Source organism: Phenylobacterium sp., assembly GCF_037968635.1.
GTDB lineage: Bacteria > Pseudomonadota > Alphaproteobacteria > Caulobacterales > Caulobacteraceae > Phenylobacterium.
Genome location: NZ_JBBKVV010000017.1, coordinates 1 through 50,561, shown reverse-complemented (window position 1 = coordinate 50,561; position 50,561 = coordinate 1). Strand labels below are relative to the sequence as shown.

Annotated in this window: 46 protein-coding genes; 31 read left to right on the top strand and 15 right to left on the bottom strand. The window is 68.2% G+C overall.

Features of this window, described 5'->3' with window-relative positions; genetic code table 11:
• Positions 1–743, bottom strand: a 743-nt coding sequence (locus tag AAC997_RS02005) for an ROK family protein (RefSeq protein WP_340644027.1), incomplete at its 3' end; no start/stop codon positions are given.
• 611 nt (positions 744–1,354) lie between these two features.
• Between AAC997_RS02005 and AAC997_RS02000 the strand changes: the two genes are divergently transcribed.
• Complete coding sequence (locus tag AAC997_RS02000) at positions 1,355–1,798, top strand: helix-turn-helix domain-containing protein (protein ID WP_340644026.1); 444 nt, start codon at positions 1,355–1,357, stop codon at positions 1,796–1,798.
• Positions 1,799–2,045: 247 nt separating this feature from the next.
• On the opposite strand, the gene AAC997_RS01995 is transcribed toward AAC997_RS02000, so the two are convergent.
• Positions 2,046–2,669, bottom strand: coding sequence for a TlpA disulfide reductase family protein (locus AAC997_RS01995; protein WP_340644025.1), 624 nt, complete (start codon positions 2,667–2,669; stop codon positions 2,046–2,048).
• On the opposite strand from AAC997_RS01995, the gene argH reads away from it, so the two are divergent.
• From argH to lysA, 3 genes are read left to right on the top strand one after another with little or no spacing between them, the layout of a single operon-like run.
• Positions 2,668–4,086: an argininosuccinate lyase gene (gene argH / locus AAC997_RS01990; protein WP_340644024.1), complete on the top strand. Its 1,419-nt coding sequence runs from the start codon at positions 2,668–2,670 to the stop codon at positions 4,084–4,086. The genes AAC997_RS01995 and argH overlap by 2 nt on opposite strands.
• Positions 4,083–4,367 carry a hypothetical protein gene (locus tag AAC997_RS01985; protein ID WP_340644023.1) on the top strand — a complete coding sequence of 95 codons (285 nt, stop codon included), beginning with the start codon at positions 4,083–4,085 and terminating at the stop codon, positions 4,365–4,367. The genes argH and AAC997_RS01985 overlap by 4 nt, the downstream gene beginning before the upstream one ends.
• Positions 4,364–5,632 carry a diaminopimelate decarboxylase gene (gene lysA / locus AAC997_RS01980; protein ID WP_340644022.1) on the top strand — a complete coding sequence of 423 codons (1,269 nt, stop codon included), beginning with the start codon at positions 4,364–4,366 and terminating at the stop codon, positions 5,630–5,632. Before AAC997_RS01985 ends, lysA begins: the two co-directional genes overlap by 4 nt.
• Here the strand turns inward: lysA and AAC997_RS01975 are convergent.
• Together AAC997_RS01975 and AAC997_RS01970 are read right to left on the bottom strand one after the other, a co-directional pair.
• Positions 5,629–6,150 (bottom strand): phosphoribosyltransferase family protein, encoded by a 522-nt coding sequence (locus tag AAC997_RS01975; RefSeq protein WP_340644021.1) that lies wholly within the window; start codon positions 6,148–6,150, stop codon positions 5,629–5,631. The two genes, lysA and AAC997_RS01975, sit on opposite strands and share 4 nt — an antisense overlap.
• On the bottom strand, positions 6,143–7,114 hold the full coding sequence (locus tag AAC997_RS01970) for a DUF3426 domain-containing protein (protein WP_340644020.1): 972 nt from the start codon (positions 7,112–7,114) through the stop codon (positions 6,143–6,145). The genes AAC997_RS01975 and AAC997_RS01970 overlap by 8 nt, the downstream gene beginning before the upstream one ends.
• 265 nt (positions 7,115–7,379) lie before the next feature.
• Between AAC997_RS01970 and ftsE the strand changes: the two genes are divergently transcribed.
• The 4 genes from ftsE to AAC997_RS01950 are packed head-to-tail and all read left to right on the top strand — an operon-like array spanning position 7,380 to position 10,361.
• Entirely contained in the window at positions 7,380–8,105 is a 726-nt protein-coding gene (gene ftsE, locus AAC997_RS01965) for a cell division ATP-binding protein FtsE (protein ID WP_340644019.1), read from the top strand.
• A complete protein-coding gene (locus AAC997_RS01960) occupies positions 8,102–8,992 on the top strand; it encodes an ABC transporter permease (RefSeq protein ID WP_340644018.1) in 891 nt (296 codons plus the stop codon). The genes ftsE and AAC997_RS01960 overlap by 4 nt, the downstream gene beginning before the upstream one ends.
• Positions 8,989–9,606: a YdcF family protein gene (locus tag AAC997_RS01955; RefSeq protein ID WP_340644017.1), complete on the top strand. Its 618-nt coding sequence runs from the start codon at positions 8,989–8,991 to the stop codon at positions 9,604–9,606. Before AAC997_RS01960 ends, AAC997_RS01955 begins: the two co-directional genes overlap by 4 nt.
• Before the next feature lie 2 nt (positions 9,607–9,608).
• On the top strand, positions 9,609–10,361 hold the full coding sequence (locus AAC997_RS01950) for a lysophospholipid acyltransferase family protein (RefSeq protein ID WP_340644016.1): 753 nt from the start codon (positions 9,609–9,611) through the stop codon (positions 10,359–10,361).
• Here AAC997_RS01950 and AAC997_RS01945 read toward each other — a convergent pair.
• Positions 10,309–10,848, bottom strand: coding sequence for a gamma-glutamylcyclotransferase (locus AAC997_RS01945; RefSeq protein WP_340644015.1), 540 nt, complete (start codon positions 10,846–10,848; stop codon positions 10,309–10,311). The two genes, AAC997_RS01950 and AAC997_RS01945, sit on opposite strands and share 53 nt — an antisense overlap.
• Before the next feature lie 34 nt (positions 10,849–10,882).
• Between AAC997_RS01945 and AAC997_RS01940 the strand changes: the two genes are divergently transcribed.
• The 3 genes from AAC997_RS01940 to AAC997_RS01930 are packed head-to-tail and all read left to right on the top strand — an operon-like array spanning position 10,883 to position 15,227.
• A complete protein-coding gene (locus tag AAC997_RS01940) occupies positions 10,883–11,911 on the top strand; it encodes a DUF2125 domain-containing protein (RefSeq protein WP_340644014.1) in 1,029 nt (342 codons plus the stop codon).
• Between the two features lie 47 nt (positions 11,912–11,958).
• The gene (locus AAC997_RS01935; RefSeq protein ID WP_340644013.1) at positions 11,959–13,572 is read left to right on the top strand and encodes a gamma-glutamyltransferase family protein; all 1,614 of its coding nucleotides are present in this window, start codon (positions 11,959–11,961) and stop codon (positions 13,570–13,572) included.
• Complete coding sequence (locus tag AAC997_RS01930) at positions 13,572–15,227, top strand: glycosyltransferase family 4 protein (RefSeq protein WP_340644012.1); 1,656 nt, start codon at positions 13,572–13,574, stop codon at positions 15,225–15,227. The genes AAC997_RS01935 and AAC997_RS01930 overlap by 1 nt, the downstream gene beginning before the upstream one ends.
• On the opposite strand, the gene AAC997_RS01925 is transcribed toward AAC997_RS01930, so the two are convergent.
• Positions 15,205–15,762 carry a methyltransferase domain-containing protein gene (locus AAC997_RS01925; RefSeq protein WP_340644011.1) on the bottom strand — a complete coding sequence of 186 codons (558 nt, stop codon included), beginning with the start codon at positions 15,760–15,762 and terminating at the stop codon, positions 15,205–15,207. The two genes, AAC997_RS01930 and AAC997_RS01925, sit on opposite strands and share 23 nt — an antisense overlap.
• Before the next feature lie 157 nt (positions 15,763–15,919).
• Here AAC997_RS01925 and AAC997_RS01920 point away from each other — a divergent pair, with 157 nt between their 5' ends.
• The 5 genes from AAC997_RS01920 to AAC997_RS01900 are packed head-to-tail and all read left to right on the top strand — an operon-like array spanning position 15,920 to position 21,334.
• Positions 15,920–16,726, top strand: coding sequence for a chorismate mutase (locus AAC997_RS01920; protein ID WP_340644010.1), 807 nt, complete (start codon positions 15,920–15,922; stop codon positions 16,724–16,726).
• A gap of 32 nt (positions 16,727–16,758) precedes the next feature.
• Complete coding sequence (hisC, locus tag AAC997_RS01915) at positions 16,759–17,880, top strand: histidinol-phosphate transaminase (RefSeq protein WP_340644009.1); 1,122 nt, start codon at positions 16,759–16,761, stop codon at positions 17,878–17,880.
• On the top strand, positions 17,880–18,812 hold the full coding sequence (locus AAC997_RS01910) for a prephenate/arogenate dehydrogenase family protein (protein ID WP_340644008.1): 933 nt from the start codon (positions 17,880–17,882) through the stop codon (positions 18,810–18,812). Before hisC ends, AAC997_RS01910 begins: the two co-directional genes overlap by 1 nt.
• A 21-nt stretch (positions 18,813–18,833) precedes the next feature.
• The gene (locus AAC997_RS01905) at positions 18,834–19,931 is read left to right on the top strand and encodes an AraC family transcriptional regulator (RefSeq protein WP_340644007.1); all 1,098 of its coding nucleotides are present in this window, start codon (positions 18,834–18,836) and stop codon (positions 19,929–19,931) included.
• Positions 19,932–19,969: 38 nt separating this feature from the next.
• Positions 19,970–21,334: a serine hydrolase gene (locus AAC997_RS01900; protein WP_340644006.1), complete on the top strand. Its 1,365-nt coding sequence runs from the start codon at positions 19,970–19,972 to the stop codon at positions 21,332–21,334.
• Here the strand turns inward: AAC997_RS01900 and AAC997_RS01895 are convergent.
• Complete coding sequence (locus AAC997_RS01895) at positions 21,318–23,330, bottom strand: elongation factor G (RefSeq protein ID WP_340644005.1); 2,013 nt, start codon at positions 23,328–23,330, stop codon at positions 21,318–21,320. The two genes, AAC997_RS01900 and AAC997_RS01895, sit on opposite strands and share 17 nt — an antisense overlap.
• 174 nt (positions 23,331–23,504) lie before the next feature.
• Here AAC997_RS01895 and AAC997_RS01890 point away from each other — a divergent pair, with 174 nt between their 5' ends.
• The gene (locus tag AAC997_RS01890; RefSeq protein ID WP_340644004.1) at positions 23,505–23,834 is read left to right on the top strand and encodes an SMR family transporter; all 330 of its coding nucleotides are present in this window, start codon (positions 23,505–23,507) and stop codon (positions 23,832–23,834) included.
• Here the strand turns inward: AAC997_RS01890 and AAC997_RS01885 are convergent.
• Together AAC997_RS01885 and AAC997_RS01880 are read right to left on the bottom strand one after the other, a co-directional pair.
• Positions 23,831–25,420 carry a pectate lyase gene (locus AAC997_RS01885; RefSeq protein WP_340644003.1) on the bottom strand — a complete coding sequence of 530 codons (1,590 nt, stop codon included), beginning with the start codon at positions 25,418–25,420 and terminating at the stop codon, positions 23,831–23,833. The genes AAC997_RS01890 and AAC997_RS01885 overlap by 4 nt on opposite strands.
• A gap of 129 nt (positions 25,421–25,549) precedes the next feature.
• Positions 25,550–28,345: an ATP-dependent DNA helicase gene (locus AAC997_RS01880; RefSeq protein ID WP_340644002.1), complete on the bottom strand. Its 2,796-nt coding sequence runs from the start codon at positions 28,343–28,345 to the stop codon at positions 25,550–25,552.
• Between the two features lie 148 nt (positions 28,346–28,493).
• Here AAC997_RS01880 and AAC997_RS01875 point away from each other — a divergent pair, with 148 nt between their 5' ends.
• From AAC997_RS01875 to pdeM, 6 genes are all read left to right on the top strand, one after another.
• Positions 28,494–28,769, top strand: coding sequence for a hypothetical protein (locus AAC997_RS01875; RefSeq protein ID WP_340644001.1), 276 nt, complete (start codon positions 28,494–28,496; stop codon positions 28,767–28,769).
• Positions 28,766–29,701: a phytanoyl-CoA dioxygenase family protein gene (locus AAC997_RS01870; RefSeq protein ID WP_340644000.1), complete on the top strand. Its 936-nt coding sequence runs from the start codon at positions 28,766–28,768 to the stop codon at positions 29,699–29,701. The genes AAC997_RS01875 and AAC997_RS01870 overlap by 4 nt, the downstream gene beginning before the upstream one ends.
• A 79-nt stretch (positions 29,702–29,780) precedes the next feature.
• Entirely contained in the window at positions 29,781–30,548 is a 768-nt protein-coding gene (locus AAC997_RS01865) for a DUF3313 family protein (protein ID WP_340643999.1), read from the top strand.
• A gap of 157 nt (positions 30,549–30,705) precedes the next feature.
• Positions 30,706–31,428 (top strand): alternative oxidase, encoded by a 723-nt coding sequence (locus AAC997_RS01860; RefSeq protein ID WP_340643998.1) that lies wholly within the window; start codon positions 30,706–30,708, stop codon positions 31,426–31,428.
• Positions 31,429–31,479: 51 nt separating this feature from the next.
• Positions 31,480–33,954, top strand: a complete 2,475-nt coding sequence (locus AAC997_RS01855; protein WP_340643997.1) for a ligase-associated DNA damage response DEXH box helicase — start codon at positions 31,480–31,482, stop codon at positions 33,952–33,954.
• A complete protein-coding gene (gene pdeM, locus AAC997_RS01850; RefSeq protein ID WP_340643996.1) occupies positions 33,951–34,682 on the top strand; it encodes a ligase-associated DNA damage response endonuclease PdeM in 732 nt (243 codons plus the stop codon). Before AAC997_RS01855 ends, pdeM begins: the two co-directional genes overlap by 4 nt.
• 4 nt (positions 34,683–34,686) lie before the next feature.
• Here the strand turns inward: pdeM and AAC997_RS01845 are convergent, their stop codons facing one another.
• Genes AAC997_RS01845 through AAC997_RS01830 form a run of 4 tightly spaced genes read right to left on the bottom strand, consistent with a single transcriptional unit; the run spans position 34,687 to position 39,861 of the window.
• On the bottom strand, positions 34,687–35,139 hold the full coding sequence (locus tag AAC997_RS01845) for a DUF3429 domain-containing protein (protein ID WP_340643995.1): 453 nt from the start codon (positions 35,137–35,139) through the stop codon (positions 34,687–34,689).
• A gap of 5 nt (positions 35,140–35,144) precedes the next feature.
• The gene (locus AAC997_RS01840; protein WP_340643994.1) at positions 35,145–35,927 is read right to left on the bottom strand and encodes a TIGR02186 family protein; all 783 of its coding nucleotides are present in this window, start codon (positions 35,925–35,927) and stop codon (positions 35,145–35,147) included.
• Complete coding sequence (locus AAC997_RS01835) at positions 35,927–36,847, bottom strand: sulfite exporter TauE/SafE family protein (protein ID WP_340643993.1); 921 nt, start codon at positions 36,845–36,847, stop codon at positions 35,927–35,929. The genes AAC997_RS01840 and AAC997_RS01835 overlap by 1 nt, the downstream gene beginning before the upstream one ends.
• A gap of 26 nt (positions 36,848–36,873) precedes the next feature.
• On the bottom strand, positions 36,874–39,861 hold the full coding sequence (locus AAC997_RS01830; protein ID WP_340643992.1) for a peptidoglycan-binding protein: 2,988 nt from the start codon (positions 39,859–39,861) through the stop codon (positions 36,874–36,876).
• 298 nt (positions 39,862–40,159) lie between these two features.
• Here AAC997_RS01830 and AAC997_RS01825 point away from each other — a divergent pair, with 298 nt between their 5' ends.
• Positions 40,160–40,363, top strand: coding sequence for a hypothetical protein (locus tag AAC997_RS01825; RefSeq protein ID WP_340643991.1), 204 nt, complete (start codon positions 40,160–40,162; stop codon positions 40,361–40,363).
• Positions 40,364–40,387: 24 nt separating this feature from the next.
• Here AAC997_RS01825 and AAC997_RS01820 read toward each other — a convergent pair whose 3' ends face one another.
• Complete coding sequence (locus AAC997_RS01820; RefSeq protein WP_340643990.1) at positions 40,388–42,061, bottom strand: bifunctional lysylphosphatidylglycerol flippase/synthetase MprF; 1,674 nt, start codon at positions 42,059–42,061, stop codon at positions 40,388–40,390.
• 148 nt (positions 42,062–42,209) lie between these two features.
• Between AAC997_RS01820 and AAC997_RS01815 the strand changes: the two genes are divergently transcribed.
• The 5 genes from AAC997_RS01815 (at position 42,210) to AAC997_RS01795 (ending at position 48,646) form a co-directional block, all read left to right on the top strand.
• On the top strand, positions 42,210–43,433 hold the full coding sequence (locus tag AAC997_RS01815; protein WP_340643989.1) for an acyl-CoA dehydrogenase family protein: 1,224 nt from the start codon (positions 42,210–42,212) through the stop codon (positions 43,431–43,433).
• Between the two features lie 83 nt (positions 43,434–43,516).
• Entirely contained in the window at positions 43,517–44,728 is a 1,212-nt protein-coding gene (locus AAC997_RS01810) for an acyl-CoA dehydrogenase family protein (RefSeq protein WP_340643988.1), read from the top strand.
• Positions 44,729–44,797: 69 nt separating this feature from the next.
• The gene (locus tag AAC997_RS01805; RefSeq protein ID WP_340643987.1) at positions 44,798–46,015 is read left to right on the top strand and encodes an acyl-CoA dehydrogenase family protein; all 1,218 of its coding nucleotides are present in this window, start codon (positions 44,798–44,800) and stop codon (positions 46,013–46,015) included.
• Positions 46,016–46,261: 246 nt separating this feature from the next.
• On the top strand, positions 46,262–47,473 hold the full coding sequence (locus tag AAC997_RS01800) for an acyl-CoA dehydrogenase family protein (RefSeq protein ID WP_340643986.1): 1,212 nt from the start codon (positions 46,262–46,264) through the stop codon (positions 47,471–47,473).
• A gap of 84 nt (positions 47,474–47,557) precedes the next feature.
• Positions 47,558–48,646: an acyl-CoA dehydrogenase family protein gene (locus AAC997_RS01795; RefSeq protein ID WP_340643985.1), complete on the top strand. Its 1,089-nt coding sequence runs from the start codon at positions 47,558–47,560 to the stop codon at positions 48,644–48,646.
• 539 nt (positions 48,647–49,185) lie between these two features.
• On the opposite strand, the gene AAC997_RS01790 is transcribed toward AAC997_RS01795, so the two are convergent.
• Positions 49,186–49,656, bottom strand: coding sequence for a hypothetical protein (locus AAC997_RS01790; protein ID WP_340643984.1), 471 nt, complete (start codon positions 49,654–49,656; stop codon positions 49,186–49,188).
• Positions 49,657–50,047: 391 nt separating this feature from the next.
• Between AAC997_RS01790 and AAC997_RS01785 the strand changes: the two genes are divergently transcribed.
• The gene (locus tag AAC997_RS01785; protein ID WP_340643983.1) at positions 50,048–50,182 is read left to right on the top strand and encodes a hypothetical protein; all 135 of its coding nucleotides are present in this window, start codon (positions 50,048–50,050) and stop codon (positions 50,180–50,182) included.
• Positions 50,183–50,333: 151 nt separating this feature from the next.
• Positions 50,334–50,531: a hypothetical protein gene (locus AAC997_RS01780; protein WP_340643982.1), complete on the top strand. Its 198-nt coding sequence runs from the start codon at positions 50,334–50,336 to the stop codon at positions 50,529–50,531.
• The last annotated feature ends 30 nt before the right edge of the window (positions 50,532–50,561 follow it).

The following is a 50,561-nucleotide window of genomic DNA, read 5'->3' as shown; positions in this document are numbered from 1 at the left end:
CCCGGCGTCGACATGACCCCGCCTCCCAGTACGATGCAGCGCGGCGACCAGGCCAGGGTCAGGCTGGCGCAGAGTTCGCCCAGATAGTCGGCGGCCAGCGCCCGCAGGTCGGCGCGGTCGGACAAGGTCTCGCCATCCGCCAGCCGTCGCCCGAGCGCCGGCCCCGCCGTCAGTCCCTCGGCGCAGTCATCGTGAAACGGGCAGGCGCTGGGAGCCGTGTCGCCGGCCATGCGCTTCAGCCGCAGGTGCCCGATCTCCGGATGCAACGCCCCCTTCAGGGGCCGCCCCTCCACCGCCAATGACCCGCCGATCCCGGTGCCGACGGTGACATAGGCCACGGAGTCCAGGCCCTGGGCCGCGCCGATCGCCTGCTCGGCGAGGGCGGCGGCGGCCACGTCGGTCTCCACCAGGACCGGCGCCCCCAACCGCCCCGCAAGGACGGCGGCGAGGTTGAAGCCGCTCCAGTGCGGCTTTGGCGTCGGCAGCATCAAGCCGCAGTCGGGCGACGCGGGATCGACGACCAGGGGCCCGAAGCTCGCAAGACCGATGGCGGCCAGCGTATCGCCGGGAGCGATAGCGCCATGGATAGCGCCCACCAGGTCGGCCACCGCCTGCTGAGGGGTGGTGGTGACAAACCGTGACGCGACCTGGGATGACACCGGGCGGCTCGGTTCGGCCTCCGTGACCCGGCAGAGAATCTTTGCGCCGCCAGTCTCGATCGCGGCGATCATAGCGCGGGTCATTCGAGCCTCCCGACGCCGTCTTCAGGCTGTCACACTGGCGCGCATATGCCTGCGATGGTTTCCGACGGTCAATCTGTGGCGCGGCGGCAGCGCCGGCGTGCGGCCGATGATGGGTCGGCGAGGCCGGCAGCGGTCAATTTTTTCCACCAAACCGGGCGCCTGCCACCGGTGTCGTTAACGCCGTGCGTCTGGAAAGTCCCACGCCTGTATTCAACCCCGCCTCAGGGTCGGCGACTCGGGCGCAAGCGGATAGCGACAGATTTGAAAACCCGCGCCGGTTGAACCGCCCGACTTGCCGAATTCCACAACTCAAGTTCGCTGAGCGATTTCTACCCAAACTGAGTATAACGTTTGACGTATGGCCATACACGCGGGTGTAGACAGCCTGCGGATAGGCCCGTCGCATATAGCTCCAAAGCCCACTCGAGGCGCTATCGCGACTGATTTTCAAGTAGAATTCCTCGCCAACCAGCCCATTGCGGCGCGGGCATCGAACGTGATCAGCGGGATTGTCGGATGCGACACTCATGGCGCTTTGCAAAGCTGTAATATTCGCCTTTACTCGCCGCATCTTGAAGCGCCGCGCCGGCCGCCCCCACCGAGCGCGCGCCGTGGCTGAGGAGAACAAGACCGTGCCGGAGCTATCCAATAAGACCCCGGACCCAATGGACGTCGCCCTGGGGGCGGCGGTGAGAATCCGCAGACGAACCATCGGCATGTCGCAGGAGGCCTTGGCCGAGCAGTGTGGCGTCAGTTTCCAGCAGATTCAAAAGTATGAGAACGGCGCCAACCGCATCTCATTCTCCCGGCTGGTGCAGATCGCGCGCGCCCTGCGCTGTCGCGTGGTCGACCTGATGGACGTCCTCGATACCCCCGGCCACGACGCCGTTGGCGACCTGGACCTGCTGTCGCGCATGCGCACGCCGGGCGCCCTTGACCTGCTGGCCGCCTTCGAGAAGCTGCCGCAGGACGCGCGCGCTTCCCTCGTCAGCTTCATGCGCGCCCTGACCGGGCCAGACGGCGCCTTGCGCGGCAAGCAGAAAGAGCTGGCCTAATCCGTCCGCGCCGCTCGCGGGGGCGGCGGCGTCGTTCCCTGCGACGCCGACTTGAGGTCGACCGCCGGGATGTGGAGGCGTTCTTGCCGCCGTCGTCGGGCTGGACGAGGCCGTAGCCCTTGGGTGGCGTTGAACCACTTGACCGTACCGCTGGCCACGTCGCGTCGATCCCGGACAAGCCGTTTCAGGTGGGCGTCATGCCCGTCGCCCATCTCGCCGTTGAATTGGCTCAGCGGGGCAACCAAGATCAGCTTTCGGCGAGGACGGCGTCGATCACGGCCTTGGCCTCCACGCCCGACCAGTCCGCGCCGCCGGCGAGGCGGGCGCGTTCGACGCCATCCTTGCCGAAGATGACCGTGGTCGGCATGCCGGTCGCCGCTGGCTTGAAATCGTAGGGCAGCTTCAGTTTGGGGTCGCGATAGAAGGCCAAGGGGGCATTCTGGGCGATGAAAAGCCGCGCCTTGTCGGCGTCACGGTCGCCGTCGATGCTGACCGCCACCACGGCCACCGGCTGACCCTGATACTCCGCCGCCAGCTTGGCCAGGGTCGGCATCTCGATCACGCAGGGGCCGCACCAGGTGGCCCACATATTGACCACCACCACCTTGCCCTGAAAGTCGGCCAGACGGACGGGTTTGCCATCCGCGTCCTGGAAGCTGGTGACCGGCGCGGCGCCCGCTTCGGCCGGGAAGATGAGCTTGGCCATCTCGCCCTTGGCGAGACTCTTCAGACTGGTTGCCTGGCGGGGGTTTATGGATGCCTGCGCCATGATGTAGACAACCGCCGCGACGCCCAGCAGGGCGACGCCCCAAAGCGCGCCTTTGACGAGGCCCGATTTGGGCTTCGCCGTCTCTTCGGGTGCTTGGCTCATGTCCGACGACTCCACTCACGGTTCTGACGCGCCCGCATCTGGCCAGGCCATGTGGGGCGGAAGGTTCAGCGCGAAACCTGCCGAACTGATGCAGGCGATCAACGTCTCCATCGGGTTCGACAAGCGCCTGGCGCCGCAGGACCTGGCGGGGTCCCGCGCGCACGCGGCGATGTTGCGCAAGCAAGGCGTCATTACAAGCGCCGACGAGCAGGCGATCCAGGGCGGGCTGCAGGCCATCGAGGCCGAGATCGCCGCCGGGACCTTCCCCTATCGCGACGAGTTCGAAGACATCCACATGAACGTGGAGGCCCGGCTGCGCGAGCTGATCGGCCCGGTGGCCGGACGCCTGCACACCGCCCGCTCGCGCAACGACCAGGTGGCCGTCGATTTCCGCCTGTGGGTCCGCGACGCCTGCGACAGGACAGTCGCCCAGCTCAAGGCGCTCCAGAGCGCCCTGATCCTCAAGGCCGAGGCCCATGCCGAGACCCTGATGCCGGGCTTCACCCACCTGCAGCCGGCCCAGCCGGTCACCTTCGGCCACCACCTGATGGCCTATGTCGAGATGTTCGGCCGCGACGCCGGTCGGTTCGCCGATGCGCGCCGCCGGATGAACGAGTGCCCGCTGGGCGCGGCGGCCCTCGCGGGCTCCCCCTTCCCCATCGACCGCGACGCCACAGCCAGGGCGCTGGGCTTCGACCGGCCCACGGCCAACTCGCTGGACAGCGTCTCGGACCGCGACTTCGCCCTGGAGGCCTTGGCCGCGGGAACACTGGCGGCCATTCACCTGTCGCGCCTGGCCGAGGAGATCGTGATCTGGATGACGCCGCAGTTCGGCTTCATCAGGCTGACCGACGCCTTCACCACCGGCTCCTCGATCATGCCGCAGAAGAAGAACCCGGACGCCGCCGAACTTGTGCGCGCCAAGACCGGCCGCCTGATGGGCTCGTTCACCCAGCTCGCCGTGGTGATGAAGGGCCTGCCGCTCGCCTATTCCAAGGACATGCAGGAGGACAAGGTCCCCACCTTCGACGCCTTTGACGCCCTGGAACTTTCGCTGGCCGCCATGGCCGGGATGGTGGAGGACATGGAGCCGGTTCCGGCGAAGATGGCCGCCGCCGCCGGGGCAGGCTTCTCCACCGCCACCGACCTCGCCGACTGGCTGGTGCGCACCCTCGACATGCCGTTCCGCGACGCCCACCATATTACCGGCGCGGCGGTGAAACGGGCCGAGCAGCTTGACTGTGATCTCTCCGACCTGCCCCTGAAGGAGCTTCAGGCCCTTTCCCAGGGGATCACAGCCGAGGTCTATGACGTTCTCACCCCACGGGCTTCCGCCGGGAGCCGCAAAAGCTACGGCGGCGCCGCGCCGGACCAGGTTCGCGCCCAAGTCGCGCGTTGGAAGGATATGCTGAAATGACCCTTCACCCCTTCGTGCTGATCGGCGCCCTCGCGCTTTCCGCCACTGCCCTGTCGGGCTGCGGAAAGATGGGTGAGCTGGAACGGCCCGGCCCCATCGGCCATGCGCGGTCCAACGCCGACGCCGGCGCCAAGGCCACGCGCTCGATCCGCACCGTCGATCCGCGGGATCGCAATTCCGACCCGGCTCCGCAGCGCAGCCAACCGATCGAGAGCACCAACGACCCGATGGCGAGCGGCCCCCAAGGCGCCCTCAACGACCCTTACGCCCGCCCGCGATGAACCACTTCGAGCTTTCGGGGGGCGAGCTCGCCTGCGAGAACGTCCGCCTTAGCGCCATCGCGCAGGCTGTCGGCACGCCGGTCTATGTCTATTCCACCGCCACTCTTGAGCGGCATTACACGGTGCTGCGCGACGCCCTCGTCAACGAAGGCCTGGGTGATCCGCTGATCGCGTTCGCCGTGAAGTCCAACTCCAATGTCGCCGTCCTGCGCACGTTGGGCCGCCTGGGAGCTGGCGCCGACACCGTGTCGGAAGGCGAAATTCGCCGGGCTCTGGCCGCCGGCATCCCCGGCGACCGCATCGTGTTCTCCGGGGTCGGCAAGACCGAGGCCGAGATCGCCTTCGCCCTGAACGCGGGCGTCGCCGAGATCAATGTCGAGTCCGAGCCGGAGATGCATATGGCCTCCAGGGTCGCCCAGTCGCTGGGGACCCGGGCCGCCATCGCCATCCGCGTGAACCCGGACGTCTCGGCGGGCGGCCACGCCAAGATTTCCACCGGCAAGTCCGACAACAAGTTCGGCGTCTCCTTCTCCGAGGCCGAGCGACTCTACGCCCAGGCCTCGAACAACGCCGGCCTCCGGCCGGTGGGCGTCACCTGCCACATCGGCAGTCAGATCACTCACCTCGCCCCGCTTGAGGAAGCCTTCGTCAAGATGCGCGGCCTGGTGGAGCGCCTGCGCGGCGAGGGACTCAGCGTCGAGCGCCTGGACCTGGGCGGCGGGCTGGGCGTGCCCTATTTCAACATGCCGACCCCGGCCACCCCCGCCGACTACGCGGCCATGATCGCGCGGACCATGAAGGGCCTGGACGTCCAGTTCGCCTTCGAGCCCGGCCGAATGATCAGCGCCAACGCCGGTGTCCTGCTCTCCACCGTGCAGCACATCCACGAGCGCCCGGAGGGTCGCAAGTTCGCGGTGCTGGACGCGGCGATGAACGACCTGATCCGGCCGGCCATGTACGACGCCTATCACGACATCCGGCCGGTGAAGCCGCGCGCCGGGGACCCCGTCACCTATGATGTAGTGGGCCCCATCTGCGAGACCGGCGACACCTTCACCCGCGACCGCGACCTGCCCCGCCTGGAGGCCGGCGACCTGGTGGCCTTCATGAGCGCCGGCGCCTATGGGGCGGTGATGTCGAGCGAGTACAATAGCCGCCTGCTGGTCCCCGAGGTGCTGGTGAACGGCGACAGGTTCGCCGTGATCCGCCCGCGCCCGACCTATGAGGACATGCTGGCCCGCGAAGCCATGCCTGACTGGTTTTAGTCCAGCGCCCCGATGTACGGGAGCCCACGCAGAGCGCCGGCGGCGTCCATTCCGTAGCCCACCAGATAGCGGGCCGGCGCCTCCCAGGCGACGAAGTCCGGGACGATGGCCCGCGGGGTCGGCCAGGGCTTGGAGGCGAAAACGGCGGTGAAGGTCCGCGCGGCGCCGGCGTCGCGGACCAGGCGGCTGGCTTCCGACAGCGACAGGCCGGTGTCGATGACGTCGTCGATGATCAGGGCGGTGCGGCCCGACAGGGGGCGCTGCAGGTCGGCGCGCACCTCGCAGCGGCCAAGACTGGCGCGTTCGTCGCCGTAAGAAGCCAGCCACAGGGCGTCGAAGCGGACGTTCCGCCCTTGGCGCGAAAGGGCCCGGGTCAGGTCCGACGCGAACCACAGACCGCCGGTGAGCAGGCAGACCGCCACGGTGTCGTCGTCGATCCTGGGCGCGATCTCGGCGGCCAGGGCCTCGACTCGGCGCGCGACCTCAGCCTCCGACAGCAGGACGACGGGGTCAGCCATGGGGCTCCAGGGCGTAGGGATTGTCAGACGACAAGGGCTTGGCCTCCACCGGCGCGAGGCCTTGGCCCGGGTCGGGCGCGGGGCCATGGGGGGCCTCGGGCGCGTGGGCGGCTTGCGGGACATCGGGCTCGGCGGCGCCGCGCAGAGGGCCGGACGCATGCGGCGTCACGGCCACCTTGGCGTGGGTTTTCTTCCCCTTGGCCTTGGCGGTGTCGGGCGCAAACGAGATCTGCAGATCATGGGCCGTGGTCGGCGGGTCGAGGATGGCCAGGGCGAAATGGCGGGTTTCGCCCGGCGGCACCACCGGATCGGCGGGACGGGCGATCTTGGTGACGATGGTCTTGCCGGCCTTGTTGAGCAGCTCGATCTTCAGGGGCGGCGTGACGATGGCGTGGTCTTCAACATTGCGGATCATGCCGGAGATGGACAGCGCCGCATGGCCGTCCTGCAAGGCGGGTTCCGCACGCGAGCCTTCGATCACCAGGCCCAGGGTGTTCACCGGCAGTCCCGCCAGGGCGTAGGCCCGGGCCGAACCCGGCATGATCTTCACCACATTGACCCGGAACACCACGGCCAGACCGACCACGATGACGATGGTCGCGGCCATGCCGGCCCAGACAATGCCGTGGGCCGCAGCTTCACGCACCTTGCGGATGTTCTCGACCTTGGCGCGGATCACCTTGGGCAGTTCGGCGCCCGGCAGGTCACTGAGGGCGGCAGGCTCCTCGGTCTCGGGCTCGTAGGCCTCACGGGCGACCGCGCCCTCCTCGGCCGAGACGTCCAGCTCCAGCGTGGCCTCGGGATGCGCGGTCCAACGGTTGCCGCAGGAGGCGCACTTCACCGCGCGGCCCTCCGGGGCGATCTTGCGATCATCCACGAAATAGCTGGTGGCGCACTCTGGACAGGTCAGGATCATGACGGTGGAATTGGTCTCGCAACCCAGGCTGTTGTTATGGAGCGTCACCGCCCTGGCGCGGTCAGCGGTTTTGGGAGCGACAATATCGCCCGCCGGTCCCCGCGCCGAATCCAATGCGGACTGTTATCTCGATTCCTAGCACGCGGCCCTTGCCAAAACGCCAATCCATGCCAGCGGCCGATCGTCCAGGTGACAGATTCGCCCCTGAGGCGAGCGATTATGCGGGCATGGCCCCGCGGGCGCCTGGGGTTGCGATCCGCACGCGCCGGTTCTGCTGGCGCATTGTCCGGGCTTAGGGTAGCCGGGAAGGCCGATGCCCAGACAGCCACACGACGAGGGGGCGCTCGACGCCGATGGCGCCATCCTGGCCTTCGACGATGTGTCGATGCGCTATGGCCGCGCGCCTGAGACTTTGAAAGATCTCAATTTTTCCCTGGCGCCGGGCTCGTTCCACTTCCTCACCGGCGCCTCGGGGGCCGGCAAGAGCTCGCTGCTGAAGCTGATCTATCTGGCCGCCAAGCCCTCCAAGGGTCTGATGCATCTGTTTGGTCAGGACGTGTCGGCCGTGCCGGTCAAGGAACAGCCGATGCTGCGGCGGCGGATCGGGGTGGTGTTCCAGGAGTTTCGCCTGCTGGACCACATGAGCGCCTTCGATAACGTGGCGCTGCCCCTGCGCATCGCCGGCCGCAAGCCCGACAGCTACCGCCAGGATGTAGCCGAACTGCTGGCCTGGGTAGGTCTTCGCAGCCGCATGCACGCCATGCCCGCGACGCTCGCGGGTGGTGAAAAGCAGCGGCTGGCCATCGCGCGCGCCGTGGTCAATCGCCCCGACATCCTGCTGGCCGACGAACCTACCGGGAATGTCGACCACGAGATGGGCCTGCGCATCCTGCGGCTGTTCGTGGAGCTCAATCGCCTGGGCACGACGGTGCTGATCGCCACCCACGATCAGGATCTGGTGGCCCGCTCCGGCAAGCCGGTGCTGCACCTCGAGGACGGGCGGCTCACGGCCCTGGGCCCCGTCGGAGGCGGCCTATGACCGACTTCGATCCCGTTCGCTGGAAGCCCGCCGCCTTCCTGCCTGAGGCCGACGCTCGCGACGGCTCGCTGATCTTCGTGGTGGCGACCTTGTGTTTCCTGGCCTGCCTGACGGCCCTGACCGTATTGGCCACCGATCGCGCCGCCCGCGGCTGGAGCGATCAGCTCACCGGTCAGGCCACGGTGATTGTCCGGGCCAAGGGCGCCGAAACCCCCGACAGCGCGGCCGCCCGGGCCGCCGAGGCCCTGTCAGGCCTGCCGGGTGTCGGCGAGGTCCGCGCCCTGGAGAAGGAGAAGGCCGAGGCTCTGATCGCCCCCTGGCTCGGCGACACCGCCGATCTGGACGACCTGCCGGTGCCCCGTCTGGTGGCCGTGGATCTCGATCCCAAGGCGCCGGCCACGCCCCAGAGCCTGGACAAGGCCCTGAAGGCGCAAGGCCTGGACGCCGTCGTGGACGATCATTCCATCTGGTTGAAGGACATCCAGCGCGCCGCCGGCTTCGCCCGCTGGGTCGGGGTGGCGGTCTTCGCCCTGATCGCCGCGGCGGCAGGCGCCGTCGTGGCCTTCGCCACCCGCGCCGGCCTTACCGCGCGCCACGAAGTGGTGGAGGTGCTGCACCTGGCCGGCGCCGAGAATGACTTCATCGCCCGGCTGTTTCAGATGCGTTTTGCGCGAATGGCCGCTCTGGCGGGCTTGTTCGGCGCGGGCGGCGCGGCGATCATGGGGGCGATACTGCGCCTCATGGGAGGGGGCCAAGGCTTGACCCCGGTGCTGCCCATCGCCTGGACCGACCTGCTCGCCGTCCTGCCCTGCCCTGTGGCGGTGGGTCTGGTGGCCGCCGTGGCCGCGCGCCTCACAGCCCAGTCCCTGATCGCGAAGATGACATGAGAAGCCTGGTCGCAATCCTGGTGGCCGCCCTCATCTGGAGCGCGGGGCTGTTTTCCTTCACCGCCCGCATCGAGGCCTCGACCCCGGTGGCCGAGCCGCCGCGCGCCGATGGCGTCGTGGCGCTGACCGGCGCAGGCTCCAACGAGCGCTTGGCGGCCGGCGTCAATCTGCTGGAGAACGGCAAGGCGCAACGGATGCTGGTTTCCGGGGTCAATCCCGAGGCCAGCCGGGAGGATATCCGCACGGTGAGCAAGGCCGTCCGACGGCTTTATGATTGCTGCGTGGACCTCGACTTCACCGCCGCCGACACCGTGGGCAATGCACGCGAGACCGCCGACTGGGCCAGGAAGCTGCGCTACAGCAGCCTGATCGTGGTCACCGCCGACTATCACATGCCCCGCGCCATGCTGGAGCTGCGGGCCACTATGCCGCAGATCGATCTGCGACCCTATCCGGTCGCCACCAAGGTGGTGAACGCCAAGCGCTGGTGGCGCACCAGCGGCGGCGCGCGCTTGATGATCGTCGAGTATTCCAAGTATCTGGCGATCCTCGGCCGAGAGGCCGTGCGTAAGCTGGGCCCCAACGACGCCCCGGCCCAAGACAGGAAGGCCTGACCTTGCAGAAGCTCCGCTCCCTGACCTTCGCCGTGGTGTTCTACGCCTGGTCGGTCTTCGTCTCCCTGGTGATCCTCACCCCGCTGCTGATCGCCCCGCGCAGCTGGACGGCGGCGGTTTTCGGCCTCTGGAGCCGAGGCATCCGCTTCCTGCTGAAGGTGATCGCAGGGATCGAAGTCGAGGTGCGTGGACGCGAGTTCATGCCCACGACGGCGGCCCTGGTGGCGCCCAAGCACCAGTCGATGTTCGACGTCTTCTCGCAATTCTCGCTGCTGCCCGACGCGTGTTTCGTCACCAAGAAGGAGCTGCTGATGATCCCCTTCTTCGGTTGGTTCGCCATGAAGGCCACCATGATCAGCGTGGACCGCGGGGGTCATTCGACCGCCCTGCGCAAGTTGGTTCGCGACGCCAAGGACCGCTTCAGGATTCCCCGCCAGCTGGTGATCTTCCCGGAAGGCACCCGTGGCGATCCGGGCGCGCCCGGCGACTACAAGCCCGGCATCGCGGCGCTGTATCGCGAGCTGGAGCTGCCGGTCTATCCGATGGCCACCAATGCCGGGGTCCATTGGTCGCGCAAGGGCTTCAACCTGACGCCAGGGGTCATCGTCTTTGAATATCTGGAGCCGATCCCGCCGGGCTTGAAGCGGGGCGAGTTCATGCGCACCCTGGAGGAGCGGATCGAGGCCGCGACAGGAAAGTTGCTCAGCGCCGATTCGGCTTATCGGCCTCCACAAGCGCCAGCAGTCGCGCCATGAGGACGTCGTGGACGCCTTCAACACGAAGGTGCTCCACCAGATCGCGCAGGTAGTCGACGTTCCTGCCCGACAGCCCGGTGGCCCCGGCGATCAGTTCAGCCTGACGCTCCAGGCTCAGCGCGCCCGCCCACTGCGGATGCTGGGTGTCGGACAGGAAGACCAGGGTCTTGACCCGGCGGCCGTCACCCAGTCGGATGGCGGCGCTGCTCTCCACATAGGTTTCTGTCGGCTGCTCGCGTTCGCGCAGATAGGCGTAGACCTCGCTCCAGTCCTTCTCGGCCACCCGATAGGCCGCGCCACGCACCGCGCCGCCCGGCGCCAAACCCAAGACCAGTCCCGGGCGTTCATAGGTGCCACGGTGGTGGACGGAATAGATGCAGAAGGCGCGGCGGCGGCCATGTAGGGTGGCGCTCTGGCGTTCGACGTACGCGAATCCAGGCCGCCACATCAACGACCCGTAACCGAAAACCCAGCGCTCAACAGACATGGCCCGCCGTTCCAAAACCCCCGAAGCTCCCCCTGTGCCCGATCCCGAACCCGCCCGCAAACCGCGAAGGTTCTGGCTCTATGCACCGTTCGTCGTTCTGCTCATCGCGGCGGCGGGCTGGACGGCGCTATGGCTGCAGGTGCGCGGCCAGATCGCGACCCGCATGGACGCCGCCGCCACCGAGCTTCGCAAGGCCGGCTACGAGGTATCCTGGAAGGACCGCACCCTGGGCGGCTATCCTTTCCGCCTCGACGTGGTGCTGACGGACGCCCGCATCCGCGAGCCCGGCGGCTGGGCGATCGCCATGCCCAAGCTGGAGGGCGAGGCGTTCCTGTACTCGCTGGGCCATTGGATCGCGGCGGCTCCCGAAGGCCTCACACTAACCCGTCCCATCGGCGGGCCGGTGGACGTGCGCGGCGAACTGTTGCGCGCCAGCCTCACCGGCCTGGACAAGCGCCCCCCCGCCTTCTCGTTCGAGGGCCGAAAGCTGACCTTCGCGGCCGGCGCCGGGGCGCAACCCTTCGGCCTGTCGGCCGCCGACAAGGTGGAGCTGCACCTGCGGCCCGGTCCCGATGACCAAGGTGCGATCCTGTTCAAGGTCGACAACGGCAAGGCCCAGCTCAGCGGCCTGTTCGCCCAGTTGGCCGGCGACAAGCCGATCTCCATCGTCTGGGATTCCATCCTCTCCAAGATGAGCAGCTTCCAAGGCCAGACCTGGCCCGCCGCTGTGCGGGCCTGGAGCGGTAGCGGCGGCCTGATCCAGGTGCGGCAGGCCGGCGTCACCGCCGGCGACGCTCTGATCGGCGCCCAGAGCGGTCAGCTCGGTGTCGGCTATGATGGCCGCCTGGTGGGGTCGATGGACCTCACCCTGCGCCAGGCGCCTCGGGCGTTGGCCGCCATGGCCGCGTCGGGAACTCTGGCCCCTGAGACAGCCCTGGCCGCCGCCGCGGTGGCCGCCGCTCGCGAGGACAGCGCCTCAGTGGCGCGCGCGACCCTCACCTTCGAAGCCGGGCGGATGACCCTCGGGCCTGTGGCGATCGGCGCCTCGCCTCGGGTCTATTGATGCTGGGGCACCCGAACGCCAGGTCAGCTGGATATTCGCGCCGCCGGATGTCGCATGCCCTCGGCCAGGGGGGCATGGTCGCCGCCGCTCACCCGCTTACCGTGGCGGTCGCCCTGGACGTTCTGAGACGTGGCGGCAACGCCGTCGACGCCGCCGTCGCCGGTGGCCTCACCGCTTCTGTGGTGATGCCCGAGATGTGCGGCCTGGGGGGCGACCTGTTCGCCATCGTCCATGCGCCAGGTCATGACCCCTTGGCGATCCTGGGCAGCGGCGTGGCGCCCCGCGCCGCCACCCTTGAGCAGATGCGCAAACACGGCGACCCCAGCCCTACGGGCGTGAAGATGCCCTTCCGCGGCCCGCTCTCAGTGGCTGTGCCCGGTATGGTCCACGCCTTCGGCGCCCTGCTGGAGCGGTTCGGTTCGCGGCGCCTGGCCGAACTGGCCGAGCCCGCCATCGGCTATGCCGAGGGTTTCCCGCTCACGCCGCTGGGCGCGCACTTCATCGCCAGCTCGGCGGACCTGCTCCGCCAGTATCCCGCCTCGGCGGCGGTCTTCCTGCCTGGGGGCGCGATTCCGCAATCGGGATCGATCCTCCGGCAGCCCGACCTCGCCCGGACCCTGCGGACTCTCGCGACGCAAGGGACCCAGGCCTTTTACAGCGGTGACATCGCCGACCGGATGGCGGCTTTCATGGCGGCCAATGGCGGGGCCCTGTCGGCCGAGGACCTGGCCGCCCATGAGACCGTGCTGGCGGCGCCGATCGCCACCACCTATCGCGGCCACACCGCCTTCCAGACTGGCCTGCCCAGCCAGGGAATGATCCTGCTGGAGGCCCTGAACCTCGCCGAACAGGTGGATGGACAGGCCCTGGCCAGGGGCGATGCGGCGGCCATTCACCTGTTGGCCGAGGCCGTGAAGCTCGCCTATGCTGACCGCCTGGGATACGCGGTCGATCCCGCCTTCGGCGCGCCGCGCCTCGAAACCCTGATTTCCAAGGCCTGGGCCGCGAAACGCTTCGCCGCCATCGATCCCGAGCGCGCGGCGGCGACGGTCCCAGCCGGCGAAATGACCGCCGGCGACACCACCTATTTCTGCTTCGCCGACGGCCAGGGGATGATGGTCTCCCTGATCCAGTCCGTCTCCTCGAACTTCGGCAGCGGGATGGTGGCGGGCGACACCGGTATCGTGCTGAACAACCGCGCCGGACGCGGCTTCTCCCTTGAAGACGGCCACCCGAACATCTTCGCGCCCGGCAAGAAAACCCTGCACACCCTCAACTGCTACTCGGTGGCGGACGCCTTGGGGACGCCCGTGTTGGTGGGAGGGACGCCTGGCGGCGACGGCCAGCCGCAGTGGAACCTGCAGACCCTGGTGGCCCTGATTGACGGCGGGCTGGACGTCCAGGCGGCCATTGAGGCGCCGCGCTGGACAGTCTGGCCAGGGACCGATCCCTCGACCCTGCCCAACCCCTATGAACTTCAGATCGAGGCGCGAGCGGGGGACGCGGTCATGTCCGGGCTGGAGGCTCGCGGCCACATCCTACGCCGTTTCGGCGCCTGGGGCGGGGGCGGCGCGGCCCAGGCCATCGCGCGCGATCCCGTCACCGGGGTCCTGGCCGGGGGTTCCGATCCGCGCGCCGAAGGCCTGGCCCTGGGGTTCTGATGCCGACGCCAGCGATCCTCTTCGAGCCGGACGGCTATGTTGTCACGGGTCCCAAGATCATGGGACGGCAGTCGGCCGGCAACGCCTTCCTGCGGGCCGCCATCCAGGGCCGCCGGGGCGGGCCGCTCTGGGGCTACACCCCCCGGCGTGCGTCGGCCGAGGCCTTCGGCGACCTCGTCAAGCAGATGGACCCCGAGGCCCCGGTCGGCTGGGTGCTGCCCCATCAGTTCGCCCGCATGCGGCAACTGGGCCTGCTCTACACCCCTGGTCCCGGCCTCGAAGCAGCGAGCCAAGTGAGGTTGCGCGCCGGGATCGACGCCTACGCCGTCTGCGGCCTGACCCACACCATCGCCACGGGCCGCGTTATGGAGGAAATCGCGGGCCTGCTGACTGCGCCCATCGCGCCCTGGGACGCCCTCATCTGTACGTCGCGGGTGGCGCGCGACACCATCGACGCCATCGTCGGCGAGCAGGCCGACTACCTCTCCTGGCGCCTGGGGGCCTCCATCAAGCCGGTCCTGCCCATGCTGCCGGTCATTCCGCTGGGTGTGCATTGCGCCGATTTTGGCGCCACCCCGCAGGATCGGACCGAGGCCCGGGCGGCCCTGGACCTGTCGACCGATGAGATCGTCGTGCTCTTCGCCGGGCGACTGTCGCCGGCTGGAAAGGCCCACCCCTTCGCCATGTGGCGCGGCCTGCAGGCCTGCGCTGAACGCACCGGAAAGAAGATCGCCTTCGTGCAGGCGGGCCAGTTCTTCATCCCCGCAGCCGAGGCCATGTACCGCCAGAGCGCGGCCTGGATCTGTCCCGATGTGCGGCAGGTGTTCGTCGATGGCCAGGACAACGCGGCCTACCGCTCGGTCTGGGCGGCGTCGGACATCTTCCTCTCGCTGGCCGACAGTGTGCAGGAGACCTTCGGCCTGACGCCGGTGGAGGCGATGGCGGCGGGACTGCCCTGCGTGGTCAGTGACTGGAACGGCTACAAGGACACGGTGCGTGACGGCTTGGACGGGTTCCGAATTCCCACCTGGTCGCCAGGCGCTGGAGAGGCCGGCGCGGAGATGGCCCGCGACTACGAGACCGACGTCACCACCTACGACTTCTACATGTCGCGCCTCAGCACCACCGTCTCTGTGGACTTCCAGGTGCTGACAGACCGGCTGAGCGAACTGGTGACCAATCCCGACCTGCGCCGCCGCATGGGCGACAGCGGCCGGCGCCGCGCGCAGGAACTCTATGACTGGCCGGTGGTCTACGGCCAGTACGAAGCCCTGTGGGCCGAACAGTCAGCCGTGCGGCAGGCCCATGTCGTGGGTGGCCCGACGCCTAGGGCCTCGCCCAGTCACGCCGACCCGTTCGAAATCTTCGCCACCTACCCGACCCACCACATCACCGAGGCGACCCGGGTCTCGGTTGGCCCCGACCCCGGCGCGGAATGGCACGACCGGCTCGCGGACCTGTTCTCCCTCTGGCGCACCCCTGAGACCCTGTTGGCGGCCACCCTGGCCCACGTGGATCAGGGCGAGACCAGCGTCGGCGATCTGGCGCGGGTCGCCCTCTGCCCCCCGTCGACAATGATCGTGATCGTGGGACGGCTGACCAAGATGGGGCTGCTGCGCCTGTCGCCGCCGGCTACTTCACCGCCCTCAGGGTGATCTGCAGCTCACGGGCCACGCCCCAGAGCTGATCAGCCTTTTCGCGCAGGTCCTCCCGGGTCAGCTCGCCCCGCGCCACCTTGGCCTGCCATTGGGGATCATAGACCTGGACGGCCTGGACCATCTCGAAGTCCACGTCCATCAGCACCGCCAGCATGGTGTAGTTGGCGCGCGCCTCCATCCAGATGCGGTTCTGGGCCTTGGACATCATCTTGAAGGTCAGGGGCGTGAAGGCCCTCACATGGGTTGGGTCGGACCAGAAGGTGTCGTGGCGCACGTGCGGCACGTGAATCTCCACCAGCCCGCCCGGCGCGGTCACCCGGTAGAGTTCCCGCATCACCGCGGCGAAGACCTTGAAGTCGGCCCCCACGTGCTCGAGGACGTGCTTCATCAGCACATGGTCGAACCCGTCGGTGGGCAGATCCCAGGGCGTGCTCTCGATATCCAGCCGCTGATCGGGCTCGCACTCAGGGAAGTTGTCGACGTTCAGCCAGCCGTCGCGCTTGTCGAATCCGCATCCGAGATTGAGCTTCATGAGACCGACCATGACGTGGCGGGGAGGGCTGGGCAACCGCCGGGCCAGAGCTTTGCGCTGCAACCGGTTTCCCGTGCAACTTTATTGCGGCGGACGGCCCTATTGCGCGGGGCCACGCGATGACTTAAGCGCCGAACCTTCGTTTTCGGGGGACAAAATGGCCGACGCCGATCCCAAGCTAGCCGCGCCGTCGCTGGACGCCGTGCGTGCGCGCCTGGACGAGATCGACGCCGCCTTGCTCGCGCTCATCGATGAGCGGGCGGGCCTGGCCAAGGATGTCGCCGCCGCCAAGCTGGCGGCCGGCGACGGCGACAAGTTCGCCCTGCGCCCCGGCCGCGAGACCGCCCTCCTGCGACGCCTGCTGGCCAAGGAGCGCACGGCGGCGAGGCCCAGCCTCGTCGTCCGCATCTGGCGCGAACTGATCGGCGACAGCCTCTCGCGCCAGGGGCCTTTCCACATCAACGTCTGGGGCGGCAAGGACCCGGCCAAGGCCGTTGAGCTGGCCCGCCACCGCTTCGGCGCGACGCCGCCCCTTCGCGCCCTGGGGAAGGCCGAGGAGGCGCTGGCCGCCGCCAAGACCCCCGGCGGGGTCGGGGTGCTGGCCCTGGCGGCCGACACCCCCTGGTGGGGCCGCCTGCTGGCCGATCCGAAGCTCCAGGTCTTCGCCGCCCTCCCTTGCCTCGCCGCCTGGGGTCCGACGAGCGCCTTGGCCGTCGCCGAGGTCGAGGTCGAACCCACCGGCGATGACCGCACCTTCTGGGTCACCGACGCCCCGGGCTCCGCCGCCGCTATCGAGGAGGCCCTGGGCCGCGACGGCGTGGCCGGCGACCTGATCGCCGAGGTCGGCGGCCTGAAGCTTTTCGCCCTGATCGGCTTCTACCAGGCCGGTGACGAACGCCTCGCCCGTGCACCTGGGCGCCTTTCCGGGGTGATCGGGGCTGCGCCCGCCCCGCTGGACGTGTAAGAGGCGAGCCTCACTCCCGCTTGAAGCGTCCCATGTCCGACACCGTCCTCGACCGCGCCAAGGCCCAGCGGCCCACGCCGAAGCCCGGCATCCTCGACATCGCCTGCTATGTGCCCGGCAAGGCCAAGGTCGACGGGATCGAACATCCGCTGAAGCTGTCGGCCAACGAGAACATCCTGGGCTGCAGCCCGGACGCCAAGGCGGCCTTCGCCGGCGCCATCGACCAACTGCACATGTACCCTGACGGCCGCACCACGATCCTGCGGACCGCCATCGCGGAAAAGTACGGCCTGGAGCCCGAGCGCCTGATCTTCGGCTGCGGCTCGGACGAAATCTTCCAGCTGCTGAACCAGACCTTCCTCGAACCCGGCGACAACATCGTCCAGGGCGAGTTCGGCTTCGGCGCCTACGCCATTGGCGCGCGGGCCTGCGGCGCGACCGTGAAGCTGGCCAAGGAGGTCAACCACCGCATCGATGTCGACGCGATGCTGGCGCAGGTCGACGACCGCACCCGCCTGGTCTTCGTCGCCAATCCCGGCAACCCCACCGGCACCTGGATCACCGGCGAGGAGATCCGCCGCCTGCACGCCGGACTGGCCCCCAGCATCGTGCTGGTGCTGGACGGCGCCTATGCCGAGTTCGTGGCCGACCCCGCCTTCGAGGACGGCATGTCGATGGTGCGCGAGTTCGAGAACGTGGTGGTCACCCGCACCTTCTCCAAGCTGCATGGCCTGGCCGCCCTGCGGGTGGGCTGGGCCTATATGCCCGTGGAAATGGCCGACGCCCTGGACCGCATCCGCCTGCCCTTCAACGTCAACATCCCGGCCCAGCTGGCGGGCGTCGCCGCCCTGGGGGATGACGAGTTCCAGGCGCGCTCCCTGGCCCTTGTCGAACAGTGGCGGCCCTACCTGATCCAGCAGCTCGGCGGCCTGGGCCTTGAGCCCGTGCCCTCGGCGGCCAACTTCGTGCTGGTGGGCTTCCCCACGACGCCCGGCAAGACCGCCAAGGAGGCTGAGGCGTTCCTGGCCTCGAAGGGGATCATCGTGCGGGGCGTGACCGGCTACGGCCTGCCCGACCACCTGCGGATCACCATCGGCCTTGAAGAGCATAACCGCGCCGTGGTCGAGGCGCTCGCCGCCTTCCTGAAATCCTGATGGCCGAGATCCTTTTCCCCCGCATGGCGGTGATCGGCTGCGGCCTGATCGGCTCCTCGGTGATCCTGGCGGCGCGCGAGGCCGGCGCCGTGGGCGAGATCATCGTCGCCGACCTCAGCGAGGCGCACCGCGCGCGCATCGTCGAGCTGGGCTATGCCGACAAGGTCACCGGCGATATCGCCGAAGCGGTGGCCGGCGCTGACCTGGTGGTGTTCGCCGTTCCCGTCCTGGCCATGGGCGAGGCCGCAACCGCCGCCGCCCCGGCCATGAAGCCCGGCGCCATCGTCACCGACGTCGGCTCAGTGAAGGGCTCCGTCGCCCAGGCCCTGATGGCCGCCCTGCCCGACACCGTGTTCATCGTTCCGGGCCACCCGATCGCCGGCACCGAGCACTCCGGCCCCGACGCCGGCTTCGCTGAGCTGTTCCAGAGCCGCTGGGTGATCCTCACCCCCCAGCCCCGGCAGGACGATCCGTATCTGGAGGCGGTCAGCCAGCTCTCTGAGTTCTGGCGCGCGCTCGGCGCCAATGTCGAACTGATGGACGACCGCCACCACGACCTGGTCCTGGCCGTCACCAGCCACCTGCCCCACCTAATCGCCTACAACATCGTCGGCACCGCCGCCGACATGGAGGAGGTCACCCAGGCCGAGGTGATGAAGTACTCCGCCGGCGGCTTCCGAGACTTCACCCGTATCGCCGCGTCTGACCCCACCATGTGGCGCGACGTCTTCGTGGCCAACAAGGAGGCGGTGCTGGAGATTCTCGGCCGCTTCACCGAGGACCTGCAGGCCCTGTCGCGGCAGATCCGCTGGGGGGAGAGCGACAAGCTGTTCGAGCTCTTCACCCGCACCCGCGAAATCCGCCGCGGCATCATCGCCGCGGGCCAGGAAAGCGCCGAACCCAACTTCGGCCGCGACCGCGGCAAGCACTAGGGACCGGTCGCCGGGGGGCGCATGCAGGAGCTTCTGCCAAGCCTGGACCTGATGCTGCGCGGCGCCGCTTGCGGCCTGCTGATGCTGGTGGCGGGCCTGCTCATTCGCGACCACCGGGACGTCACTGCAGCCCGTTTCGGCGCCCTGTTCGCGCTCAGCGCCACGGCCTTCACCCTGGCCACGACCCTGCAACTTCACGGTCGCCTGGGGCTGCTGACCGTGCCCATCCTGGCCCTGATGGCGGGCGGCAACCTGGCCTTCTGGCTGTTCGCGCGGGCGATGTTCGAGGATGGTTTCCGGCCGCGGCCCTGGCACGCCCTGGCCTGGCTTGGGATCGTCGCCGTCGGCCTCTACGAAGCTCTCGGCCTGGGACCGGAGATGACTCCGGTCGCCATCGCGGTGCGTGGCTTCCTGGTGCTGGAATCGCTTGGGCTTGGCCTGCTGGCGGCGGGTCAGACCTTGGCCTCCTGGCCCGCCGACCTGGTGGAGCCAAGGCGCCGCGCGCGGCCCTTCGTGGTGGGGGCTGCGGCAGGGTTCATTGCCCTGAACGCGCTGTCGGACCTGATAGGGCCGCGCACGACCGTTCCCGACCTCGGCGCCCTGATCCGCGCCCTGGCCCTGGCCGTCATCGCCCTGGGGGTCGCCGGCGCCCTTCTGCGGGTCGCAGGCGCGGGTTGGCTGACGCCGGCGAATACGACCGCGCCGGTGCGGCCCGTCGAGCCCGCCGACCAGGGCCTGACCGCCGCCCTCGACAAGGCCATGAACATTGACAGGGCCTATCGTCAGGAGAGCCTCACCATCGGGAAGCTGGCCGAGCGGCTGGGAACGCCGGAATACCGGCTGCGGCGTTTGATCAATTCGGGCCTCGGGCAGCGCAACTTCAACGCCTATCTCAACAGCTACCGCATCGCCGACGCCAGGACGGCCCTGGCCGACCGAAGCCAGGACGCCGTGCCGATCCTGACCATCGCGCTCGACGCCGGGTTCAACTCCCTAGGCCCCTTCAACCGCGCCTTCCGCGCCGAGACCGGCATGACGCCCACCGACTTCCGGCGCGCGTCGGCCGATTCCGGATTCGGCCAGCCGGAGTTCAAACCCGGCGAGCGACGGGGCGCCTGAGGGATCAGACTGCGGGCCACCTTCCCTGGAGCCCTCGCATGACATCCCTTCGTCCCTGGCTGCTGATCGCGGCCACCCTGCCCCTCGCCGGCTGCGGCGCGCTCAGAGGCGCGGCCCAGGTGGCCACCGGCCTGGCCAGCCACCAGATCTGTTCCGCCGCCTTTGTCTCCCGGATCGATCCTGAGATCTTCCGCCGCGAGGCCGTGGACCCGGATCTAGGGCCCGCCCACTGGCTGATGCGGACCGAGGTGGATCGCGAGGGCCAGTCTGTGAGCGCCAGCCTGGCGGGCCTGGCGACGACCCGGGCCGTCTATCGCGGCCCTTCGGGCTGCCTGGTGCTGCATGGCGCGCCACCCCCTGTTCCGCCCGAACCGATCCCGGCGCCGAGACCGCGCGCCCTGACCCAGGCGCCTGCCTCGGCCGCCGTCGAGGAAGCCCTGGACCGGGCCTTCGCCGAGCCCGCGAAGCCGTGGCGGCGGACCAAGGCGGTGGTGATCCTGCGGGACGGCCAGATCGTCGGCGAGCGCTATGCCCCGGGCTATCGCCCCGACACCGCCATCACCGGCTGGTCGGCCACCAAGTCGGTGACCAACGCCCTGGTAGGCGTCCTGGTCCAGCAGGGAAAACTCTCGGCGGACGGGCCGGCCCCGGTGGCGGCCTGGAAGGGCGACAGCCGCCGCGCGATCAGCGTGGACAACCTGCTGCGGATGACCAGCGGACTGGCCCTGGGGGACTCCCTGAACGCCAGCCTGAAGAGCGCCTTCGATCCCTCAGCCGTCATGCTGTTCGCCGTGCGGGACATGGCGGGGTTCGCCGAGGCGCGCGCCTTGGTCGGTGCGCCGGGGACAAGCTGGACCTATGCCGACGCCAGCCCGACCATCACCTCGCGGATCATCCGCGACCAGGCGGGCGGAACCGAGGCCGCCATGCAGGCCTTCGCCCACCGCGAGCTGTTCGACCGGCTCGGTATGGAGCATCCGACCCTGGAACTGGACGCCACCGGCACACCGCTCGGCGCCAGCCACATGTGGGCCAGCGCCCGGGACTGGGCGCGGCTGGGCCAGCTCTATCTCGACGACGGTGTCGTGGACGGCGAGAGGATCCTGCCGGCGGGCTGGGCCGACGATGCCGCCCGCCCGACCCCCGGCGCGGAGCAGGTGGGCTATGGCGCAGGCTTCTGGACCAACCGGGGTCCAGGCCCGGGCGCGCGGCGGCGCATTGCCCTGGGGATGCCCGCCGACGCCTATTTCGCCCGCGGCCATCAGGGGCAGTACGTGGTGATCGTGCCCTCCGCCCGCCTGGTGGTGGTGCGGCTGGGGATCACCCCGGCGGCGGGCAATGACATCGAGGGCGTCGCCCGCCTGGTGGCTGAGGCCATCGTCGCGGTCAGGCCGCCCGAGTGATCTCCTCGGCGGCGCGGCCGGAGAGTTCGGCCATGTGGTCGAACCGGGCGGTGAAGGTCCCCAGGCCCTGGGTCAGGCCGCGCAGCTCGGCGATCAGATCGAGGCGTTCATGGCGCGGCAGCCCGACCTCGATCTCTTCCCAGCCGGCCCAGCCCTCGCGAGGCTGGAAGCCCATGATCTGGCCACGCCGGGCTGAGATCGCCTGGGTGACCTTCGAGGTGCTGGCCGACGGCGCATAGATCGTCAGCTTCTCCACCGGCTCCAGCAGGTAGGGGGCGCACTGAGGCAGGCCCTCGGCCATGGCCAGGCGGCCGGCGGCGCGGAAGGCCATTTCCGAGGAGTCGACGCTGTGGTGGGAGCCGTCGATCAGCACCACCTCCAGGTCGGTGACCGGGAAGCCCAGCGGCCCGCGTTCCAGGGCGTCGCGCACGCCCTGTTCCACGGCGGGGACCCACTGTCGGGGCACCACACCGCCCGTGATCCTGGCGCTGAAGGTAAGGCCTGAGCCGCGCGGACCCGGGCGGATTTCCAGCACCACGTCGCCGAACTGGCCGTGGCCGCCGGTCTGTTTCTTGTGGCGGCCACGCTGGGTGACGCCCTTGCGGATGGACTCCCGGTAGGAGATTTTCGGCCGGGCCGACGCCACCTCCAGCCCGAAGCGCCGATGCAGACGGTCGAGGGTGACTTGCAGATGGGCCTGCCCCTGGCCGGTGAGCAGGGTCTCCTGAGTCTCGGGATCGAGCACCACGTGCAGGCCCGGGTCCTCCTCCACCAGCCGCGCCAGGGCCGAGGACAGGCGCACGTCGTCCTTGCGGTCCTTGGCCGCCACCGACAGCGCGTAAAGCACCGGCGCCTCGGCTGGCGCGATGCTGGTCCTGCGCGCCTTGCCGTCCATGGAAACCACCTCGCCGGCGTGAGCCGCCTCGATCTTGGCGATGGCGGCGACCTCTCCAGAAGCGGCGTGGTCGATCTTCTTCGTGCTTGAGCCGGTCACCGTCAGCAGGCCGCCCGCCCGGCCGTGCTGGCCGTCGGCGGCGGTGAGGTCGTCGCCGTCGTGCAGGTCCCCGCCCATCACCCGGGCATAGGTGAGCTTGCCGACCTGGCCGGCATAGGAGGTCTTGAAGGCGTAGGCGCAGGGACCGGTGAGCCCCAGACGGGCGGCGGCGCGCTCCACCTCCGGCGTCTCGTGACGCAGGGCCTTGAGCAGGCGACGCACGCCCCAGCCGTTCAGGGCCGAGCCGAAGAACACCGGCACGATCTGGCCCTGGCTCATCTCGCTCAGCAGGTCGGCGAACACCTCGTCCTGGCTGGGGGCCAGGTCCGACAGAAGCTGTTCCATCAGGGCGTCGTCATAGTCGGCCAGTTGTTCCAGCATGTGGAAGCGGGCCTGGGCCTCCACCTGCGCCAGTTCGGCAGGCAGGTCGATGCGCTGCGAAGCCTGCCCGGCGCGGTAGACGAAGGCCCGCTCCAGGGCCAGGTCGACGAAGCCGGTGACATGCTCCTTCTCGACAAGGGGAATCTGACGGGCCACCAGAGGCGCGGCGCTGACCGGCGCCAAGGCGGCCAGCACATCGTCGAGGGTCCCGCGCGCCTGGTCGATCTTGTTGACGAAAACGGCCCGGGGGACCCCGAGCCGTTCAAGCTCTTTGAAGACCGGCGCCAGCAGGGCGGCCCGGCCCGGATGGGGGTCAGCGACAATGACCGCAAGGTCCACGGCAGGCAGGGCCAGGTCCCCGGCGGCGGCGAACTCTGTGGAACCGGGCGCGTCGATCACGGCGTAGCGGTCGCCCAGGAGTTCGAACCCGGCGATGTTGAGCTCCACCGACTGGCCTCGGAGCCTCGCCTCCGGACTGGCGTCGCCGACGCTGTTGCTGCCGACCTCGCCCTGACGCGGGAGGGTCCCACTGGCGAACAACATGGCTTCGAGAAGTGTGGTCTTGCCGGTTCCGGCCGCCCCGACGAGGGCGATGGCGCGCACCGAGCCGCTATGGCCCATGTCCAGATCCTCCGCAATTTGGCTTACGCGCCTCATACGGGCGTGACCGCCGGTGGCCAGATGCTTCACCCGCAGCGGCCGCGGCGCAAGCGCGACCGTGACCCAAGGCCGCGATTTACCGCCTAGGGTGGGTCGCAACGCCCGATTCGCACGGATATTTGAAGGACTTCGTCCATGAACGGCTACGCCTGGCTCGGCATCGCCATCCTCTGTGAGGTGATCGCCACCACCGCGCTGAAGGCCTCGGAGGGCTTCACCCGGCTGGTCCCCTCGATCATCACCTCGGCGGGATACTTCGTGGCGTTCTACTGCATGGCCCAGTCCATGAAGACCGTGCCGGTGGGGATCAGCTACGCCATCTGGTCGGGGATCGGCATCGTGCTGATCACCCTGCTGGCCTGGGTGATCTTCAAGCAGAAGCTCGACCTGCCCGCGGTGCTCGGCATGGGGTTGATCCTGGCGGGCGTGCTGGTGATCAACCTCTACTCCAAGGCGACGGTCTAGCCTGCGTCCACCACGCTGATCAGGACGCCCATGTTCTTGATGAAGGCCGAGGTGGAGACGCCCATCACCTGCCGGTCGGTCGGATAGGGCGAGGTGTCGGTGGCGTCTCCGACATGGGTCTGTGAATAGTCCCCCGGCGTCGGGGTCTTGGAACCAGGACCGGAGTAGCGGTTGCTGCCGGCCAGCAGAGGCGTCGGCCAATAGCCCTGCGCATTCAGCTCGGCCACCAGCTTGGCGGCGGCCTCAGGGCTGGCCGGCGACGGCGCCAGGGTCCCGCCACCGTTGAGGTCCGACGTCTCGAAGTCCTGGTTGGCGAAGAAGCGCGGCAGGGGCCCTCTGTGGGTCAGGGGGGAAGCCTCCTTGTCCAGCGGCGTCGTCTTCAGGGCCGCGTACCGGGCCCGCAACGCGTCCAGCTTCACCAGCCGGAAGGAGCTGTAGTGGGCCAGGGTCTTCTCCGGATTGTCGTCCACATAGTACTCGCCATTGACCACATTGGACCCGCGCCGATGGACGTAGAGCGGGCGATCGGTTCCGATCTCCAGGAAGGTCGGATGGGTGCGGCCGTCCGGCCGCGGCGTCGGCAGGGCCACCTTGCTCAGCCAGTCCAGGGCCTCCGGCACACGGGCCAGGTACTTCGGATCGCCGGTCAGCTCGTAGAAGTTCATCAGCTGGGCGGCGTTGGCCGCCGTGGTGTGGGTGGTGAGCGCCCGGGGCTCGTAGCTTCGAGCGGCGGCGGGCGTCAGGTCGTCCACCCGATGCTGCAGGCCCCAGCCCGCCTGCGGCGCGGGCTGCTGGGTGATGAGGAAGACGTCCATGGCCCGGGCGATGGCGGGCCCCACGCGGGGATCCCCCAGGGTCTGGGCCACCATGACCAGGAACTTGATGTTCTCCCCGGCCACGTCGTCGTTGAAGGTGATGTAGCCGGTATAGTCGGCGCCGTGCGCGGTGAAGGGTCGCCCCGCCGGCCAGCGCTGCGGCCACCCGCCATTGGGGTATTGGCTCTTCAGGACGAAATCCAGCGCCCGGTCCAGCGCCGGCTTGAACTTGGGATCGCGCTTGTCCAGGTACATGCGCAACAGGAATTGCATGGCCTCCGACGAACCGGCGTCGTCGAAGGTGGCGTTGCCCCAGTCGTGCTGGAATTCCTCCATCCGCCAGGCGTTGGCGCCGATGGTCGCGTACCATTCGGCCTTCGCCGCCTCGCCGCCGAAATCGATCAGGTAGTTCCAGCCCCCGGTGGGAAGTTGCCCCGCCATCAGGCACTCCGCCGCCTGGGTCGCGGCGGCGTAATAGGCCTCGTCGCCGGTGGCGTGATAGGCGTCGAGGAAGAGGTGCCCCACCGTGCCCGTCCCCGGCGGCTGCACCCAGACCTGGGAGGCGCTGGCCTCCAGCTCCCCCCAACGGCGCGAGAAGTCCGGCAGGTACGACCAGACATAGCCCCCATGCACGGCGGCCTTGTCGGTCATGAACCGGGTGGCGCGCTTCATGGTCGCCAGGATCTCGGCCCGCGTGGCGGCTGAAGCGTCGGCGGGAAGCGCCAGGGCGCCGGCCATGCCGGCGAGAATGGCCCGTCGGGTCGCGTGCATGTCTTGGCCTCCCTGGCGAATTGACGCCATCATGACACCGGTGTCAGGCGATGCAACCTACCCTTTCTCGCCTTCGCCCAACCCTTGAGGCCCTCGCGTGTCAGGCCGATCAGGACCTGACCCATGGGCTCAAGGTGTCCCCAGGAACTCGGTTGTGGCCTCGATGGCCTCCACCAGGCCGAGGCGTTCGATCTTCACCCCTTCGGGCAGGCCGGAGAACAGGCGCGTGGGGGCCGCGGCGTCCAGCATGACGAAGACTCCCTTGTCGTCGGCGCGGCGGATCAGGCGGCCGAAGGCCTGGCTGATGCGATTGCGGGCGACGCTGTCGTCATAGGCCTTGCCGCCGAAACGGACCCGGCGAGCCTTGTGCAGAATGTCGGGGCGCGGCCAGGGGATACGGTCGAAGACCAGCAGGCGCAGCGACCGCCCCGGCACATCGACCCCGTCGCGAACGGCGTCGGTGCCCAGCAGGCAGCTGTCCTGTTCGGCCCGGAAGATGTCCACCAGCGCGCCGACCTCCAGGGGATCGACGTGCTGGGCGTAGAGCGCCAGGCCCTTGTCCGATAGCGGCGCGGCGATCCGCTCATGCACCGCGCGCAACCGGCGGATGGCGGTGAACAGGCCGACCCCCCCGCCCCCTGCGGCCAGGAACAGCTCGCGCATGGCGGCGGCCACCTGGCGCGGATCGTCGCGGCCAACGTCAGTGACCACGAAGGCGCGGGAATTGGTCTCATAGTCGAAGGGCGAGGCCAGCCGCAGGGTCTTGGGCCGGTCGGGCAGGCGCGCGGCGCCGGTACGCATCTCGGCCAGGGCGAAGGGATCGGCGAGCGTCGAGTCGGCCAGGGTGGCGCTGGTCACCAGCACCCCGTGGGCGGGAGCGATGACGGTGTTGGTGAGGGGCTCGGTCGGATCGACCCAATGGCGGCGGCAGGCGGCGTCCACCACCCGGCCATAGAGGAAGGTGGCGTCGAACCAGTCGACGAAATCGGGGTCGTCCTCGGAGTCCTCGTCGATGGCCCGCAGCATGGAGCGCCAGGCCGGCAGGGTCATGCGGGCGCGCCGGTCCAGGCCCCTCAAAGCGCCTTCGATGCGGGCGCGATCTCCGGGCGGTAGGGTGGCGGCCTCGTCGTCCAGGACGTCCTCCAGGTGACGGGCCAGGGCCAGCAGGGGCGCCTCGATGGCGGCGAGCGCCGAGGCGGCGGCCCGCGCGGTCTCGCGCACCAGGTCGAGCGCCGGGCGGGCGGCGCACTCCATCCCAACTTCCGACGGCGCGGCGCGGGCGCGAAGTTGCTCGATCACCGCCACCACGAAGTGCTCGATGGGCCCCATGGGGTTCACTTCGCCATTGGGCGAAGCCACGCGCCCCGACCAGCCTTCACCGGGCAGGGCGGCGGCGGCGCGGGTGGCGTCCACCAGGGCGCGCTTGGCGTCGTCGCGGTCGCCCAGCACCTCCATCAGGCGCGCTTCCAGACCCCGGCCGCGGCGGCCGCGGCCCTCGGGCCCTCGGATCCAGCGGCGCAGCTCGGCGGACTCCGCGCCTGACAGCGCGGCGGCGAAGGCCGCGTCGGCGGCGTCGAACAGGTGGTGGCCCTCGTCAAAGACGATGCGCTTGAGCTGGGTGGTCTCGCCGTCGGCCTTGGAGCCCCGCGCGGCCCGCGCGCCGTCAAAGGCCGCCTGGGTCAGGACCAGGGCATGGTTGGCGATGACGATGTCGGCGCGGCGTGAACCGCGCACCGCCTTCTCCACGAAACAGGTGCGGTAGTGGGCGCAGCCGGCATGGATGCATTCCCCACGCCGGTCCACCAGGTTGGCGGCGCTGGCCTGGCCCACGGGCGGGATGGCGAACAGGGTCGGCAGCCAGGCCGGGAAGTCGCCGCCGGTCATGTCGCCGTCGCGGGTGGCGCGCACCCAGCGGGCGGTGAGCGCCAGGCCGATCAGGTCGGCCCCACCGAGCTGGGCGGTGTTGGCCTGGTCCTGGAAGTTCAGCAGGCAGAGGTAGTTCTCGCGCCCCTTGCGAACCACGGCCTTTTTCGCGCGGACCTTGGGATCGGGATAGATGGCGTGGCTCTCGCGCTCGATCTGACGCTGCAGGGCGCGAGTATAGGTGGAGATCCACACCGCCGGCCCATTGGCCTCGGCCCAGAGGGAGGCCGGCGCCAGATAGCCCAGGGTCTTTCCGACCCCGGTGCCGGCCTCGGCCAGCATCATGCGGGGTTCGCCTTCCTTCTCACGCGGGGAGAAGGCGAAGGCGGCTTCGGCGGCGAACTCGGCCTGGGTGGGCCGCGCCTCGTCCAGGCCCGCCTGGCGCAGCAGGTCGGTGAGGCGCTGGGCGGCGGCTTCCGGCGCGATGGGACGGGAACCCGCTTCGCCCGGCGGCGCCTGCTCTTCCCACTCGGGAACTCTCGTCCACACGTCCATGCCTGAGCCGCGGAAGGCGTTGCCGACGGGTGCGGAGCGCAGAGCCCCGATGACGGCGGTCCCCCAGGCCCATCCGGCGCGGGCCAGGGTCTCAGCAATGGCCAGCGCCTCCTCGCGAGAGGGCTCCGGGGTCAGGGCCAGTTCGGCCAGCAACACGTGGCAGGCCTCGCGCAGCACCTTGGCCTGTTCCGCCGCGCCCTTGGGTTCGGGCAGGCCCAGCGCCAGGGCCAAACCCGCCGCCGAAGGCGCGCAGAACCGGGCGGGCCGGACGAAGGCGAACAGCTCCAGGGCGTCGAACAGCCCCTGCGAGCGGGCGGGCGTATGCACCCCCAGCCGCTTGGCGGTCATGCCCGCATGGGCCACCAGGACCGGACCATGCTCGAAGAGATCACGCGCCTCCGGCGCCCGGATCAGCTGCGCCCGCGCCGCGTCGGCCGCCGCGGCGCGGGGACCGGGCAGGACGACAAGGGCGGGGGCCAGGTCAAGACTCGGGGCGAGCGCGGTCACGGCCTCTGACTACCGGAATTCATGACGAAACGGAACGGGAACGGAGCCTCCGACGCGACGGCAAGGGGAATCCGACGTTCCCATGGCCCGCCGGCTGGCTCATGATCGGCTCCGAACCCCGTCGTCAGCATGGGGGCGAGGGGGAAGCATGACGCGCCAGAAGGTCCTGGTTCTCTATCTGGCCAACTCGGCCCTGGATTCTCCGGTGGTCGCCTGGGCGGTCTATGACGGGACCGGCGAGACGCGCCCTATGGCCGGGGACGACGACCAGCCGCCCTATCGCACCGGAACCGACGCTCTGCGCGATGGCTGGCGTCTGTTCCAGGCCTCGCAGATCCTGCCGCACGCGCGCGGCGAGGAGTTCGATCTCGCCTATCTGAAATACGAGTTCTTCTTCGAGCAGCTTGTGGAGATGACGGCATGAGCGAGCAACCTGTCCTGCTGGACTCCCTGCAGATGGCCCGGTTCACGGCCCGCGGTTTCCTGCGCTTCGACGGCGTGGTCCCCGAGGAGATCAACCGCCAGTTCCTGGCGCAGGTGGGCGAGGCCGCCGACCCCGAGCCGGGCCGCAAGGTCATGCGCGCCTTCGGAGAGTTGCTGGGCCAGGCGGAGATCCCGGAGGTCGCGGCCGGCGCACCGCTCTCGTCCACCTACCCGCAGGGCTCGGCGATCCGCCGGTTGCTGGACCTGCCGTTGGTGAAGGGCGCGATCCAGAGCCTGGCAGGACCTGATCCGGTGTTCGATCACCACTTCCTGCACGTCACCTTCCCGCCCGCCTATTACGAGGTCGGCGGCGGGGAAAACGTCTCCCAGCACACTCACCAGGACTCCACGGTCGATCCGTCCAAGGGCTTCGACCTGCAGGTCATGTACTACCCCCACAAGGTCACCCGCGAGATGGGTGGGACCCGCTTTATCCCTGGCACCCACCTTCGCAAGGTCAGTGAGGTGGCCCTGGGCCGCTACCAGAACATCCGGGGCCAGCAGCATATGGTCTGCGAGGCCGGGACCCTGCTCTTCCTGCACAACGGCCTCTGGCACGGCGGTGGGGTGAACCTGGCAGACCGCACGCGGACAATGTTCAAGATCCGCATGAACCCCAGCGCCCCGCAGGTGCGCCAATGGGACATGGCGACCCTCCCGGCGGAGCCCAACCCCCGACCAATCTTCTATGTGAAGAGCGCCCAGCCCGAGACCGTGGAGTCCATCCTGATGACGCCCGAACCCTGGTTCGAGCAGGACACCGGGCGGCTGGAGTTCGTCAACCGCATCAAGCTTTGGCGCCATCTGACCGGCGATCGCACCTATGACGCCGACCACTGGATGAGCCGGTTGGAGAATCCCGCCCGGGCTTGAGGAACCCTCATCGTCGCCGGCCATTTGCGACCTGTCGGGACTGCGCATGATGCGCGCCCTCCCGCCACGGACCCATTGCATGAAACTCCTGCTTGTTCTCCCATTCCTGGCGCTCGCCGCCTGCAGCACGCCGACGCAGCCCAGTGGGATGCTGTCGACCTATGACGGCCTGGCGGTAAAGCCCGGCGCCGTGCGGGCCAGCATCTCGGATCGCAGGGACGAAGCCGGCCTGGAGAAGGTTCACCGCGTGGCGCTTGCGCCGACCCTGGTGGCGGAGAACACGGCCGCCTGGATGTCGGCCCTCGAGCGGACCACCCTGCTGCGGGAGATCGACGCCCAGCTCTGCTTCGAGCTCTCCGAACGCTACGAGATCGCCGCCCCGGACGGCGCCGCGGACGCCAGGGTCCGCGCCGTGCTCAGCCATGTCCGGGCCACCGGCCGGGTGGGCTCGGCGGCTTCGGCGGCGGCCAGCTTCTTCATTCCCGGCCCCATCGGAGTCCGCGCGCCAGGGACCCTTGGCGGGCTCGGCGTTGAGGCCGAGATGGTCGCCGCCGACGGCGGGCAGCTCGCCGCCATCACCTGGACCCGACAGGGCATGGCAGTGGGGACGGACAACCCCTCCCTCAGCCGGATCGGCGACGCCCTGCAGTTCGCCGAGCCCTTCGCTGACGACGCCGCGAAGGTCATGACCGCCAAGGACAGGAAGCCGATCAAGCTGGCGAAGCCCGATCCGTGCGCGCAGTACGGTTCGCGCATGCGGGTGGAGGGCATGGCCGCCAAGTTCGCAACCGGCCTCTACGTCCCCCAGATGAGCGGCGCGCGGGCGCAGGAAGCATCCAGACCCTGATCGCCGAGGGAACAACCCCCCCGCCCACGCCTTATATGGTTAAGCCGTTCGACCGGTTGAGAGGCGCGTCCTGCGCCCGTTCTACACCGACATCTTCCGAACACGGAGACACCTGCGCCGCAGCCGCGCCGGAGGTGGCGTCCTGAAAGGACACCAGATGGTCAATAAGATCCTCGCGCCCGATCCCGGGGGACTTGCGCAGGAGCGTGAGGCCGAGCCGGCCGTCCACCACGCGCCAAACGGTTTTTCCGACCGTTTCGCCCTGGGCTTCACCAGGCTGCTGCGGCTGTGCGCCGACACCTTCTTCGCCAAGCGCTACGGCCATCGCGCCATCGTCCTGGAAACGGTGGCCGCCGTGCCCGGAATGGTCGGCGCCACCATCACGCACCTGAAATGCCTACGCCGCATGGTGGGCGACGAGGGCTGGATCCGCACCTTGATGGAAGAGGCCGAGAACGAGCGGATGCACCTGATGACCTTCGTCGAGATCGCCAAGCCGACGGTCTTCGAACGCTGGGTCATCCTGTTGGCTCAGTGGATTTTCTATATCGGGTTCTTCCTCCTCTACCTGGTCTCCTCGCGCACCGCCCACCGGGTGGTGGGCTATTTCGAAGAGGAGGCGGTGATCAGCTACACCCTCTACCTCAAGGAGATCGACGAGGGCCGCTCGCCGAACGTGCCGGCGCCGGACATCGCCAAGCACTATTGGAAGCTGCCGGCCGACGCGACCTTGCGCGACGTGGTGCTGGTGGTGCGCGCCGACGAGGCCCATCACCGCGACGTCAATCACGGCTTCGCCAGCAGGCTCGCCGACGAGCCGCTCGATCGCCATGCCGCCCCCTATCCACCCCACGCCGACGACCTGCGCATGGAGGCCTGAGCCCACGCCTTTGCGCATGAAACGGAACGGGAACATGCTATAGGGCGAGGGATGGCCGAAGACGCGGGCGCCGCCCTTCCCCTCCTGCCCCCGAGGTTCGCGGACTGGTTTGCGGCCCGCGGCTGGAGCGCGCGCGCGCATCAACTGGAGATGATCTCCAAGGGCCGTGCGGGCCGCGACGCCCTGCTGATCGCTCCGACCGGCGGCGGCAAGACCCTGGCCGGCTTCCTGCCCAGCCTGATCGAGCTGGCCGAACGCCCGAAGGCCAATGCGCCGCGCGGCATCCACACCCTCTACATCTCCCCGCTCAAGGCCCTGGCCGTCGACGTCGAGCGCAACCTGATGGCGCCGATCCTTCAGATGGGCCTGCCCATCGTGGCCGAGAGCCGCACCGGCGATACCGGCCTGGCCCGCCGCCAGCGGCAGCGGGTCAAGCCCCCCGACATCCTGCTGACCACGCCGGAACAGCTGGCGCTGTTCTGCGCCTGGGAAGGCGCCCGGCTCTATTTCGAGGACCTCGCCTGCGTCATCGTCGACGAGATCCACGCCATCCATGCCTCCAAGCGGGGCGACCTGCTGGCCCTGGACCTCGCCCGCCTGCAGACCTTCGCGCCGAAGATGCGGCGGGTGGGGCTGTCGGCGACGGTGGACGATCCCGACGTGATCCGCCGTTGGCTGGGCTGCGCCGCGCCCGAACTGGAGAACAAGGTCGACCTGGTGCGCGGTCCCGGCGGCGCGGCGCCCATCGTCGACATGCTGCTGGCGCAGGGGCGGGTCCCGTGGGCCGGCCACACCGCCCAGCACGCCATGCCGGAGGTCTATGAGGCCATCAAGCAGGCCCGCACCGCGCTGGTCTTCGTCAACACGCGCTTTCAGGCGGAGTTCGCCTTCCAGGAACTCTGGAAGATGAACGACGACGACCTGCCCATCGCCCTGCACCACGGCAGCCTGGCCGCCGAGCAGAGGCGCAAGGTGGAGGCGGCCATGGCCCGGGGCGAGCTGCGCGCCGTGGTCTGCACCTCGACCCTGGATCTCGGCATCGACTGGGGCGACGTCGATCTGGTGATCCAGCTCGCCTCGCCCAAGGGCGCGAGCCGGATGGTGCAGCGGATCGGGCGGGCCAACCACCGGCTGGACGAGCCCAGCCGCGCCCTCTTCGTGCCCGCCAATCGCTTCGAGATGCTGGAGTGCCAGGCGGCCCGGGAGGCTATCGCCGAGAACCGCTTCGATGGCGACGCCGCCCGCACCGGAGCGCTGGACGTCCTGGCCCAGCACGTCATGGGATGCGCCTGTTCCGAGCCCTTCGACCTCCTGAAGTTCTACGACGAGATCGTCACCGCCGGCCCCTATCGCGACCTGGCTTGGGAGGACTTCGAGCAGGTCGTGGATTTCGTCTCCACCGGCGGCTACGCGCTGAAGACCTATGACCGCTTTCGCCGGATCGTGAAGGACCAGGAGGGCCGCTGGCGGGTGCGCGACCAAGCCACCGCCCAGCGCCACCGGATGAATGTCGGCGCCATCCTGTCGCCCGCCGTGCTGGCGGTCCGCATCGCCATGGGCAAGCGCCTGACCGGGGGGCGCAAGATCGGCGAGGTGGAGGAGGGCTATGTCGAGATGCTGGAGCCCGGCGACACCTTCATCTTCGCCGGCCAGGTCTGGTCGCTGATGGCGGTGACCGGGATGGATGTCCTGGTGCGGCCGGCCATGGGCAAGGATCCCAAGATGCCCTCCTGGGGCGGCTCGAAGTTCGCGCTCTCCACCTTCCTGGCCAAGCGGGTGCGCGAGCTGATGTTCGACGAAAGCCACTGGAAGGTGCTGCCCAATGACGTCCGCGAATGGCTGGAGATCCAGAAGGACCGTTCCTTGATCGTGAAGGAGGAAGAGCTGCTGCTGGAGACCTTCCCGCGCGGCAAACGCAACTTCATCGTCTGCTATCCCTTTGAGGGCCGCCTGGCCCACACGACGCTCGCCATGCTGCTGACGAGGCGGCTGGAGCGGATGGGCGCCGCGCCGCTGGGCTTCGTCTGCAACGACTATGCGGTGGCGGTCTGGGCCCTGAACCCGCTGGACGGACTCGATTTCGACGAACTCTTCGCCGAGGACATGCTGGGCGACGACCTGGAATCCTGGTTGTCGGACAGCTTCATGATGAAGCGCGCCTTCAAGGGCTGTGCGATCATCTCCGGGCTCATCGAGCGGCGATTCCCAGGCGAGCAGCAGAAGTCCGGACGGCAAGTGACCTTCTCCACCGACCTCATCTACGACGTGCTGCGCCGCCACCAGCCAGACCACCTGTTGCTGCGCTGCGCCCGCGAGGACGCGGCCACCGGTCTGGTGGACGTGGCCCGGCTGGGGCAGCTTCTGGCCCGCATCAAGGGCAAGATCCGTCACGCGGCCCTGGACCACCTGTCGCCCTTTTCGGTGCCCATCCTGCTAGAGATCGGCAAGGAAAGGACCCCGGGCGCGGCGGGGGAGATGATCCTGGCCGAGGCGGAAAGCGATCTGATCGCCGAGGCCATCGCGTGAGCGCCCTGGCCCAACCCCGCCACGTCTACGACTGGTCCCCCAGCCCTTGCGGCGGCCTGCGCACGACGCTGAGCGGTGCGGCGGTGATCTTCCGCGCCAGCGGGGCCCTGTGGATCGAGGCCGAGCGAATGCTGGTGGTGGCCGACCTGCACCTGGAGAAGGGTAGCGCCTATGCCGCCCGCGGCCAGATGCTGCCGCCCTACGACACCCGCGACACCCTGCGCCGCCTGAGCACCGAGATCGCGGCGACGCGTCCATCCGCCGTGGTGCTGCTGGGCGACACCTTCCATGACCGCGCGTCCGAGGACCGGCTGGCGGCCGACGACGCCGAGCAACTCCGGACTCTGGCGGGCCTGACCCGGCTGATCTGGGTGATTGGCAACCACGACGCCGACGGGCCCCGCGCCCTGCCCGGCGAGGTGGCCGACGAGTTGAACGTCGCCGGTCTGCTGCTGCGCCACGAACCCCAGGCGGGCCTGCAGCCCGGCGAGGTGGCGGGCCATCTGCACCCCTGCGCCAAGGTCACCGCCTCACGCGGCACGGTGCGGCGCCGTTGCTTCGTCACCGACGGCGAGCGTCTGGTGGTTCCGGCCTTCGGCGCCTTTGCCGGCGGCCTGAATGTCCGCGACCCGGCGTTTTGCGGACTGTTCGCCCGACCGCCGCTCTGCGGGGCGCTGGGGACCGGCCGCGTCCACGCCGTAGGCTGGCGCTCGGTGGTCGGGGACTGATCCCCTACATTCGCAGCGCCTGCTCCAGAGCCATGGCCAGCGATACCGAAGCCCCAAGAGTCAGGACCGTCATCAGGCGCGGATAGCGGGCGGGCACGTCCGGCGCGGAGTGGTCGAACAGCCACTGGACGATGAAGGCGCCCATCAATCCGGTGATGACCCATGAGGTTGGAATATCGCCACGAGCCACCAGCAGGCCGAAGCCGGCGATGGGGGAGAGGATCGAGCCTCCTAGCCGCTGCCAGCGCGGTGCTTCCCGACTGCTCTCCAGCCCCCAGCGGATGCCGCCAAGAAAGCCCAGCATGATCGCCGACCAGGCCAGCAGCACGTTCAGCGCATGACCCGACCAGTTCGGCGGACCATAGGCGTAGAGGCTGGCGGAAACGGGGAAAGCCGCCAGGCCAATCAGGGCGATAGCCCACATCGGCTTTGGCGCGGAGGTTTCGGCGTCCGTCACAGGCGTCAGTTCCTCCGGAAGGCGACCGAAGCGACCCAGCCCGCGCCGAGCGCCAGGGCCATTGAGACCAAGCCGTACAACCATGGGCTACGATGGGCGAAGAGGTAAAGAGTCCGCTCGATCCCGGCCTTCTCCACGGTCAAGGGGCGAATTTTTCGCGAGACCGGTTCGCCATTCTGAAACAGCAAAATCTCGGCCTGATACCGGCCGATGGGCGCATCGGTGGGCAGGTCGATCTCGGCCTTGAACAGACCCTTGTCGACGAAGGTCACGCCCTTGTCGTCGGCGTCATAGAGGCCGGCGTTCTCCTTCAATCGGACCACGGCGCGACGCCAATCGAGATAGTCGCTCCCCAGCCGGCTCACCACCACGTCGCGGACGCCGTAGCGGGTCTCGATGTGCTGCTCGAGGGGGGCGTTGATGGCCAGGTGATCGATGCCGGCGCCCAGGCGGCGCAGGGTGCCGAAACTGGCGATCTGATCCAGCGGCCGGCTCGAAGCGGTCATGTAGAAGCCGGGGGCGCCACGGAACACCACCGGGCGGCTGTTGACCCACACCCCAGCCACCTTGGTTTTACGCGCGATCCGGATCGGCTGTTCGGGGCCACGCACGATAACCACCACATCGCTGGGACTGTCTGTGGGGTCGAACACCGCGCCATAGAGCACGATGCGGGCGCCCCGGAAACTGGAGGTGACTCGAACCTCAGTTGTCGTGAGCGCCGCGGAGACCGCCGCCGCGGAGGCGGTGAACTGGGGGGCCGTGGGGCTGGGAATATCGAGAGCCATCAGCCCATCCCCGACATCAGGACAAACGGCTCGTCGGGTCTGAAGAACAGGCCCAGCCCCATGCGCAGGCCGACCAGCAAGACGATCAGGGCCAACAGCGCCCGAAGCTCCTCGGCGCGGAACCGCGAAGACGCCCTCGCCCCAAGCTGGGCGCCCAGCACGCCGCCCACAAGCAAAAGGGTGGCGAGAACAATGTCGACGGTCTGATTGCGACCGGCCTGCAGCACCCCGGTCAGCGAGGTGGTGATGATGATCTGGAACAGGCTGGTCCCCACCACGACGCCCGCCGGCATGCGCAGGATGTAGACCATGGCTGGCACGAGGATGAAGCCGCCGCCGACCCCCATGATCGCCGAGAGGACGCCCACAAACGCCCCCAACAAGATCGGCGGGATGACGCTGATGTAGAGACGGGAGCGTGGGAATCGCATCTTGAACGGCAGCCCGTACAGCCAGGGCGGCCGGCGGTCGCCTCGCGGCTTGGGCGCCTGGCCGCCACGTTGTCGCAGGATCGCCTGCACGGACTCAACCAGCATCAAGCCGCCGATCACCCCCAGGAAGATGAGGTAGGAGAGCGACACCACCAGATCCGCCTGGCCCAACAGCCGCAGCCAGCGGAAGACTTCCACCCCGGCGATCGCGCCCACGACGCCCCCCGCCGCCAGCACGCCGCCCATGCGGAAATCCACCGCGCGCCTTCGGGTGTAGGAAATGACGCTGGAGGTGGAGGAGGCCGCCACGTGGTTGGCCATGCTGGCCACGGCGACGGCCGGCGGAATGCCCATCAGCACCAGGAGCGGCGTCATCAGGAAGCCGCCGCCGATACCGAACAGCCCTGAGATGAAGCCCACGAGCGCGCCGAGCGCCACCAGGAGCGGTGCGTTCACCGAGACTTCGGCGATGGGAAGATAGAGGTCCAAGGTCGCCCCTTATGGCGCCTGGGCCACTACCGCGTGAAGACCGAAAGCTTGGAAACCGTCGACGGATCAAGCTGGCCGGTCGCCTGCATGCCCTGATCGCGCTGATAGGCGGCGATGGCCAGTTTGAGGGCGCCCGAGGCGCTACCGTCGGTTGGCCCTTGGTAGTAGCCGAGGCGCGAGAGCGCCCGCTGAGCCGTGGCCACTGTGGGCGAGGCGGAGGCGGCTGCCACGGCGGTGGCTGGGGCGACGGACGGATTCGGCGTGCTGGCCCGGAACGCCGCCGCGGCGCGCTCGGCCACGGTGCGGGCGTCGGACGAGAGACCCGAGGCCACTCGTTGGGCGCTGGAGCGCGCCTCGCCATCTCCGGTTCGGCCCGCGACCAGATACCACTTGTAGGACTCCGCAGCGTTCTGGCTCACGCCCAGGCCCTGCTCGTAGAGAGCTGCGAGATTGTACTGACTGTCCACCAGGCCGAGGTCGGCCGCGCGGCGGAACCACTGAGCCGCTGTGGTGGAGTTCTTCGGGCCGCCCGCGCCGGAAATATAGGAGATGCCCAGGTTGTGCATCGCCTTGGGATCGCCCCCCTCGGCGGCGCGCTCGGTCCAGCGGCGGGCCTCGATCAGGTCCTTCTTCACGCCGCCCGCGCCGTTTTCGTAGAGCTTGGCGAGGTAGAACTGGGCAGGCGCATGGCCCAGACTGGCGACGGCCTTGAGCTGGTCCAGGCCCCCGGCCTGCTTGGCCTCCACGGCTGAGGCCGCGGCGGCGAAGCGTTGGGCCAGGTCCGCCGCCGGCGGGGTCCCAGGCGCGATGGGTTGAGGCGAAAGCGCGATGGCGACGCGAGGCCCATCGCCGAAGGGCGTGGTATCGGCCTCCGCCGCCATGATTTCCTCGGACTTGCCCGCATTCATGGCCGCCAAGGCGTCGGCCACGCGCTTGGGCGGAGCGCCGCCCGGCTTGCCGTCCATCAGCATGAAGCTGGCGGTGGCGAGGCTGAGGCAGGCTGCGCCGCCCACCACCATCAGGGCGGTCTGCAGCGAGGAGCCGGCACGGCGCTTGGGACGCGCGCCGAAGCTGGCGAACAGCGAGGTCCCCGGCTCCTTGGCGGTCTTTTCCGGCTTGGTCTTCTTCGCCTTGGGCTCCTTGGCCTTACGGCCCTTGCCGTCGCTTTGCACCGACGCACGGGCGGCGGCGCGGGCCTGCTCGATCACCTCGCGGGTGGAGAGCGGGCGGCCAGGTTCCAGCGGCGCGGCGACGGTGTTGGAGCCGATCGGCGCCTCGTAAGCCTCCTCGAGAGGCTCTTCCTCGTCGTGCTCGCCGATGGGGGCGAAGCCGTCAGCGGCCTCGAAGTCCTCGGCGTCGAAGGCGGGGCGTTCCGGCTCGCTGGAGAAGGGCTGGCCCGGGAAGCCATCCGGCGCGTCGGGACCGGTCTCTGGGGGCGCGAAGGCCTGGCGCGCAAGGGGATCGGCGACGGCGGCGCTCTCGGCGGGGCCAAAGCTGGGGAAGGGGTCTGGGCCGAAGGGCGACAGGGGTTCGGTCTTGGCGATAGGCGCGCGGACGATGGGGGCGGCGGCGACCTGTTCCGAAAGCCGCCTATGGGACTCGCCCAGGCGTGCGTCGATCTTTTCGCGCGCCTCCTCCAGCATACGGGCGGTGCGCTCCTCGCTCTGGCGGATGCGCTCCACCAGATCGTCGGAGGCGCGCTCGCTGCGCTGATTCATGCGTTCGGTGACGCGAGCCACCTGCTCGCCGACATCGTCGATGGCCTGGGCCGAGCGGCGCTCGGCATTGGCGATGCGCTCGGAGAGCTTCTCGGTGATGCGGCCGATCTCGGCGCCTAGACGCTCCAGCGCCTCGGCGTGAACACTGTCGGTGCGGCCCAGCTTGCTCTCCATCGCCTGAGCGATGCGAGCGACTTCGCCGCCCACCTGTTCAATCGCGTCGGCGCTGCGGTGTTCGGTGGACTGGACACGGCGGTTGAGGTTGTCGGCCACGGTCAGCACCTCCCGGCCCATCTTCTCGATCGCCTGAGCGGAGCGCTGCTCGGCCACGCGGACATGATCGCTCATCTCGGCCAGCTTGCGCTCCATGCGGTCGAAACGGCCTTCCGCCGAAACCTGGAGCTTCTGGGCGATCTCGCCACGGGCGGCGTCGACGCGGCTGCTGAGATTGGCGGCGAGCTGCTCCAGCCGGCGGTCCAGGGCCGGCGAGGCGCCGCCCTCCACCGCCCGAATTCGGCCGTCCATGTTGGAGAAAGCGTCCTTCAATCCCTCCATGGCCGCGGCGGTGCGGGCCTCGGCGTCGGCCAGGCGGTCGCCGACTCGGCTGACCACCTCCTCGATAACCGCGGTGGGATCGCCACCGGCGCCGTGGGTCTGGACCTCGTCCACCCGCTCGCGCAGGGCCGTCAGGGTTTCACGGGTGCGAGCTTCGCCCTCGTAGAGGTGGTTGGCGACCTTTCCGAGCGCCTGCTCCAGAGCGCGCAAGGCCTCAGCGGAGCGCGGGCCGGCGGCCTCGCCCTCCACGCGGCGGACCCGTTCGGCCAGCCTGGTCTGCTCGGTGCGAGCCTCGTCCACCGCGCCCTCGAACCGGGCGGCGACGGCGATGTTTTCGCGTTCAGCGATTTCGATGCGCGAGAGCGCGTCGCGGACGGAATGCTCCACGGCGCTTATGGCCAGGCCGGCGCGGCCCTCGGAGTGTTCGATCCGATCGGTCAGCCGGTCCAGGGCCAAGGTCACCCGGCCGATCTCGTCGGCGGGATGCTCGGGCGCCTCATAGCGGGCGGCGGGCTCTGGCGCCCTCGGCGGCGCCTGCGGACGGGGAACCTCGGCGCGTGGCGCGTCATGCCGCAGCGGCTCTTCGTGGGAGGCCTGCGGCGGCTCGACGAGGAAGGATTCGGGCCGGATCGGCGGGACGTCGTCTTCGACCGCGCGCTCGGTGAAATAGGTTTCCGAGGTGACTTCCTCGGGACCTTCGTCCTCGAGGATCATGCGGTTCAGCCATTCACCCAGAGTCATGCCGGAGCGCCGGGCGAGGTCCTTGGCGACCTCCCGGGCTTTTGGGTCGATCCCTTTGACGCTCCATGGCGTCCCCGAGCTCATGCCGAATCGTTCTCCGCAGGACTAGCTTTCGACGCTAGCCACCGATCCTTGGGGTGTAAACGCGACGTTAACGCTAGATGTAGCGTCTAGGGCGATTGGCTGTGGATGATCTGAATCGTCTGGAACCCAGACAGGGACGGGATTGGCGCATGGGAGACAGTCAAGAATCCGATCGCCTTTGCGGGGCGATCGCGCCTGCGCTACGCCGTCGCACATGACGCTACCCGTGACCTTGGGCCTGATCGCCGCCTTCCTCGCCATCGCGGTCTTCGCCGGCTGGCGCGGCGCCCAGCCGCCCAACCCGCTGAGGGGAGTGCGCATGGCGCCTCACCGGCTGATCATGGTGACGGCGGCGGCGGCGGCGCTGATCCTGCTGGTTCATCTGGTGAACCTGCTGGGAGTGAGCACCGGGCGTTAGCCTGCGGCGGCGGCGCTCAGGAGATCAGGGCGTCACGGGCGGCGGACCAGGCTCCTCAGCCTTTTTCGGGCGCTTCGCCAACCCAGCGACCCCACCGGAGGACAGCAGGCCGACATCGGCCAGCAACAGCGGAATCGCCCACTTGCGCGGCGCGGCGATGTAGCGGGGCTGCCAAAGCGGGTCGTACTTGTCCTTGTAGGTACGTACGCCCTGGAAATTGTAGATTTCCTCGGCGTGTTCGAAGAACAGATTTCCAACCCTGGACATCAACGGCGCCAGGGGGCGGTCCTCAAGGCCGGCCAGGGGCGCCATGCCGAACTCCACGGCCCGGTAGCCCTGGGCCCGTCCCCACTCGATCAACTCGACGAACAGGTAGTCCATGATGCGCTTCGGCGCGGCCGGCGCATAGCGCATCAGGTCCATGGAGAAGGAGGTCTTGGCCGCCGTGATCCAAAGCGTGGCGAAGGCCACCACCTCTCCCTCGAACCGGACCAACGCCACCGGAAATTCCGAGACATAGCCGGGATAGAAGCCGCCCATGGAGAAGCCCTTCTCGCCGCCGGCGTGCTCGGACAGCCAGGCGTCGGAGATCTTCGCCAGGGTCGGAACCAGGTCGCTGATCCTGTGCGGGGGTACGACTTCGAAGCTGGCGCCCTCCTCACCGGCCTTGCGCCAGGCGCGGCGCAGGTTGCCCCGCTTCGTGCCCTCAATCCGGAACGTCTCCAGGGGCACTGCGGCGGCTTCGCCGACCTTCTGGATCGAGAATCCCAGCTCCACCACGTCGGGCAGGTAGTCGGCGCCGATCCCGTAGATGCCCGGCCGCGCGGCGTGCGCGTCGGCCAGCTCCCGGAATCGCCAAAGCAGTTCGAGTTGCTCGTCGCGGCGGCCGACGGGCGCGCCAAGCGCGATCCAGGAGCGGCCGCGCACCCCGAACATCAGGAAGCTGTCGCCACTGGCGGAGAACAGGAATCGCTTGTCCCCCAGCAGGGCGACGTTGGAACCCGGCTCGGCGACCTCCGCGTTGGCGAGAATGTGACGCACGCGCTGGAAATCGCGGTCGGCTTCGCCCACGACCGGAGGCGTCGCCGCCGTCGCCAACATTCGCCACAAGCCAAAAGCAAAGAGCGCAATCGCGGCGCCGGCCCAGGCGCGGATCGCCCGGGCGGCGTCGGCGTCCACCATCATCCGCCAGAACGGTCGGTCGGCGTAGTCGGCGTGCTGGAAGGACCAGAGACCTAGCAGGCCCGCTCCCACCAGGGCGGCGAACGCAGAGGCCAGCCAGCCAGGCGTGATCTCCATTCGCGACAACCGCGCCGTCCGCGGAAAAGACTTGTGGAACGGCAGCAACACAAGGGCGAGCGCCACCAGGAGCGCGGTTTCCTCCCAGACGAAGCCCTTCAGCAGGGAAAGCGGAGCCGCCAGCAACAGGACGCCCATGGTGGCGCCCCAGGCCGCGTCGAGGCGAGAGCGCAGACCAAAGGCCAGCATGACCAGGGTGAGGCCCAGGATCGAGGACAGGAAGTGGCTGACCTCGATCAGATAGACCGGCGTCACCTGATAGAGCCGCAGGAACCGGTCGGGCACCGACGGCGTGGCGCCCGAGGCCACCAGCATGACGCCGGCCGCCAGGGTCAGGACCGCGCCGATGAAGGGGGCGACCGCGAAGGCCGCCGGCTTCAGTTCTCGCCAAAATCTCATTCGCGGTCCGTGTGAGGCCAAACGGCAGGCGGCCTTATAGCCGGTTTTTGAGCTTTAGGCCGGGTCAAACAAGCGTTTCGTTCCTTGCTCTTGAGGCGCCCGACGCTAATGTGGCGGGCGCAAAAGCTTGAGACCTCGGGAGGATTCCATGGCCGACTTCGGCGCTGGCGATATTGACGCGTTCCGGTCGGACGCCCGTGCCTGGCTGGAGGCCAACTATCCGGCCGAGTTGCGCGACCCCAAGGCCAAGACAGATCCAGAAGCCGTCTGGGGGGGGCGCGCCTTCGCCGGCGGAACCGATCCCCAAGCCGTCTGGACCCAGCGCATGGGCGCAAAGGGCTGGACCACCCCCACCTGGCCAAAGGAATACGGCGGCGCGGGCCTCTCGCCGCAGGAAGCGCGCGCGTTGGATCAGGAGTTGGCCGCTGGCCGCTATCGTCCCGGCGTGCTGGCCTTCGGCATCTGGATGCTGGGCCCTGTCCTGCTGGAATACGGCACCGAGGAACAGAAGAGGAGCTTCCTGCCCCCCATCGTCCGCGGCGAGATCCGCTGGTGTCAGGGCTATTCCGAACCCGGCGCCGGCTCCGACCTCGCCAGCCTCGCCACCCGTTGCGAGGACAAGGGCGACCACTGGCTGATTAACGGCCAAAAGGTGTGGACGAGCTACGCCGACAAGGCCGACTGGTGCTTCTGCCTGGTGCGGACCGACACGTCGAAGAAGCATGAGGGGATTTCCTTCGTGCTGATCGATATGCGGACGCCGGGGGTTGAGACGCGGCCTATCCAGTTGATTTCAGGCGAAAGTCCGTTCTGCGAGACGTTCTTTACCGACGTGAAGATCCCCAAGGACCAGCTGGTGGGCAAGGTCAATGGCGGGTGGGAGATCGCCAAGCGGTTGCTGCAGTATGAGCGCCAGAACATCTCGGGCGGTTTCGGCGGCGGCGGCGGGGCCGGAGGCTCGGCGGCCGACCTGCCGGTGGTGGCCAAGACCTATAATGGGACCGATGACACCGGTAGACTGGCCGACAGCGACCTGCGCCAGCGGATCACCAGGAATGAGATGGATTTCCGCAGCCTGCGCCTGACCATCGGCCGGACGGCGGCTGAGGCCCGGGCCAGCAATGGGCCGAGCGCCGCGACCTCGATCATCAAGTACGCCGCGGCCGAATTCGCCAAGGAACGGTCGGAGTTGATGGTGGAGTCCATGGGCCATCAGGGCCTGGGCTGGGACGGCGAGGCCTATACGCCTGGCGAACTCACCGCCACCCATGGATGGCTGCGCTCGAAGGGTAACTCCATCGAGGGCGGGACCACCGAGGTGAACATCAATGTGGTGGCCAAGCGGGTGTTGGGGCTGCCCGACCCGAAGTAAGCGCTTACATCAAGGGCGCCGCTCAATTTCAGGGCGGTGCGCTGACGATATTTGAAGACTGATTTTTAGAAGGCGATTTTCCCATGGCTGATTTCGGCGGCGAAGACACCACCGCATTCCGCGCGGAAGCCAAGGCTTGGCTGGACGCGAACTTCCCGGAGTCCCTGAAGCAGAACCCGGCCGCCCAACTGGCAGCGGCCATGGGCGGAACCGAGAGCGCCGACGCCAAGGCCTGGCGCGAAGCCATGGGCGCCAAGGGCTGGGGCACGCCGACCTGGCCGGCCCAGTATGGCGCGGGCGGCCTGTCGCGCGCCGAGGCCCGCGTGCTGGCCGAGGAGATGGCCGCCATCGGCGCCCGCAACCCGATCGGCGGCATGGGCGTGATGATGTTCGGCCCGACGCTGGTGGAGTACGGCACCGAGGAACTGAAGGCCCAGCACCTGCCCGGGATCATCAAGGGCGAGGTCCGCTGGTGCCAGGGCTATTCCGAACCCGGCTCCGGTTCCGACCTTGCGAGTCTTCAAACCCGGGCCGAGGACAAGGGCGACCACTGGCTGGTAAATGGTTCAAAAATTTGGACTTCTGGCGCAAACCTGGCCGACCGATGCTTCTGTCTAGTGCGTACCGATACCTCAAAGAAGCATGAGGGCATCAGCTTCCTGCTGATCGACATGACCGCGCCCGGCGTCGAGGTCCGGCCGATCAAGCTGATCAACGGCACCTCGCCCTTCTGCGAGACCTTCTTCACCGACGTGAAGGTGCCGAAGGACCAACTGTTCGGCCCGCTGAACGGCGGCTGGACGGTGGCGAAAAGGCTGCTGCAGTTCGAGCGCGACAACATCTCGGCGGGCCTGGGCGGCGGCAACCTGGGCGCGGCCCAGGCGACCATGACCGTCAACGAGGCGGCCAAGCACTATGTGGGCGTCGACGAGGACGGCGCCCTGGCCGACACCGACCTGCGCCGCCGGATCACCGAACACCTGATGGAGACCCGCGCCTTCCAGCTGACGGTGCGACGGGCGGCCGACGAGGCCCGCTCCAACCAGGGCCCCTCCTCGGCCACCTCGATCATGAAGTACGCCGGCGCCAAGATCGCCCAGGACCGCAACGAACTGATGGTCGAGGCGATGGGCCACAGCGGCCTGGGCTGGGACGGCGAGGGTTTCGAGGGCAATGAACTGGCCACCGTGCGCGCCTGGCTGCGCTCGAAGGGCAACTCCATCGAGGGCGGCACCTCGGAGATCAACCTCAACGTGGTGTCCAAGCGCGTACTGGGTTTACCGGACCCCAAGTAGGGGGACTCCGAACGGGCGTATTTTGTGTTATACTGTTAGCTAAGAATTTGAATTCAGGGAGAATTTTAAATGGCAGATTTCGGAGGCGCTGATCTCGACGCTTTCCGCGCCGATGCGCGGGCCTGGCTCGAGGCGAATTTCCCCAAGTCCCTGGGCAAGAACCCGGAGGCCCTGCAGGCCGCCGTGATGAGCCCCGAGGCCGCCACTGGCGACTACGCTGTGTGGAAAGAGCGCATGGGCGCCAAGGGCTGGGGCGTTCCCACCTGGCCGGCGGCCTATGGCGGCGGCGGCCTGTCGGCGGCCGAGGCCCGCGTGCTGGCCTCCGAGATGGCCAAGATCGGCGCCGTGAACCCGATCGGCGGCATGGGCGTGGGCATGTTCGGCCCCACCCTGCTGGAATACGGCACCGAGGAACAGAAGCGTAAGTATATTCCCGACATCGTCACCGGTAAGGTGCGTTGGTGCCAAGGTTTCAGTGAGCCCGGCGCCGGGTCTGACCTGGCCTCTCTTCAGACGAAAGCTGAAGACAAGGGCGATCACTTCCTGGTCAACGGAAGCAAGATCTGGACGAGTGGCGGCCAATACGCCGACATGATCTTCTGCCTGGTCCGCACCGACCAGTCGAAGAAGCACGAGGGCATCAGCTTCGTGGTCTTCGACATGCATCAGGACGGCGTCGAGGTTCGTCCGATCCGCCTGATCGCCGGCTCCTCGCCCTTCTGCGAAACCTTCTTCACCGACGTGAAGGTGCCCAAGGAAAACCTGGTGGGCCCGCTGAACGGCGGCTGGACCGTTGCCAAGCGGCTGCTGCAGCATGAACGTTCGGGCATGGGCGGCCGGATGGGCGAGGGCGGCGCCCGCTCCAGGGCCGACATCCTGGGCGTCGTGGCCAAGAAGTATGTGGGCGAAGACGCCAAGGGCCGTCTGGCCGACAGCGACCTGCGCACCCGCATCATCGCCAACGAGATCGACCAGCGCGCCCTGCAGCTGACCGTGCGTCGCGCGGCCCTGGAGTCCCGCAGCAATTCGGGTCCGTCCTCGGCCACCTCGATCATGAAGAACGCCAACATGAAGGTCGCCCAGGACCGGGCCGAGCTGACCCTGGAGTTCATGGGTCATCAGGGCCTTGGCTGGGAAGGCGGCGATTTCACGCCCGAGGAACTGACCGCCGTGCGCGGCTGGCTTTCCGGCAAGGCGGGTTCGATCTATGGAGGTTCCAACGAGGTGCAGAGCAACATCATCTCCAAGCGGATCCTCGGCCTGCCGGACCACATCCAGCAGCACTGATACAGAGGGCCGTCGCGCAGTTCTGCGACGCCCCACGGTCGTCCTTCTCCCCTTGCGGGAGAAGGTGGCCCTGCGGAGCAGGGTCGGATGAGGGGTCGCACCGGCCTCCCGGAATTGACGATCGGGCGTAGAGCGTCGAGGGTTGTGCGACCCCTCATCCGTCGGGCCTTCGCCCGACACCTTCTCCCGCAAGGGGAGAAGGGCAACGTGTTTCGAACGACCTGATTTTCAAGGAGACTTTCTAAAATGGCAGACTTTGGCGGCGGCGACCTGGACGCCCTGCGCACGGAGGCCAAGGAGTGGATCGCGGCGAATTTCCCCGCCTCCCTCAAGGGCCGTCCGAACCCGATGATGCGGGAAGAGCGCTCGACGCCCTCCCCGGAACAGGAAGCCTGGCGCAAGGCCATGGGCGAAAAGGGTTGGGGCGTTCCCACCTGGCCCAAGGCCTATGGCGGCGGCGGCCTGTCGGGCGCCGAGGCCCGCGTGATCCAGCAGGAGCTGGGCCGCGCCGGCGCCTATAACCCCATCGGCGGCATGGGCGTGATGATGTTCGGCCCCACCCTGCTGGAATACGGCACGGAAGAGCAGAAGCAGGAACACATCCCGCCGATCGTGAAGGGTGAGTTGCAGTGGTGCCAAGGGTTCTCTGAACCGGGCGCCGGCTCCGACCTTGCCAGTCTTCAGTGCAAGGCTGAAGACAAGGGCGACCACTTCGTCATCAACGGCCAGAAGATCTGGACGAGCGGCGCACAATTCGCCGACTGGTGCTTCTGCCTGGTTCGCACGGATACTTCGAAGAAGCATGAAGGTATCTCCTTCGTTCTGTTCACGATGCATCAGCCGGGCGTCGAAGTCCGGCCGATTCCTCTGATCGCCGGCAACTCTCCTTTCTGCGAAACCTTCTTCACCGACGCGATCGCCGACAAGAAGAACCTGGTGGGTCCGCTGAACGGCGGCTGGACCATCGCCAAGCGGCTGCTGCAGCATGAGCGCTCGGGCCTGTCCGGCGCCGGTGGCGGCGGTGGGTTCGGCATGGGCGGCCGCGGCATCGTGCAGATGGCCAAGGACTATGTGGGCGTCGAAGACGACGGCCGCCTGTCCGACAGCGACCTGCGCACGCGCCTGATCATGAACGAGATGGACGGTCGCGCCTTCCAGCAGACCGCCGTGCGCTCGATGATGGAATCGCGATCCAATTCGGGTCCGTCCTCGGCGACCTCGATCATGAAGAACGCCGGCACCCACTGGATGCAGCAGCGCGCCGAACTGACCCTGGAGATCATGGGTCACCAGGGCCTGGGCTGGGAAGGCGACACCTTCTCGGCCGAGGAACTGGGCGCCGTTCGCGGCTGGCTCGGCGGCAAGGCCACCACGATCTATGGCGGTTCACAGGAAGTGCAGAGCAACATCATCTCCAAGCGCATCCTGGGTCTGCCCGACCTGACCAACAACAGCTAGAGCCCTGCCCGCCCCTCCTTAAGCGGGGGGCGGGACAGCGGATTTCAAAACCAACACTCGAGATTCAATAGGGAATTATTTGAAATGGCCGTTCTGAACGAAGAACAGAGCATGCTCCGCGACGCCGCGAAGAGCTGGACCCAGGAAAAGAGCCCGGTGACCGCGTTCCGCAAGATGCGCGATAGCGGTGTGGACGTCGGCTACGACGCCGCCGCCTGGAACGAAATGGCCGAGATGGGCTGGGCCGGCGTGATCATCCCCGAGGAATACGGCGGATCGGACTTCGGCTACCTCTCCATCGGCCTGATCCTGGAAGAGCTGGGCCGCACGCTCACCGCCTCCCCGCTGCTGGTCTCCGCCGTCGGCGCGGCCTCGGCCCTGGTCCTGGGCGGCTCTGACGCCCAGAAGTCCGAGTGGCTGCCGAAGATCGCCGAAGGCACCGCCGTCGGCGCCCTGGCCGTCGACGAAGGCGCCCACCACAACCCGTCCAAGGTCGACACCAAGTTCGAAGGCGGCAAGATCACCGGCAAGAAGTCCTTCGTCCTCGAAGGCTTCAAGGCTGACGTCCTGATCGTCTCGGCCAAGGGCCCGGACGGCGTGGGCTTCTACCTGGTCCGTGGCGATGACGCCGGCGTCAGCCGCACCCGTCTGGCCCTGGCCGACAGCCGCGGCGCGGCCAACATCGAGTTCAAGGGCGCGGCCGCCGAGCCCCTGACCGGTGGCGCTGAAGTGGTGGAAAAGGTCCTCGACCGCGTTCGCGCCGCGCTCTCGGCCGAAATGCTGGGCGCCGCCGTCCAGGCCTTCGAAGTGACCCTGGACTACCTCAAGGTCCGCGTTCAGTTCGGCCAGGTCATCGGTTCCTTCCAGGCCCTGCAGCACCGCGCGGCCAAGATGTTCACCGATCTGGAACTGGCCCGCTCGGCCGTCGAAGCCGCCCTCCAGGCGATCGACGCCGGCACGCCGGACGTGCCGGAGCTGGTCTCGCTCGCCAAGGCCAAGATGGGCGACACCTTCCACCTGGTGTCCAACGAGATGGTCCAGATGCACGGCGGCATCGGCATGACCGACGCCCACGACGCCGGGTTCTATCTGAAGCGCGCCCGGGCCGCGGAAGCCGCCTTCGGCAACCAGGCGTTCCACCGCGACCGCTACGCCAAGATCCAGGGCTACTAAGAGAGCTCCGCTTCGACCCTCGGCTTGCCGAGGGTCGGGTGTGGGTCTGAGCTAGAATTGAGAAGCCCCGTCGGTGTGAGCCGGCGGGGTTTTTCTTTGGAGCAAATATTCAATCGGGGCGCGTATGACTCCGAGTGGCGAAAAGGCTTAGATGGTCCCAGCGGCGGCGTGGAAAGCAGACACGCGGTACGTCGGGCGATCGCCCCAACGCTCCTTCGGGGGTTGAAGGCGAACAACTCGGCGAAGGGCGGCAACGACTGGTCGAGCGTAAGTCCTACGGCAGCGCGGCTTTTCGTTGCTAGCCGGATTAGCGCCCGGCCCGCTTGCACAAGATGCCTCTGACAGAGGCCTCGGGATTTGAGGGATAGCGCACCCAATTTCCCGAGTGATCTGAAAAAATCAATGCACTGTCGCCCGAACCCTATCTTTGAGGGCCGGTAGGTTGGCGATCCAACCAATTCAACTCCCGGCTACCTGTGAGCGACAACGGCTCGGGCGTCATGACACGAAGCCGTATCTAGATGAAACGTGTTGAAGCGCTAAAGGATGTTAGGCAGCGCCATCTTCAGGGAGCCCTCATTGTCAAACATGTATCCTGCAGGCGCATCCGTATTAGCAGGCCAATAGCCCACGCCTTTGTGGAACGGCACAACGTCCTTCATGCGCCAGAGCATTGTAGAGAGCACCACTAGCGGGTCCTTCCCTCTAATAATGATGCCTTTCTCCTCCAGAGCAGCATTCAGCGGAGCGCGATACATCGGCTCACCCTTTTCGATTAGGACTTCCTTGGCCGCGTCTGCCACCGATTCCTTTGAAGGATTGGCCACAGCAGAATCAGCCGTATCCCCTTCTTTGTCCTTCGCGATGCCAGCGAAATGTTCCCAAGACGAGATGAATTCTGCAGCCCGCTCGTAGTCGAGTTGCGCGATTTTAAGCTGTTGATTTAGCTTATTTATTTTTGCGGCAAGGGCATCTTTTTGCGCGAGCGCTGCGGCGTAGGGATCGGTCATGACACCTCCAAATCACGCTCTTCGTATCATGAACCGGCGCGAATATACAGCCCGAGTTGATTTCTGAATTCAGGCCTGTCATAAACCATGTGTTGGCGTATGCGCGTCAATGCCCACCCACAAGGGGTGGGCATTTTCTCTGCTTGGAGGCGGAGCACACCCGGCGTGTTGGGCCGGGAGAAAGGCTAGATCAATGTCCCCTAAGCCGTGCCTCGGCGTTATCTGGACCCTCGTTGCAGCGAGCGTCGCAGTTCCGAGGCTCTTGTTAGAGAGCGTTTTCTAGGCGGAGCGGTTGAACAACTGCTCCGCTACTTTTTAGCAGCTAAATAGCCTTTCTGTCAATGACTCAAGGGCTTGAGCTTTCTTATCAAGTAGATTCAAGGAACAGAAAATGCCCAAGAAGCAATCTTCTCAGAATATATCTAGCCTCGCGGGGAAAATCCTCGGCGGCCAGAAGGCGACACCTGCGCAAGCTAAGAAGCTGGCGGCGTCCGTTCTTTCTCAAGATGAGAAAAAAGGGCGTTAGAGTTGAGCGCAGCGTTCTGAGATAGCGCTAACGGCGAGGCTAGGAGGCCTGGGAAACCCCGGCCTCCTAGCTAAGCTGAGCCCTAGATTGAGACGCAGAAGTACGCCTTCTTGGCGTGTTTCAACCGCCGCCTTCTGAGTTGGGAATTGACATGGGCGATCAGACGCTTCCCTCCCTCAACGAAACCCTCGGCCAGCAGCGCGTGGTGTCGAACGCCGAGGGTCGCGCGGTGATCGAGTATCTGGCCGGGGCGCATATGTGCCACTCGGGCGGGGTGGTGCAGGGGGGCTTTATCAGCGGCTGGATCGACGCGGCCATGGCGCACGCGGCGATGAGCGCGGCCTCTTGAACCCTTCCCCCTCGATGGGGGAAGGGCAGG

Bases quoted from the DNA above. Each gene is read 5' to 3' on its own strand.
- argH (WP_340644024.1), top strand. From the start codon at position 2,668: ATGTCCGACGACTCCACTCACGGTTCTGACGCGCCCGCATCTGGCCAG.
- AAC997_RS01995 (WP_340644025.1), bottom strand. From the start codon at position 2,669: ATGAGCCAAGCACCCGAAGAGACGGCGAAGCCCAAATCGGGCCTCGTC.
- AAC997_RS01985 (WP_340644023.1), top strand. From the start codon at position 4,083: ATGACCCTTCACCCCTTCGTGCTGATCGGCGCCCTCGCGCTTTCCGCC.
- lysA (WP_340644022.1), top strand. From the start codon at position 4,364: ATGAACCACTTCGAGCTTTCGGGGGGCGAGCTCGCCTGCGAGAACGTC.
- AAC997_RS01975 (WP_340644021.1), bottom strand. From the start codon at position 6,150: ATGGCTGACCCCGTCGTCCTGCTGTCGGAGGCTGAGGTCGCGCGCCGA.
- ftsE (WP_340644019.1), top strand. From the start codon at position 7,380: ATGCCCAGACAGCCACACGACGAGGGGGCGCTCGACGCCGATGGCGCC.
- AAC997_RS01960 (WP_340644018.1), top strand. From the start codon at position 8,102: ATGACCGACTTCGATCCCGTTCGCTGGAAGCCCGCCGCCTTCCTGCCT.
- AAC997_RS01955 (WP_340644017.1), top strand. From the start codon at position 8,989: ATGAGAAGCCTGGTCGCAATCCTGGTGGCCGCCCTCATCTGGAGCGCG.
- AAC997_RS01945 (WP_340644015.1), bottom strand. From the start codon at position 10,848: ATGTCTGTTGAGCGCTGGGTTTTCGGTTACGGGTCGTTGATGTGGCGG.
- AAC997_RS01935 (WP_340644013.1), top strand. From the start codon at position 11,959: ATGTCGCATGCCCTCGGCCAGGGGGGCATGGTCGCCGCCGCTCACCCG.
- AAC997_RS01930 (WP_340644012.1), top strand. From the start codon at position 13,572: ATGCCGACGCCAGCGATCCTCTTCGAGCCGGACGGCTATGTTGTCACG.
- AAC997_RS01925 (WP_340644011.1), bottom strand. From the start codon at position 15,762: ATGAAGCTCAATCTCGGATGCGGATTCGACAAGCGCGACGGCTGGCTG.
- AAC997_RS01920 (WP_340644010.1), top strand. From the start codon at position 15,920: ATGGCCGACGCCGATCCCAAGCTAGCCGCGCCGTCGCTGGACGCCGTG.
- hisC (WP_340644009.1), top strand. From the start codon at position 16,759: ATGTCCGACACCGTCCTCGACCGCGCCAAGGCCCAGCGGCCCACGCCG.
- AAC997_RS01910 (WP_340644008.1), top strand. From the start codon at position 17,880: ATGGCCGAGATCCTTTTCCCCCGCATGGCGGTGATCGGCTGCGGCCTG.
- AAC997_RS01905 (WP_340644007.1), top strand. From the start codon at position 18,834: ATGCAGGAGCTTCTGCCAAGCCTGGACCTGATGCTGCGCGGCGCCGCT.
- AAC997_RS01900 (WP_340644006.1), top strand. From the start codon at position 19,970: ATGACATCCCTTCGTCCCTGGCTGCTGATCGCGGCCACCCTGCCCCTC.
- AAC997_RS01895 (WP_340644005.1), bottom strand. From the start codon at position 23,330: ATGGGCCATAGCGGCTCGGTGCGCGCCATCGCCCTCGTCGGGGCGGCC.
- AAC997_RS01890 (WP_340644004.1), top strand. From the start codon at position 23,505: ATGAACGGCTACGCCTGGCTCGGCATCGCCATCCTCTGTGAGGTGATC.
- AAC997_RS01885 (WP_340644003.1), bottom strand. From the start codon at position 25,420: ATGCACGCGACCCGACGGGCCATTCTCGCCGGCATGGCCGGCGCCCTG.
- AAC997_RS01875 (WP_340644001.1), top strand. From the start codon at position 28,494: ATGACGCGCCAGAAGGTCCTGGTTCTCTATCTGGCCAACTCGGCCCTG.
- AAC997_RS01870 (WP_340644000.1), top strand. From the start codon at position 28,766: ATGAGCGAGCAACCTGTCCTGCTGGACTCCCTGCAGATGGCCCGGTTC.
- AAC997_RS01865 (WP_340643999.1), top strand. From the start codon at position 29,781: ATGAAACTCCTGCTTGTTCTCCCATTCCTGGCGCTCGCCGCCTGCAGC.
- AAC997_RS01860 (WP_340643998.1), top strand. From the start codon at position 30,706: ATGGTCAATAAGATCCTCGCGCCCGATCCCGGGGGACTTGCGCAGGAG.
- AAC997_RS01855 (WP_340643997.1), top strand. From the start codon at position 31,480: ATGGCCGAAGACGCGGGCGCCGCCCTTCCCCTCCTGCCCCCGAGGTTC.
- AAC997_RS01840 (WP_340643994.1), bottom strand. From the start codon at position 35,927: ATGGCTCTCGATATTCCCAGCCCCACGGCCCCCCAGTTCACCGCCTCC.
- AAC997_RS01830 (WP_340643992.1), bottom strand. From the start codon at position 39,861: ATGACTCTGGGTGAATGGCTGAACCGCATGATCCTCGAGGACGAAGGT.
- AAC997_RS01825 (WP_340643991.1), top strand. From the start codon at position 40,160: ATGACGCTACCCGTGACCTTGGGCCTGATCGCCGCCTTCCTCGCCATC.
- AAC997_RS01820 (WP_340643990.1), bottom strand. From the start codon at position 42,061: ATGAGATTTTGGCGAGAACTGAAGCCGGCGGCCTTCGCGGTCGCCCCC.
- AAC997_RS01815 (WP_340643989.1), top strand. From the start codon at position 42,210: ATGGCCGACTTCGGCGCTGGCGATATTGACGCGTTCCGGTCGGACGCC.
- AAC997_RS01810 (WP_340643988.1), top strand. From the start codon at position 43,517: ATGGCTGATTTCGGCGGCGAAGACACCACCGCATTCCGCGCGGAAGCC.
- AAC997_RS01805 (WP_340643987.1), top strand. From the start codon at position 44,798: ATGGCAGATTTCGGAGGCGCTGATCTCGACGCTTTCCGCGCCGATGCG.
- AAC997_RS01800 (WP_340643986.1), top strand. From the start codon at position 46,262: ATGGCAGACTTTGGCGGCGGCGACCTGGACGCCCTGCGCACGGAGGCC.
- AAC997_RS01795 (WP_340643985.1), top strand. From the start codon at position 47,558: ATGGCCGTTCTGAACGAAGAACAGAGCATGCTCCGCGACGCCGCGAAG.
- AAC997_RS01790 (WP_340643984.1), bottom strand. From the start codon at position 49,656: ATGACCGATCCCTACGCCGCAGCGCTCGCGCAAAAAGATGCCCTTGCC.
- AAC997_RS01785 (WP_340643983.1), top strand. From the start codon at position 50,048: ATGCCCAAGAAGCAATCTTCTCAGAATATATCTAGCCTCGCGGGGAAA.
- AAC997_RS01780 (WP_340643982.1), top strand. From the start codon at position 50,334: ATGGGCGATCAGACGCTTCCCTCCCTCAACGAAACCCTCGGCCAGCAG.